Below are 57,671 nucleotides of genomic sequence, written 5' to 3'. Positions count from 1 at the left end.
GCGGGACTTTATGAACTTTCCGTAAATGGCAAGAAAATCGGCGATCACAGGCTGGATCCGATGTATACCCGATTTGATAAACGTACTCTATATGTGGTGGAAGACGTAACCCGGCAACTTCAGCAGGGAGACAATGTCCTCGCCGTGGTCTTGGGAAATGGCTGGTATAATCATCAGCCTCTGGCGGTATGGGATTTTGACAAAGCGCCCTGGCGTGACCGCCCGACATTTTGTTTGGATCTGCGCATTGTCTATCAGGATGGCAGTGAGGAAACAGTAAGCTCGGATCAAAGCTGGAAAACCGCTGCAGGACCTATCCGCTACAACAATATCTATACGGGCGAACATTATGATGCCCGTCTGGAGATGCCGGGATGGGATATGCCGACCTTTGACGATAAACATTGGCATACTGTTCAGTATCGGAACCCGCCTTCCACAAACATTGTCTCACAACAGACGGTTCCCATACGCCTGGTTAGATCGTATGAACCGAAATCAATGAAAAAGATCAATGATAGTACCTATGTCTTTGATATGGGACAGAATATGGCTGGCCTGACAAAGATCAAGATGAAAGGGAAAGTCGGAACTGTGGTCAAGATCAAACACGGTGAACGATTGCATGCAAATGGACGCCTGGACCAGTCCAATATTGATGTTTATTATCGTGGGAATAAAGAACTGGAGCCCTTTCAAACGGATATTCTGACGCTGAGCGGTAAAAAAGAGGATGAATTTATGGCGAAATTTGGCTATAAAGGTTTCCGCTATGTCGAAGTGAGCAGCAGTGAACCGGTAGTGTTGGACAAGTCGGCCGTTACGGCTTATTTTATGCATAGCGATGTGCGTCCAATTGGCCAGTTGGAAACCTCATCCTCCTTAATAAACGGGTTATGGGAAGCAACCAATAATGCCTATTTATCCAATTTGATGGGGTATCCCACGGACTGTCCACAGCGGGAGAAAAATGGCTGGACCGGGGATGGTCACCTCGCTATTGAAACAGCTTATTATAATTTTGACGGCATCACAGTTTATGAGAAATGGATGGCCGATCATCGGGACGAGCAACAGGAAAACGGTGTGTTGCCGGATATCATTCCAACAGGCGGCTGGGGTTACGGTACGGCAAATGGCTTGGACTGGACAAGTACCATTGCTATTATTCCATGGCAGACCTATCTGTTTTACGGTGATGCAAGCCTATTAGCGGAATGTTATGACAATATCAAACGTTATGTGGATTACGTGGACGGAATCAGTCCCACTGGACTGACCACCTTCGGTCGGGGGGATTGGGTACCGGTCAAATCGCAGTCTAATCTTGAACTTACCTCATCGGTGTACTTTTACGTCGATGCAACGATATTGGCTTCCGCGGCAAAGATGTTTGGAAAAACAGCTGACCAGCAGAAATATGAACGATTAAGTCAGAAGATTAAAGATGCCATCAATGCTAAATTTTTGGATACTGCAAAGGGGATTTACAGTACGGGAACACAGACCGAGCTAAGTGTACCTTTATATTGGGGCGTTGTACCAGAAGCGATGAAAGCCAAAGTCGCTTCCAATCTAAATAGCAAGGTAGAGGAGACCAATTTTCATCTGGATGTCGGTGTCTTGGGGGCAAAAGCACTCCTGAATGCATTGAAGGATAATGGCTATGAAGAAACGGCCTATAAAGTTGCTGTACAGGATACCTATCCTTCCTGGGGATGGTGGATTGTCAATGGGGCGACTACTTTGCTCGAGAACTGGGATCTGAACGCCACGCGGGATATCTCTGATAATCACATGATGTTTGGTGAAATCGGAGGCTGGTTTTTCAAATCCATCGGCGGCATTCTGCCAGACCCAACACAGGCTGGTTTTAAACATGTGCTATTAAAACCCATTTTCCCGAAGGAACTCAAGGAGTCTTCGATTTCTTATCAGTCTCCGTATGGTAATATCGTATCTAGTTGGAAAGTAAAGGGAAACAAAGTTGAATATACTGTGGAGATACCGGCAAATGCCACGGCAACGTTTTATCCACCTGAGAATATCCGCAATAGCAAGCCAGTCCAATTGGAAGCAGGGAAATATCAAATGGATCTGGAATTGAAATAATTGGTCTGGATCCGCTTTCAGTTTGCCTATTGGCAGATATAATAGGCACTTGATACAAAGAAAGGGGGAGAGCTCAGGGAAATAAGATATATAAATTTACGATTGTGCTTAGGGGAATGGTTAATAAACGCCGAGTTTTAACCAACGCTCTTTGGCAGGATCAGCTTGACTGTCCTTATTGAGATACAGTGTAACTAAAGCACCTATTCCAAAAATAATAGCATTATATTCGCAATAAACAGATACATGGTCAACCTCTTTTTTGTTGTTGGATAAAGAATATGCTCTTCAAATTGAATCGCAGCTTTGGTGGGGTAATCACTAGAATTAATTCCTCCAGATAAGCCAGACAACTCACGATTAACATTAGGTGAAAATAGATTGCATGAAATCCTAGTACGAAGTAGCTAAAGATAAATATGCCCTGTAGGTAGCCAGTTATTTTATAAGACCATAAATGAAAGCTGGGGAACCGTTGTTATCATTCCCATGAAAGCCATCAGGTATGTCCCTATGTCCGCGACCGAATCCAGCTTAGCTCCAAATTCTGTCTGAAGTTTAAATAGTCTGGCGATTAATTTTTTCAAAACGAGGGCTGGCAATATACACTATAAACAAGAAAAGCCCATCGACTGATGAGCTTTCTTGTACCTAGGGCGGGAATCGAACCCGCACTCCCTTAACGGGAACAGGATTTTAAGTCCTGCGTGTCTACCAGTTCCACCACCTAGGCAGGTGAGCGAAAAACGAGATTCGAACTCGCGACCCCAACCTTGGCAAGGTTGTGCTCTACCAACTGAGCTATTTTCGCATTGGAATTATTTTTCAAAGAAATCCAGAACATCGCGTTCTGCTTTTTTTGGTGGTGCCAGCTGGATTCGAACCAGCGACACAAGGATTTTCAGTCCTTTGCTCTACCAACTGAGCTATGGCACCTTTTCAATGGGAGACGTTTGCCTTATTGATGCTGCAAATATAGAGGGATTATTTGAAATACAAAAGGCAAAAGCGCTTTTTTTTGCGTTTAAACGCCAACCTGCTGATTCCTAAGTGGAAAAAATAAAGGGCTATTCGATCCGAATAGCCCTCCAATATTGTCTAGGTGGATCTTATTAAGATAATTTACCTACTTCTAATACTAGATCAACGATTTTGTTTGAATAACCCCACTCGTTGTCATACCAAGATACGACTTTAACGAAGTTATCATTCAAAGAAATACCAGCTTTAGCATCGAAGATTGAAGTACGTGCATCTCCCAAGAAGTCTGTTGAAACAACTTCATCCTCTGTGTAACCCAAGATACCTTTTAAGTCACCTTCAGAAGCTTCTTTCATAGCAGTTTTGATCTCTTCGTAAGAAGCACCTTTGTTTAAACGTACTGTTAAGTCAACAACTGAAACGTCAGCAGTAGGAACACGTAGTGACATACCTGTCAATTTACCTTTCAATTCAGGAAGAACTAGACCTACAGCCTTAGCAGCACCTGTAGAAGAAGGGATAATGTTTTGGTAAGCACCACGTCCACCTCTCCAGTCTTTCACAGAAGGACCATCTACAGTTTTTTGAGTAGCTGTCACAGCATGTACAGTAGTCATCAAACCTTCAACGATACCGAATTTGTCATTCAATACCTTAGCGATAGGCGCTAAACAGTTTGTTGTACAAGATGCATTCGAAACGATATGTTGATCAGCTTTTAACTCTTTGTGGTTTACACCCATCACGAAAGTAGGGGTGTCATCTTTTGCCGGAGCTGACATCACAACTTTTTTCGCACCTGCATCAATGTGTTTTTGAGCCAGTTCTTGTGTCAAGAAGAAACCTGTAGATTCGATGATTACTTCAGCGCCTACTTCATTCCATTTCAAGGTTGCCGGATCTTTTTCAGCAGTTACACGGATTGTTTTGCCATTCACGACCAAGTTACCGTCTTTCACCTCTACAGTACCGTCAAATTTACCGTGAGTTGAATCGTATTTCAACATATAAGCCATGTAATCCGGCTCAACTAAGTCATTGATACCAACAATTTCAATTTCTGGACGATTGATAGCAGCTCTGAACGCTAAACGACCAATACGGCCAAATCCGTTAATTCCAATTTTCATATTCTTAATTTTTATTGATATAATATTTAATTAAATTATGTATCGGCTCCTTGACCACGGTGCCAATACTGATATTAAATTCATCTGTCGCTACCTCCCGGAGGATGTTTTCATAATTGAATGCCACCGAACCGGTAAAATTCACATCACTATCTGGATACTCCTTCATTAATGGTTTAATATACGTTTTAATGAAAATACGTAATCCATTTTTGATCAGTTGATTGATAAAGAGGTGCTCCTTGTTTTCAAGTACAAAATCTGTAAATGAATTCAAAAAGTTAGTAGGTTGCGGTGCAATATACACCTTCTCCAAAATGCTTTTCTTATCCAGGGTAAACTCTTTCTCCAATTTTTCTTTCAGATCGAGCGGAAGGGTGTCTGTCATATAGTGCTTCAGCAACTGCTGGCTATTCCAGTTCGTCGCCCCTTCATCCGCGAGAATATAGCCCAAGCCATAGTTGTTTTCTATGATTTTCTTTCCAGTATAATAAGCCGCATTCGATCCACTTCCAATGATGCCCACAATACCTTTTTCATCCCCGAAGGTTGAAATTGCCGAAGCTATGACATCATGATCTACCTTGACCCTGGCGTTGACAAAGAAGCGTTCGAAAACATTTTTGATCTTATCTTTGCGTTCTTTGGAGGAAGAACCGGCACCAAAAAAATAAATACGCTTAATTTTTTCAGCGTTATTGATCAAATTGGTGTTTCTATTTAAATGCTGTAGTATGGACCGTTCATCCTGAAGATAAGGGTTGATACCATTCATGCGGAATCCGGTGGTTATCCGGCCTTTGTCGGCCAACCGCCAGTCTGAGAATCGAGATCCACTGTATACTACTGCTATCATAGTCTGCTTTACTTTATATTATAAAATCTCAGCCATTTCCAATAGATCGGGGCTAAGTTTAATTTCCTTATTGCTGATAGCTTCTTCAATCGGTGTAGTCTTGATTTCATTACCGCGGAGCCCCACGGTGATGCGCGTATTGCCTGCTAAAATTTCATTCACGGCTGCAAACCCCAATCGACTGGCTAATACGCGGTCAAAACTCGTTGGAGATCCACCACGTTGCAAATGCCCTAATATACTAACTTTCGTGTCGTAATGATCAAATTTTTCCTTTACTTTTTTTGCGACATAGTACGCACCACCATTTTGGTCACCTTCGGCCACAATAACAATGGATGAGGATTTCTTTTTAATCGCTCCATCTTCCAGGTGACGGATCAAGTCATCAATAGCCGTCTCTTTCTCTGGAAGTAAGATGGCTTCTGCACCACCGGCAATTCCAGCGTTTAATGCGATACATCCCGAGTCTCTGCCCATGACCTCAACAAAGAAAAGGCGCTCATGGGAAGCAGCCGTATCTCTGATTTTGTCGATGGCCTCAATAACGGTGTTATTAGCTGTATCATAACCAATGGTATAGTCAGATCCGTAAAGGTCGTTGTCAATTGTTCCGGGAATACCTACAATCGGAATCTCAAATTCTTTGGAGAAGAAATTCGCACCAGTAAAAGTTCCGTCACCACCGATCACTACCAAAGCATCAATTTCTGCTGCCTTCAAATTATCGTATGCGATTTTTCGTCCTTCCGTTGTTTTAAACTCAAGACAACGCGCTGTTTTTAATATCGTACCACCGCGCTGTATGATGTTACTCACCGAGCGGGTATCCATTTCTTTAAAATTTCCGTCAATTAGGCCTTGATAACCCTGATAAATTCCGGTTACCTGAAGGCCCTTGTGTAGCGCTGTACGGACGACAGCACGAATGCAGGCATTCATGCCGGGTGCGTCACCGCCAGATGTTAATACGCCTATTTTTTTAATTTCTTTTATCACACTCTATATTTTAGGTTTTACGAATATAAGATTTTTATAGTGTATATTCTACACTTTGAATAAATTTTTCATTATTTTTTTGCGCATCACGTTTAGGAAGCGTATAATTGTTACAGATAACCCGATGATTAGTAGCCGATAAATTTAGCTCAGTATATTGCACATAAATAAATTTAGAAGTTTTGTATAGTAATTTTACCGTAGACTGTGTCATATTAGGCTTTCATGAAGGAGAATTAAAAGTTCTTTTGGCTGAAAGAAATGAATATCCTTTTAAGGATTGGTGGGCATTGCCAGGCTTTTTTGTGGATAATGACGAAGAGATGGAAGATGCCGTAAAAAGAATTTTGTATGAAAATACAGGTTTGAAGGATGTATTTATGGATCAGTTACATTCTTTTGCGGGCCTCAAACGGCACCCAAAGGGACGTATTCTGACTGTAGCTTACTATGCCCTTGTCCAACTTGATAATACAAAATTAAAAACAAAGCCTGTTACAAATTATATGAAACAGGCAAAATGGTTTCCAGTGAGAAATGTTCCTGAACTGGCATTTGACCATAAACAGATTTTGGACCTATGTCTGGAAAGATTGCAGCGTCGTCTGGCCTATAAACCCATCGCTTTTGAATTATTACCTGAAAAATTCACCCTCACCCAGTTGCAATTGGTGTATGAGGGAATATTAAATAAAACATTGGATAAACGCAATTTTAGAAAGAAAATGCAGAATTACGGCTTTCTAAAGGAGTTGGATGAAGTCCAAACTGGAGTTGCTTACCGGGCAGCAAGGCTGTATAAACTGGACAAAAGAAAATTCCTCAAACATTTTCAGAATACTGTAGCGTTTTAATCAAATCTGAGTTATTAAGGGAAAGGCAAACTTCTAAAGTTTGCCTTTTTTGTTGTCAACTAAATATCAAATTATTATCGATTTCAAAATATATTTTGTACGAAATGTTACTTTTTATATTTTTGAACAATTTCTGATAAAAGTCAGAAAGTAGAAAGGAGTTTTTTGAAGAATGGAAGATAGAAAAGACCAGATCATTGATGCTGCCATAAGACGCTTTATGCACTATGGATTTAGTAAGACAACAATGAATGAAATTGCAGAGGATATAAAAATCACCAAGGCGAATTTATATTATTATTACTCGGAGAAGAATGCGCTTATACGCGACGTCATTATACGTTTGACCGATGAGTACCGGGAGGAGGAGGAGGAGTTGGTTGCCATACATAAAGGCACAACCTACGAGCTGATTATGAAGATCCTGGAGTTAAGGGATGCTTTTGTGCGCAAGTATTATATGTTGCACATGAACGAAAACCTGGAGTGGATAAAAGGGCTTTCGATGCAGGATTTCTTTCAGTGTCTCCACAACCGGGATGTTAAGGCGCTCTATGAAATATTTAGGGTCGGTGCAGAGAAGGGTGAACTCAACGAAGAGCATTTGTATGAAACAGCGGAAATCTATGTGGAACTGATGAAGAGTTTATCCTTGATGTGCAATATTTCCGATATCATTTCCGGGATACCAAATCAGGATCGTTTTGATGAAGTCTTACAGAAACAAAAATTGGCTACGAAGCTGTTTTTTAATGGTATAAATAAAAAGTAGATATAAAATTAGGACAAATAAATTAGGAATGAAAACAATCAGAATACTAGCCAGCCTTTTATTAGGTACGATGGTTTTCCAAAGTCATGCACAGCAGCAATTAAGCCTAAGTGATGCGATCAAATTTGCTTTGCAGAACAAAAAGGAAGCTAAAAAAGCTAAATTGGATCTTGAAAATGCCCAATACCAAATCGATGAAGTCAGAGGTAGTGCATTGCCCCAAATTACGGCGAGCGGATCCCTAAAATATAATGTTTTGATTCCAGAAATGGTATTGGAAGCAGGTGGGCAGACGCAAACAATCAAGATGGGCCAACCTTGGAATTCCACAGCGATGGTTTCGCTCAATCAACAGTTATTTAACCAATCGATATTTACAGGGTTAAAGGCCGCAAAGACGACGAAAGAATTTTATCAAATAAATGCCCAGCTGACAGATGAGCAGGTAATTGAGAAAGTAGCAAACGCTTACTACGAAATTTATCAGGAGCACCTGAAATTGCAGACCATTGAGAATAATTTGCAGAGTACAACAAAAACTAAGAATGTAACGGAAGGAATGGTCAATGCCGGGTTGGCAAAGCGAATTGATTTGGATCGTCTGGTTGTCAATGTAAATAACCTGGAAGCCCAACGGCAACAGTCCTTGAATTCAGTTCAGATTAAAGAGAATGCCCTGAAGTTTGCAATAGGTAAGCCAATTGAAGAGGATATTGAGTTGTCGAAAGAAACATTTGAGCTCAATCCGGCCCTTACGGCTGAAAATGCTAATGTTGAAAATCGCACCGAGGTACAATTGGCTAAAAAGCAAATTGAATTGTATCAACTCAATAAAAAATCCAAAGTCGCAGATCTTTATCCGAAGTTATCTTTGGGAGGAGATTTCGGTTTTAATGGTTTTGGTAAAGGTTTTCCGATCGGTAGCAGTTTCAATTGGCCTAAAACTTCGAGCATTGGTTTAAACCTTTCTGTTCCAATTTTTACAGGGGGGACTACTAAAGCAAAAATCAACCAGGCTGATATCCAGATTAGACAGGCTGAGGTGGATCTGGAGGACACTAAGCTCGGTCTGAATTTGGCAAAAGAGAATGCCCGTTCGCAGGTTAAGATCAGTTTATTGAATATTGATAACAACCGTCGCAACGTGGTACTTGCCAAGGATGTATTGAGTGATACGCAAAATAATTTTAATAATGGTCTTGCGACATTGACGGAGTTATTGGATGCAGAGAAGGCCTTAGCAGATGCTGAAAACAATTTAAATACCAGCTTATTGAATTATAAGGTTGCCGAAGTACAGATTATAAAGGCAAATGGTGAACTAAAATCATTAATTAAAGAATAATTGACTACAACTATATGAAACGCGGAATTATTACCTTATTGATTATTGCTGCCGGGTTGGCAGGTATATTTTTTGTCCTGAACAAAAATAAAAAGAAAAATGAAGCCGAAACAGCAGAAGTTGCCAAAACAAATGCGGCTATCGCGGTCCGTATTGATACAGCCAAAGTAAGCTCGATGGACTTACGTTACACCGCTAACGGGACGTTTGAACCTAAGCAGGAAGTGACTGTCGGAGCAGAAACTGCAGGACGTGTTGTCCGTGTATTGGTGGATGAGGGAGCACATGTGAGTGTTGGTCAGACATTGGCAATTATAGAAGGTGACAAACTAAATGTAAATGTCGCAAATGCACAGGCATCTTATGATAATGCATTAGCGGATATGAAACGTCATGAAAATGCTTTTTCAACAGGTGGTGTCACGCAACAAAAAGTAGATGAAGTAAGATTGAAATTGGAAAGTGCCAAAAACAGCTTACGTTCAGCTAAATTAAACGCAGGAGATGTAACCATCAAAACCTCGGTAGCGGGAATTGTCAATGCACGTAAAATTGAACCTGGTGCTTATGTAAGTCCTGGAACTCCCGCTTTTGATATCGTGAATGTGGGTACACTAAAATTACGTGTCAATGTGGATGAGAAAAATGTGGCGACCTTAAAAATCGGTCAATCTGTGGATGTATCGGCAAGTGTTTATGCTGATCAAAGATTCACGGGTAAAGTGACGTTTATCGCGCCTAAATCAGACGGAAGCTTAAATTTCCCGGTAGAAATTGAAGTCAATAACTCATCTAATCAATTGCGTGCCGGTATGTACGGTACGGCGATGTTTGGCGAGGGTGCTGCAAACAATACGTTGATCGTGCCTCGTAATGCATTCGTCGGTAGTGTGAGCGACAATAAAATATTCGTTCTCAAAAATGGTAAAGCAATCGAAACCAATGTGAAATCCGGAAGAAATTTTGGCGATTACATTGAAATCTTGGGTGGCCTACAAAATGGTGATCAAGTGATTGTTTCGGGTCAAATCAATTTGTTTGATCAGAGCCCTGTTGAAATTATTAAATAATGTTTACTGAAAACCAGTAGCAAATGAAGTTGTGGTTTCATTACCATTAAAAACAAATAATTCTAATGAAAATTACCGAAATATCGATAAAACGTCCCAGTATAATTATCGTATTATTTATAATACTGACATTAGGCGGGCTGTTTTCCTATACTCAGTTGGGGTACGAGTTAGTCCCTAAATTTGAGATCAACGTGATCACGGTGCAGACTGTCTATCCGGGGGCATCACCTTCCGAAGTGGAAAGTTCGGTCACCAAAAAAATTGAGGATGCTATTTCCTCCCTGGAGAGTATCAAGAAAGTTGAATCGACCTCCCTGGAAGGGGTATCCATTGTGATGATTACCCTAAATAACGGGGCCGATGTCAACTTCCTGCTGACCGATGCACAACGGAAGATCAATGCCGTTGTCAACGATCTGCCGGGTGATGTAAAAACACCGTCCTTATCCAAATTCTCATTGGATGATGTTGCGATTATGAGTTTGGCCGTTACATCTAATCTATCCGAAAAAGAATTGTATGACCTCTTGGACAACAAGATTCAGCCGGTTTTTGCGCGGATCAATGGAGTGGCTAAAGTGGATATGATTGGGGGGGAAGAACGTGAGATTCAAATTTCTGTAGATCCGAAGAAAATCGAAGGTTATGGTTTGACAATCGCGCAGGTTCAACAAACCGTAGCAGCTTCAAATCTCGACTTTCCTACAGGTAACGTAAGTACCCGCGATAACAGAACAACGATCCGTCTGGCGGGTAAAGTGACCTCGATCGAGGAATTGCGTAATCTTCCGATTACGACGCCAACAGGTGCACAGATTTATTTACGTGACATCGCCGATGTACAGGATGGTATCAAAGAAATTGAGAAAGTGGCCCGTCTGGATCGCCAGAACACCATCTTATTGCAGGTCTTTAAGCAGTCAGATGCAAACGCGGTGGCCGTATCAGAAGGGGTCAAAAAGACAATAGAGCAAGTAGAGAAAGATTATGCAAGCAACAAAATCAAGATTCTTGTTGCAAATGACTCGTCTGACTTTACATTGAATGCTGCAAATAACGTTATCCATGACTTGATGATTGCGATTGCGCTGGTAGGTTTCATTATGTTGTTCTTCTTGCAAAGTTTGCGTAATGCCGCGATTACCATGGTTGCTATTCCATTGTCTTTGATCGCTACATTTATTGGCTTGTTGCTTATGGGATACACACTTAACCTGATGTCTTTATTGGGACTATCACTTGTTGTGGGTATTCTGGTGGATGATGCGATCGTTGTTATCGAGAATATTCACCGCCACATGGAGATGGGTAAAAATAAAGTGCGGGCGGCATTTGACGGGGCGTCTGAGATCGGGTTTACCGTAACAGCGATTACCTTAGTTATCGTGGTGGTGTTCTTGCCAATTGCGATGTCAACCGGTCTGGTGGCAAATATTCTGGCACAATTCTGTGTGACTGTCATTATCTCCACCTTGTTGTCGTTATTGGTGTCATTTACTGTTGTCCCATGGTTATATTCCCGTTTCGGAAAACTGGAGCACTTGAGTAAAACTTCATTCTTTGGACGTATCATCCACGGGTTTGAAAGTGGTCTGACAGCATTTACACATTGGGTATCTGGACTGTTGGTCTGGGCATTAAAAAGCCGTATGAATAAACTGGCAACGCTCGGACTCGCGGTAGGCCTGTTGATTGCTTCATTTATGCTTGTGGTCAAAGGTTATATCGGTTCAGATTTCTTTCCTGGGATAGACCGGAAGGAATTTTTCATCCAATTGGAATTGGACAAAGATGCTTCTTTGGAGAAAACCAATTTACTGACGCAAAAAGCTGAAGCTTATATCAAATCTAAACCAGATGTGAAAGAAATCATTACCACGGTAGGTCAATCTTCGGATGGTATGGCTTCGACAACAGGATCGCGCTACAAGTCTGAAATCCATGTTATTCTGGACAAGGAGAATTTTGAAGGAAACTCTCAGGTATACTCTGCAACTTTAAAACGTGAATTGGAGAATAAGCTGATCGGGGCCAAAATTAAAACGGTGAATGTTGGTATTATGGGGGCGGAACAAGCTCCATTGAAATTGACTATCATCGGTGCTTCGGTCGAAGATGCGCAGCAATTCGCAGAGAAAGCCGCAGATCAATTGCGTAAAATCCCGGGAGCTGCAGGTGTGAAGCTTACTTCCGAAGCTGGTAACCCAGAGATTAATGTTAAGATTGACCGCGATAAGATGACGTCTTTAGGACTTAATGTATCTACGGTAGGTATGATGATGCAGACTGCATTTTCCGGAAATACAGACAATAAATATAGAGCGGGCGACAATGAGTATGATATCAATATCCGGTATACAGAAAGTGGCCGGGCAAGTATAGATAACGTGCGTGACCTGAAATTTATCAATAGCAAAGGAGCATCGATTTCATTGGATCAATTCGCAACGGTATCTTATGGTTCAGGACCTACCTTATTGGAGCGCCGTGATAAATCGCCGGCGGTATCAATCCAAGGGCAGGCGATCGGTAGACCAATGGGTACAGTGGCCCAGGAATGGCAGGCACAATTTGAAAAGCTTCCACGTAAACCGGGTATCGTATTTATCTGGGGCGGTAACATGGAAAACCAATCGGAAGGTTTTGGTACATTAGGAATTGCTTTATTGGCATCAATTATCTTGGTATACCTGGTAATGGTGGCTCTTTATGATAGCTTTATTACACCTTTTGTGGTATTGTTCTCCATTCCGTTGTCTTTTATCGGTGCTTTGTTATTCTTGGCCTTAGGTAATCAGACCTTGAACATCTTTACCATTTTGGGTATCATTATGTTGATCGGATTGGTGGCCAAGAATGCGATCATGCTCGTCGATTTTGCCAATCACCGGAAAGAAGCTGGTGATAATACCCACGATGCGCTGGTCGCAGCGAATCATGCCCGTCTCCGTCCAATTTTGATGACGACAATTGCGATGGTATTCGGTATGATTCCAATTGCTATCGCTACAGGTGATGGTGCGGATATGAACAGAGGTTTGGCTATTGTCATCATCGGTGGTCTATTATCTTCTTTGTTCTTGACCTTGGTTGTCGTTCCCGTCGTGTATTCGATCTTTGACCGATTTGGGAAAAAGAAAAAGACTGATTATGAGGCGCTCATGGTAGAAGATTACGATCATGTTGATGTCGCAGAACATTAAGCATATATCAATTTTACAAAAAAAAGGAGGCTAAGTCATTGGCCTCCTTTTTTTTGTATTAATTTTAGGTTAATCAATCGATTGCGTAAATATTTTTTATTACATTGCGACCGCATTAACAAAATATATATACTTAAAATTGAGACAAGCATGTGTGGAATTGTAGGATACACAGGTTACCGTCAGGCGTATGGTATCGTCATTGACGGATTGAAAAAATTAGAATACCGTGGTTATGACAGTGCAGGAGTTGCACTGCACAAAGGTGAACATGTTGATGTTTACAAAAAGACTGGAAAGGTCGTGAATTTGGAAGAATTCGTTTACGGTCAGGATCTTCAGTCAACAACAGGAATAGGGCATACACGATGGGCTACCCATGGTGAACCTTCTGACCGGAATGCCCATCCGCATTACTCAAACAGTGGGCGCATCGCAATGATTCATAATGGTATCATTGAAAACTATGCCTCCCTAAAATCAGAATTAGTTAATAAAGGTTATCATTTCAAAAGTGATACGGATACAGAAGTACTCGTTAATTTTATTGAGGAAATCCAATTACAGAATGAGTGCTCCTTGGAAGAAGCAATTCGTATTGCTTTAAAGAGAGTCGTCGGCGCTTATGTGATTCTTGTCTTAGAAGCTGGTCATCCAGATCGGATTATTGCGGCCAGAAAGGGAAGCCCTCTGGTTATCGGAATAGGCAAAAACGAACACTTTCTAGGTTCAGACGCTTCGCCTATGCTAGCGTATACCAAAGAGGTCGTTTATATCAATGACTATGAACTGGCGATTATTACGCCTGAAGAGCTGATTCTAAAGAATTTGGGGAATGAACGTATCACCCCGTATATTCAAAAGCTGGATCTGGAGTTGTCGGCTATTGAAAAAGGTGGCTACGATCATTTTATGCTCAAGGAAATCTTTGAACAGCCGGATACCATCTACGACTCGATGCGCGGTCGTCTTGATCTGCAGGCGAAACAAATTATTCTTAGCGGAATCGAAAAGTATGCAAATGAGATCAGCAACACTAATCGGATTGTGATTGTGGCTTGTGGTACGAGCTGGCATGCTGGATTAATTGCGGAGTATGTCATCGAAGAATTATGCCGCATCAATGTTGAAGTGGAATATGCCTCTGAATTCCGCTACCGTAATCCAGTAATCCATCCTGGAGATGTTATTTTAGCCATTTCACAAAGTGGCGAGACTGCGGATACCTTGGTAGCCTTGGAGAATGCAAAAAAACAGGGTGCTATTATTCTGGGCGTAGTGAATGTGGTCGGCTCGTCCATTGCACGTCTTTCAGACGCAGGCGCTTATACCCATGCGGGGCCTGAAATCGGTGTGGCAAGTACAAAAGCATTTACGGCGCAGCTGACTGTCTTAAACCTGATTGCCCTAAAAATTGCGGCATTAAAAGGAACGATTTCCGATGAACGCTTTCTGAAACTGTCGGAAGAATTACACGACGTTCCTGAAAAAGTGCAATGGATCTTGGATACACAGATCGAAAAGATTCAACAAATAGCAAAAAAATATAAAGACGCCAGGGATTTCTTGTTTCTTGGCAGAGGGTATAATTTTCCAGTTGCCTTGGAGGGTGCGCTAAAGCTAAAAGAGATCTCTTATATTCATGCCGAAGGTTATCCGGCAGCGGAGATGAAACATGGCCCTATTGCTTTGGTAGATGAGAATTTGCCTGTTGTTTTCGTCGCAACGAAAGATGCTTACCACGAAAAAATTGTTTCCAATATCCAGGAGATAAAGGCTAGAAAAGGGAAGATTATTTCCGTAGTTACCAGAGGTGACGCCGTTTCCGAAAATCTGTCGGATGACTTTATGGAAATCCCAGAGGCAGATGAGGTTATTGCTCCTTTGATCTCTGTTGTTCCCTTGCAGTTATTGTCTTATTATATTGGTGTTGAGTTAGGCTTAGATGTGGACAAACCTCGTAATCTCGCCAAATCTGTCACAGTAGAATAGGGGGCGTATGAGTGTATTAAAGAAAAGACCTTTGGAGCGTTTGGGATATGATTTTATCCCGAATGAATTTCTCCAGGAAGGACAGGATGAGTATACCCTGCGTTTTCAGCAGAATCCACGCAATGATTACCGTGATCTCACAGCAATTGAGGTTCAGGAGCTTATCGCTAATGGCAATTGGTCCAGCGACTGGTCCAAAGTGAAGGTGTCAGCAATCTTTGATCCCAAGCAGGTTCAGGGCTGCAAATTCTACGGTTTGGTGCGTATCGGAAATCTAAGTCCTAGTTACCTCGAATATCGAAACCTGCAGCTTCCCATCGGTTTATATCATTCGACGATTATCAGTTCGGATTTTGGCGATGATGTAGCTGTACATCATATAGGCTATTTATCCTATTTTATTGTGGGTAATGAAGTGTTGTTGAGTCAGATCAAGGAGATGGAGACGGGTAGTACAGCTAAATTCGGAAATGGAATTCTGCGGGATGGTGAAGAATCCGGTAAACGTATCCAATTGGAGCTTTGCAATGAAAATGGAGCACGCTCCGTGTATCCTTTTGACGGCATGCAAGCCGCCGATGTTTACCTGTGGACACGAAATCGCCATGATCGTATGCTACAGCATCGTTTTGAAGAGCTGACAGACCAAAAATTTGGTACACAGCGCGGTTATTATAGCCAGATAGGGGATCGTTGTGTCATTAAAAATACGTTCACAATCAAAAATGTGAAGATTGGTACCGATGCATATATCAAAGGAGTGAACAAGCTGAAAAATGTGACCGTCAATTCTTCCCAGGAATCCTATACGCAAATTGGTGAGGGCTGTGAGCTGGTCAATGGTATCATTGGATACGGTTGCCGTATATTCTATGGGGTCAAAGCTGTACGTTTTATTTTGGCCTCTTACTCGCAACTGAAATATGGTGCACGGTTGATCAATTCTTATCTCGGCGATAATTCGACTATATCCTGTTGTGAAGTACTTAATTCCCTGATTTTCCCAGCGCATGAGCAACATCACAATAATTCTTTCCTGTGCGCGGCATTGGTGATGGGACAAAGCAATATGGCTGCTGGGGCGACTGTGGGTTCAAACCACAATTCCAGGGCTGCAGATGGTGAGATTATCGCCGGCCGCGGCTTTTGGCCGGGATTATGTGTAAGTCTTAAACATAACTCTAGATTTGCCTCTTATTGCCTGATTGTCAAGGGGGACTTCCTGCATGAGCTGGACATACAACTTCCATTCACACTGGTGAGCAATGATGTGCAACATGATCGGCTTGTGCTTATTCCAGGATATTGGTTTATGTATAATATGTATGCCCTGGTCCGCAATGCGAATAAGTATGAAGCTCGGGACAATAGGCATTTCAAAAATCAATATTTTGAGTACGATATGTTGGCGCCTGATACGGTAAATGAAATGTTTGCCGGAATGGATACATTGGCCCTTGCGGTGGCGGAAAGCCTTCAGCAGGAGGAGAATAACACAAGGGAGGGGCGCATCGTGGCTGGACGTGCCTTACTTGCCAACAATATTGATCTAAAGAATAAGACCATTGTTTTATCCGGAGCAGAAAATTCGCGCAGACCCACAGTGATTCAAAAAGTGGGCGAAGCTTATCATCTTTATCGTTCATTTATCAAATATTATGGTGTACTGCACCTAATGGATGCGTTGGAGGAAGGTCGATCGCTCGATGATATCATTGCGAGCCTTGCTGGAGAACAACGGACAAATTGGGAAAATATCGGCGGACAGCTTATCGAAAGTACCGCATTGCAGGTTTTTTTCGATGATATCAAGTCCAAAAAGATAAATTCCTGGGATGATATTCATGAGTTTTATCATGAGTGTAGCAAGAACTATCCATTGGATAAGCGAAAGCATGCCCTATTATCCCTGATTGAAATTCTGACGCTGGAAGGTATGGAAATATCCAGCGATAAAATTGTATCTTTGTTGGATCAGGCTTTGGGACACCGAATCTGGATAGGAGAGCAGATCTACAAATCCCGCGCTAAAGATTACAAAAATCCGTTCAAGAATATGGTATATGCCAATGATGATGAGCGTGATATAGTTGTTGGGAAGTTGACAGAAAACTCCTTTATCAATCAACAGCAAAAAGAGTTAGAGATATTTAAAATAAGGGTTGCTAATTTGAAAGGGCAATTTTAAAAGAAAGGCTTCCGCTCGGAAGCCTTTTCTGTTATCGTTGATATCTGTTTTTATCCGGGTGTCAAATGATGAACTGGCCTATCAAAAACAGTTGGAGCTGAATAATTTATCCTGCATTGTGTATTTTATCCAATGGTTTTCGTTTATTCTCTTTGATATGCTTAAAATGACTAGGGGTCAGTCCGGTAACCTTTTTGAATTGATTGCTTAAATAAGCAACGCTGGAATAATTCAGCTGATAAGCGATTTCGCTTAGTGTCAATTCATCATAGACCAATAGCTCTTTAACATATTCAATCTTTTGGCTAATGAAATATTTTTCGATGGTCATGCCTTCCACATCCGAAAATAAATTCGAAATATAGTTGTAATCATGGTAGATCTGATTGCTTATTATTTCCGATAAATTGAGATTGGTATTGTTATGTTGGTTGCGGATTAAGTCCAGGACCAAATGCTTGACCTGTTCAATCAATACTGTTCTTTTGTCATCGATGAGCTCAAAGCCAAGCGCGGAGAAGCTTTCGGCCAGCTGAGCCGATTGTTCCCGATTCAATGTCTCTTCAATTTCGACCTGTCCTAAAGAAATATGTTTAATGTGAAGATTAAGCTTGGTCAATTCATTTTCGACGACCATGATGCATCTATTGCATACCATATTCTTTATTGCGAGTTTCATTCGATTTTTTTTAATACAAGTTACAAATCTAAACCCAAAAGTCGCAAATTAATCGGACATTCTGTTGTAAGATTTAGGCGATATGTTGTATCTTTTTGGTGCCTTCTACTGGAGCCAGCCGCATACAAGCTGTCCAGCCGATGGAATAGCAGCGGTGATCATGCTAGGGATTAATTGTAATAGGGGTACCGATGGGAACGGCCTGATAAAGTTCATCAATTTCTGTATTGGTTAAGGCCATGCAGCCGAATGTCCAGTCTGTCCAACGTTGTAATTTTCCGATAAAGCCCATTCCATTTCTTAACCCATGGATTTTGATATCACCACCCGCTGTTTTGCCCAAAGATCTGGCATAAGCGATATCCTGATCATTCGGATATGATACGCCTAGGTTCTTGTGGTATTCACTGTACTGATTCTTATCGTTGATATAATATAATCCTTCTGGTGTCTTTAAGTCGCCTTCAATTTTTTTAGCTCCTACTGGCGCTCCGCCAAGCGATATTCGGTAGGATTTGAGTAATTTACCTTCTGCATAAGCTAATAGGGCTCGTTTGGATTTATAGACCACAAGTTTGTCGACCATCGCATTTTTTGGTAAGCGGGGTTCGGGATAAAGATTATAGACGAAAATCCCCAAAATCAATAGGAGGAATACTGTAGCAATGATTTTTAGCCAGTTGTGGCGGTTTTTATTTCGTATCATAAGAATCACTATTATCTAGAATAGAACAGTTATTATACATGGAAAACCCGGATTCATATCAATAGCCATAGCGAGTTGCCCATGAGCAATCCGCTATAGCTATTTAAAATCAGTGACGTATTAAAATTCACGGTCGACATCCTTGTCTCCACGGCCAGATAGATTGACAATAGCAAGTTTGTTTTTATCTTTCAATAGTCTGACCGCCAGGGCAACAGCATGTGAAGACTCGATTGCCGGGATGATTCCTTCTAATTTGGAAAGCAATTTATAGGCGGCGATTGCTTCGTCATCCGTAACCGGATAATAGTTGGCCCGATTGCTATCCTTTAGAGCGGCATGCTGTGGCGAGATACCCGGGTAATCCAGTCCTGCAGATACGGATGTGGATGGGATCGGATTGCCTGAATCGTCAACAAGGCAGTAGGAATAGGTACCTTGAAATACGGTCGGTTTACCAAAAGATAAGGTAGCGGCTGTTTTAGGGTAAGTACCGGAGCCACCGCCTTCACCGCCATTGATTTCGACTTCTTGATCATCCAGAAAACCTGAGAACAACCCTATGGCATTTGATCCACCGCCTACACAAGCAAAGATACTATCTGGAAGACGTCCTTCCTGTTCAAGTATTTGTTGTCGGGCTTCTTTGCCGATCACACTTTGAAAATAGCCTACCATTTTAGGATAGGGGTGCGGTCCGACATGCGAACCGAGGAGATAATAAGATGTTGGGTTTTCGACATAGTACATCAGCGCAGCGTCAACAGCATCTTTGAGTGTTCGGCTTCCTAGGTTTGTTGTGACAACCTGAGCGCCCAATAGTTCCATCCGTTTTACATTCAGCGCCTGACGGGCAGCATCGATCTCTCCCATAAATACCTTGCAGGGAATATTTAATAAAGCAGCTGCTGTGGCTGTTGCAACACCATGTTGTCCCGCACCGGTTTCAGCAATGATCTCGGTAGCACCCATTTGTTTGGCCAATAAAATCTGACCGATGCAATTGTTTATTTTATGTGAACCCGTATGGTTTAGATCCTCCCGCTTTAAATAGATTCTGGAACCAACATAATCACTTAGGTTTTTTGCAAAGTACAAAGGTGATGGACGTCCAACATAGTGTTTTAGGATGGAAATAAATTCTTTTTGGAATTCTTCTTTCTGTACATGGCTATCGAAAAAATCGGCTAACTTGTTTAACTGACTTTCCAAAACGGGGGGAATAAAAGACCCACCATACTCACCATATTTACCATTGTATTGAAGCATGTTTTCGTTTGCTTCGACAGATGCACACTTTTCTAGACTCATTTTAGGCTTAAGTTTTCTTGTTGTAAAAATGTTTGATAATAAAAGAAGCCTAAATATAGTAATCTTTGTAGTTTTTGGATAAAAAACAACGAAATATTGTTTACGAATTGGATATAGATCGTTGGGTCAAGTTGTTCAAAAGAATTTTATTCGTATATAAATTTTTGTTTATTGTTTTCTATTTATACAGTTTGTGTATATAGTCCGTGTTCCAAGCGTTATTTGACAATTGTTTACATCTTATTTGAGACTGATTCGGGCCTGATTCGCCCCTAGAAGCAGGTCTGAGCATAGTGCGAACAATATCAGTGCACATTGAGTCCGTGTTTAACACGGACTCACTATGGACTCATGTCGGATTCATCAGGGATTCATGTCGAGCAAGATGCGATCATCTGTAGGAGCAGATAGCTAACGCGGTCGAACAGAAGCCGAAGCATTGACGGAGCATTCATAACCTTGAATATGATTATAAAAAAAGGCATCTTTATCAGAAAAAGATGCCTTTTTTTATATATGTCTTACGAACAATAATAGATCGCAGTCTGTTTTACGCTTTTGGTTTGCGGAAGATAAAATAGAGACCAACTAAAATAAAAGGTATACTCAAGAGTTGTCCCATATTGAGTAACATGCTTTGTTCAAAGGCTTCTTGATCAATTTTAAAATGCTCCAGTACCATTCGTGCACCAAATAATAGAACCATAAAAATACCGAACAATTTTCCTTTTTGACGATTCGGGTTCGATTTGAATAAGGAGCCAATAATAATAAAGATGATAATATAGGCGATGGCTTCATAGAGCTGGCCCGGATGGCGGGGGATGTTATCATGGCGTTCAAAAATTATTGCCCAGGGCAAATCCGTAGGCGTACCCACCATTTCCGAATTGAAAAAATTGCCAATACGGATCAACGCGCCGGCGATAGGCACAACCACAACTAGTCTGTCCGCTAACCATAAAAAGTCAGTTTTTGTCTTACGGCAGAAGAGGTAAAGTGCGACAAGGATACCAATGGCCCCTCCATGGGAGGCCAATCCGGCAAATCCTGTCACCTGGAATCCGTTTTTATCCCATTTAAAAGGAAGGAAAATTTCCAGAATGTGGTCTTTATAATAGTCGAAATCGTAGAACAAGCAATGACCAAGTCGTGCGCCGATCAGTGTGCCTAGGAAGATATAGATGGAGAGTTGATCCAGTTGCTCTTGCGTCCGGCCTTCTTTTTTGAAAATGCGCAACATAATAACATAGGACACAAAGAAAGCGAGGAGCCAACATAAGGCGTAATAGCGTAGGGCAAATGCGCCAAAGTTGAACATTTCGGGATCTACGTTCCAATGTATTGCACTTAGTATTGAATTCATATTTTTTATGTCTGTTTAAATTACCAAGGTAAAGATAAGGTTTAATCTTATTTTTCAATAAAATCAAAGTGAAATGTAAAAGGAATATTCCAAAAAACATTTTTACTTTTGCATTTCATTGAAATTTTCATATTTTGACGAAAGTAAATAGAAAAGGAAAAGATGGCTGAAAAGAATAAGAAAAAAGAACCGAAAACGACAGCAGTCGTAACAAAAGATTCGCTTTCATTTTTTGAAAAATATATAAACAATGCTTCACCCACAGGTTTTGAATGGGAAGGTCAACGTTTATGGCTGGACTATCTGAAGCCTTATGTGGACGAAACTTTTGTTGATAATTATGGTACGGCGGTTGGTGTAATCAATCCAAAGGCTGCCTATAAAGTGGTGATCGAGGCGCATGCCGATGAAATCTCCTGGTTTGTCAATTACATTACAAAGGATGGATTGATCTACGTGGTACGCAATGGTGGTTCAGATCATCAGATTGCGCCTTCCAAACGGGTGAACATCCATACGGAAAAAGGCATTGTGAAGGCGGTATTTGGCTGGCCTGCCATCCATACACGTTCGGGCGAGAAAGAAGAAAATCCTTCCCTAAAAAATATCTTTTTGGATTGTGGATGCAGTTCCAAAGAGGAAGTTGAAGCATTAGGAGTGCACGTAGGCTGTGTGATTACCTACGAAGATACCTTTTCGATACTGAACGATCGTTATTATATCGGACGTGCACTGGACAACCGGGCCGGCGGATTTATGATTGCTGAGGTTGCGCGCCTGCTGAAAGAGCATAAAAAGAAATTGCCGTTTGGATTATATATCGTAAATTCGGTGCAGGAAGAGATTGGTTTGCGCGGTGCCGAAATGATTGCAGATCGCATTAAACCGAATGTTGCCATTGTGACTGATGTGACGCATGATACCCAGACACCAATGATCAATAAGATCACTCAGGGAGATTTATTCTCCGGAAAAGGTCCAGTACTATCTTATGCTCCAGCGGTTCAGGTCAATTTGAATAAACTGTTGGTTAAAGTTGCAGAGGAAAATAATATCCCATTTCAACGTCAGGCATGTTCGCGTTATACAGGAACAGATACTGACGCTTTTGCCTACAGCAATGGCGGTGTGCCTTCCGCTCTGATTTCCCTGCCGCTACGTTATATGCATACGACGGTTGAAATGGTGCATAAAGAGGATGTCGACAACGTGATCCGTTTGATCTATCAGACGTTGTTGAATATCGAGGATGGACAGGACTTTAGAACATTTACAAAATAGAATTTAGGATTATATTAACTTATCATTTAGAATTATTATGGAAAATAACCAAAATCAAAACGAATTGAGCATCGAGTTGACAGAAGAAGTAGCAGAAGGAATCTACTCAAATCTTGCGATTATCACTCACTCTAATACAGAATTTGTGGTTGACTTTATCCGTGTGATGCCAGGAGTGCCAAAAGCAAAAGTGAAATCAAGAATCGTTTTGACTCCAGAGCACGCAAAACGCTTGTTAGGTGCATTGGTTGATAACGTGAATCGTTTCGAAGCTTTGAACGGTCCGATCAAAATGGATGTGGGTGTTGCTGAACAACCTCAACAAGGTGGTGACCCAACTGTAGCATTTCCTTTCGGAACTCCTCAAGGTCAAGCATAGTCAATAACATAATCTATCGATAATTAAGGCGCCAATAAAACAATTGGCGCCTTTTTTTGTCTCCATTTGTGGTTACTGGGCTACCCCAGTATTTGGGCTTGGGCCCGACTTTTGCTATTTTTAGAAAAACTTATTTCAAAAGGAGATTTATATGGATATTCAAGTGCGCAACTTGACAAAGAAAGATTATGTTGATTTGAAAAAATCAATGGAACAAGCTTATGATGGTGTTGGAGATACCTGGTCGAAGGAAAATATTCTGGATCTGATCGAGATATTTCCCGAAGGGCAATTGTGTGTGGAGATCGATGGGCATGTGGTTGCCTGTGCGCTGTCCATTATCCTCAATTCTAAAAAGAATAACATCTACGATAGTTATTATGATATTATTGATGACGGTAAATTCAGTAAACATAGCAACGACGGAGATACGTTGTATGGTATTGAGGTATTTGTCCACCCGGAACATCGCGCATTGAGACTGGGGCGGCGCCTATATGATGCACGTAAGGAACTGTGCGAGCAGATGAACTTAAAATGTATCGTTGCCGGTGGTCGGATTCCAAACTACCATAATTACGCGGACAAGATGAGTCCGAGAGTCTATATTGAGAAGGTCAAACGCAAAGAGATTTATGATCCGACATTGACGTTTCAGCTTTCCAATGATTTTCATGTCAAAAAGATCCTGAAACATTATCTGCCTGAGGATGCTGAATCGATGGAATTTGCCACCTTGCTGGAATGGAATAATATTTATTACGAATCGGAAACCCGGTCGATCTCAACGACCAAGCAGACGATTCGTCTGGGATTGGTGCAGTGGCAGATGCGCTTATTCGACAATATCGAAGCGTTCTATGACCAGATTGAATTCTTTGTGGATACTGTGAGCGACTACGGAACGGATTTTATTATGTTTCCGGAGTTTTTTAACACACCATTAATGAGTCCATATAACGACCTCCCTGAACGATTGGCAATGGAAAGACTGGCGCAGCATACTTCCGAGATTATTGATCGTATCCAGCAATTTGCGGTTTCCTATAACGTGAATATTATAGCAGGCTCTATGCCGCTGATGGAAAATAAGAAACTCTATAATGTTTCTTACCTATGTCATCGAAATGGTAAGCTGGATGAATTCAAGAAAATTCATATTACGCCAAATGAATTTAAGTATTATGGTATGGTCGGTGGAAGTGAGGTAAAAATATTCGATACGGACTGTGGTAAAGTCGGTTTGCTGATTTGCTATGATGTGGAATTTCCGGAATTGAGTCGTATTTTGGCCGATCAGGGCATGCAAATCCTCTTTGTGCCTTTTATGACGGATACGCAGAATGGCTACATCCGTGTCCGGACTTGTGCACAGGCCCGTGCCATCGAAAACGAATGTTATGTGGCCATAGCAGGTTCTGTTGGTAACTTGCCGCGTGTCAACAACATGGATATCCAATATTCGCAGTCTGCAGTCTTTACGCCATCGGATTTTGCCTTTCCAAATAATGCCATCAAGGCCGAAGCGACACCCAATGCTGAGATGGTACTGATTGCCGATGTTGATCTTTATGCTTTGCGTGATTTGCATGAATACGGTACGGTAAAAATCAAAAAAGATCGACGCAAAGACTTGTATGAAGTAAAACTTTTGAAATAATCGGCTTGTATTTTTGAGAGGCTTCAAAATATGCTTAGCTTTAATGATATTCTTTAATCTAATAAAGTATGATACAAAAAGTCAAATGGGGGACGCTCTCTATCGTCTTAATGATGCTGTCATGTCAGTCAAATAAGAGCAAGGAAAGTGCACAAGAAATCAGAACCAATTTTTTTGATGTTTCTGGCATGGATACAACGGTCAATCCGGGTGATAACTTCTTCCAATATGCGAATGGCGCATGGATGAAAAATACGCAGATACCTGCTTCCGAAACAGGTTGGGGTTCATTCTATATTCTGGCGGACGAAAATTTGCAGAAATTGAAAACAGTATTGGAAAATGCTGCCCAGTCTAACAGTAAGAAGGGATCGGATCAACAGAAAGCCGGTGATTTTTATGCGAGTGGTATGGATACCGTAACAATCGATAAACTTGGCGCCAAACCAATAGAAGGAACAATTCAGAAAATCAATGCATTGAAAACTATCGATGAGCTGATCGCCTATGCAGCAGACGGATTTAAAGATGGTGATGGAGACCTTTTCAGTTTTTATGTGGCTGCCGATGATCGAATCAGCACTAAAAATGCACTCCAGTTTTTTCAGGGCGGCCTGAACCTGCCCGAGGCTAGCTATTACCTAGATCAGGATGACAAAGCCAAAAAAATCAGGGCAGCCTATGTAGCCTATCTGGTTAAACTATTTGGGCTGATCGGTGAGGGGGCAAATGCCCAAAAATCGGCTGAAGAAGTTCTTAAACTGGAAACGGAAATTGCAAAATCCCATCTGACACCTGTTGAATTGCGGGATCCGATTAAAAACTATAATAAGTTCGCCGTTCAGGATTTCCAGAAACAGACACCCAATTTGAATTGGAAAGATATCCTCGGCCGTTTGGAGGTGAAGACCGATACGATTTTGGTGCAGCAACCTAAGTTCTATTTAGCATTAAACAATCTGTTAAAATCACAGCCTGTAGAGATTTGGAAAACAAAGCTAAAAGCGGATTTGGCAAATGCTTCTGCGACCGCGCTGAGTAAGGAATTTCGCGATGCAAAATTCGAACTATTCGGCAAGACACTCAATGGTCAAAAGCAACAAAAAGAACGCTGGAAGCTGATGGTCAGTTCCGCTGACGAAAACCTGGGTGAGATTGTTGGCAAGCTCTATGTGGATGACTATTTTAAGCCTGAAGCAAAGCAGCGCATGATGGAATTGGTCGATAATTTGCAAAAGGTCTACAAAACCAGAATTGAAAAATTAGACTGGATGACCCCGGAAACCAAGAAAAAAGCAATCGAAAAATTGGAAGCTTTTGTCAAAAAGATCGGTTATCCTGAAAAATGGAAAGATTACAGTGATGTGGAAGTGGCGAAAGATACCTATTATGCGAATCTGCAATCTTCTGCAAAGCACGCTTATAAGGAGATGGTCGGTAAAATAGGTAAGCCTGTCGACAAAAAAGAGTGGCTGATGACCACGCCGACGGTCAATGCGTACTATAATCCACCATACAACGAGATTGTATTCCCTGCCGGAATTCTACAATTTCCATTCTTTGATGCCAATGCGGATGATGCGATCAACTATGGTGCTATTGGTGCTGTCATAGGTCATGAGATGACTCATGGTTTTGATGATCAAGGGCGGCAGTATGATAAGGCTGGTAACTTAAACGACTGGTGGACACCTGTGGATGCCAAACAGTTTACTGAACGCGCAAATCAGGTTGCGAAATTATACGGAAGTTTCACCTTATTGGATAATCAACATGTCAATGGAGAATTGACTTTAGGGGAGAATCTGGCCGATATCGGTGGTTTGAACATTGCTTATGATGCGTTTAAACTGACCAAACAAGGGCAGGGGAATGAGAAGATTGATGGTTTTACAGGTGATCAGCGTTTCTTTTTAAGTTTTGCACAAGTATGGCGGGTAAAAAGCAGCGACGAGCGCATGCGTTTACGTTTGAAGGTTGACCCACATAGTCCGGAGCAATTCCGTGTGAATGGCCCTGTCTATAATATGGAAGCATTTTATAAAGCGTTTGATGTACAGCCAACAGCTAAAATGTACGTTGCCCCAGAAAAAAGAATTTTAGTTTGGTAAGCCCTTATTACCTGCTATTCTGTTATTTCCCTATAGTAGTAGCAGATCAGCTGGAAAGAAATGAATGGAAAAAGATAGATTTATCTTTGAATTGTGGTAAAAACTAATTACTTTTGCCCTTCATTTAATAACACATTTAATTAATTAACAATGTACGCAATAGTAAATATAGCAGGACAGCAATTTAAGGTTGCAAAAGACCAGTTCCTTTTTGTACACCGTTTACAAGGAGATGAAGGCGCTAGTATTGAATTTGACAATGTATTGTTAGCAGAAGACGGTGGTAAATTTACCATTGGTACACCTAGCGTTGCTGGTGCAAAAGTTTCGGCTAAAATTTTGTCTCATTTAAAAGGCGATAAAGTTATCGTTTTCAAGAAAAAACGTCGTAAAGGCTACAAAAAGAAAAACGGTCACCGTCAACAATTTTCTAAAATCCAGATTACTGGTATTACGTTATAATTGAATTTTTAATCAGACATCAGTCTTAAATTAAGATAAAGAAATGGCACACAAAAAAGGTGCGGGTAGTTCTAAGAACGGCCGTGAGTCACATAGCAAGCGTTTAGGTATCAAAATCTTCGGTGGTCAACAAGCAATCGCAGGTAACATCATCGTACGCCAACGCGGTACACAACACAATCCTGACACGAATGTTGGTATTGGTAAAGACCACACATTGTTCGCTTTAGTAGACGGTAAAGTAGTTTTCCGTAAAAAAGCTAACAATAAATCTTATGTATCTGTAGTTCCTACAGAACAAGCATAAGGTTTGCAACAATATTTGAAGAAGGCATCAAGCAATTGATGCCTTTTTTTATGCACATCATTAAAGTTGTTTAAATTTTTATTAAACAGCTTTAATGACTTTGTTAAAAATCTGCAGTGTTCATCTGTCTGGATACGAGCTGCTTGCTGAGCTATGCAAACTGTAATTATTGTGTCTGCTCATCAATTATCTGCTAAATCGTGCGATGAATTGTTATTTTCTGTTAAATGTAACTGCTTTGGTACAATTTTTATAAGGGATATGTGTTTTTAAGCATATACTGCGTCTGGGGGTAAACACTGGTACATATATAGTATGGATATTCAATATGGCCATTAAAATACAAAATGCGAAGTATTCATGAATACCATTGTATGCGAACACAAATGAATAATTACTTATATATGAAATACAACAAGTTTGGATATGGTCTGTGTGTTGGGTTATTTGCCTGTTCATTCTATTCCTGTAGTTCGATCTATATGCCCAATGTGCCTTCGGCACCTATGTTTACGGAAGCTGGAGAGGTGTATGTTTCCGGAAATATAAACACAAAGGCAAACGTATCTGCAAACCTGGGGGTAGCAGTGACCGATCATGTCGCTGTCATTGCCAATGGATCTTATGTGGATAATAGATCCAATACGAAAGACTATGCACAGAAAATGGGGGAAGCGGGGATCGGATACTATACCCGTTTTGGACGAAAAAATAATCGTGTATTTGAAGTGTATGGCGGATATGGACTGGGGACCACGAGTGTAATTGATAAAAGATCTTCAACCATGGGGCAAGCAATCGTCGAGACAAAGTATATGGATTTTGACAAAGTGTTTGTGCAGGTGAATTTTTCTTCGGAAAAGAAAGACGCCCTGAAATTGTTCGGTAATAGACATGATATTGACTATGGAACGATTATCAGACTGAGCAATATGCGTATGAAGAACTTCGCTATTGATGGGCTTCCCGTAGAGAAAGAAGATAACATGCTGATTGAGCCCGTATTTTATACACGGATGGGGCTCGGGAAAGGATGGAAATTGCAGTATACGAATGGAATGGTTTTCGGTTTTAAAAGCAATACGTATTTAAAAGCGGGTTACCCATTGTTTACACTGGGAGTTTTGTATAAATTTGGAGGAAAATAGCGGCTATGAGCAAGAAAATTTTATTTGGATGTTTGGTCTTTTTGGGTTTATTTATTTCCGGATGCGGTGTGAATAGACAAAAGGCACAGATCGAGAACTTGGCAAAATGTAAGTTTGATGTAGAGTCTGTAGACAGTATTCGATTGGCAGGAACATCATTGCAGCGTCTGATCAAAAATAATCAGATTGATCTAGGGGCGGCACCCAGTTTGGCTTTGGCCTATTTACGAAAAGATATTCCATTGGATGCGGTTATTCGCCTTAAGATTGATAACCCCACCTTAAAGAAGGCATCAATCAATAAGTTTCAGTATATTATCCTGTATGGCGGTCAACAGCTTGTTGAAGGAATTGTTAATCAATCCTTACAAATTGAACCCGGAGGGTCAACGATGGCCAATGTGCGTATTGCGACCAATATTTATGATCTTTTGGTAAATTCTGATCTGCAAAATTTTTTAATGTCCAGTGACGAGAATAAAAAGGGAATATTTACGTTAAAAATTAAACCTTCAATCAACATTGCTGGTCAGTCTGTATTTTATCCAGGATACATTACCATAGATAAAGCGGTAAGTCGAAAGATTCTGCTCTAAAAAGGTTATAGACCCAGCAAGAAGATGAAAAGGTTTTCCATGAGAATGGAAAACCTTTTTTATTGACAGCGTTATTTTTTATATACAGTGCTTGTCTTAATACGCGACAAGTCAATTTGCTAAACCGTTATTATAAATAGAATTTGCTGGTAAGAATTAAACTGTAATAAAAAAGTTATAGTGTCAAAGTGTAAAGTATACACCTTATTTTATATTTTAGTCTTTAAATAGAAACCTAAATATGTTAAAAAGATTCTTAATTCCTGTTTTACTGTTTACTGGCGTATATGCCATTGCTCAAAACAAGTTAGATCCTTATGAGCAGACCATTGCGGGGACCAATCTTTCGTTTAAAATGGTGGCTATCCCAGGCGGAAGCTTTAAAATGGGATCTGTATCTGGCGGGAAGGAAGATGAAAAGCCAGCGCACGAGGTTAAGCTCGACCCTTTTTGGATGGGACAGTATGAAGTAACCTGGGACTTGTTCGAACCCTTTTTGTACAAGGATTATGAAATTGCGAAAAGTAAGGACGGTAAGGTTGCTCCAGAAATAGATGCCGTAACCCGGCCTACGAAGCCTTATCTTGATATGACATTTGGTTTTGGGAAAGAGGGGCATCCGGCACTTGCGATGACCCACTATAATGCGATTCAATTCTGTAAGTGGTTATATGTTCGTACCGGTGTGTTCTATCGTCTTCCTACCGAAGCAGAGTGGGAATATGCAGCACGTGCTGGTGCCAAGACAGCCTATTTTTTCGGCGATAACGATATGCCATTAGGAGAATATGCCTGGTTTAAGGATAATGCTGAGCAAAAGACACATGCCGTAGGGGAGAAAAAGCCAAATCCCTGGGGTCTTTATGATATTTATGGGAATGTGAGTGAATGGACTTACGACCAATATAAGGCTGATAGCTACACGGAAGGTAAGGATAAGGTGTTGACTAATCCAGTTGTTGTTCCAACGACTTTATATCCTAATGTTGTTCGCGGTGGGGCATTTGACAGTGCTGCTGCTGATCTGCGTTCGGCCGCTCGTGGCGCTTCGGATCCAATATGGAAACAATTGGACCCGCAGGTTCCAAAAAGTAATTGGTGGTTTCCTGAGGCACCATTCGTTGGTATGCGTTTAGTTAGGCCGGTCAATCCTCCTAGCCATGAGGAAATTATGGCTTATTATGATAAAAAACCAATTAAAGATTTTTAAAAAAATAAAATAATCAATTTAAAACTATTATGGAAAATCTAGAAAGAAGAGATTTTATTAAAACTTCTGCCATGGTTGCAGGCGGCGCCATGTTAAGTTCGCTGCCTTTATCTGGAGCCTATGCCGCTGGTTCCGACGTGATCAAAGTAGCTTTAGTCGGTTGTGGAGGTAGGGGTACAGGGGCTACATTTGATGCGCTAAGTTCGGGAGCGAACATCAAAGTTGTTGCTTTGGCTGATGCATTTAAAGATAATTTAGATAGTACATATAATACCCTTAAGGAAAAATGGCAAGATAAAATTGATGTCAGCGACAATCATAAATTTGTTGGTTTTGACGCCTATAAAGAGGCAATAAAATTGGCAGATGTGGTTATTTTGGCTACGCCTCCAGGGTTTAGACCAACACATTTTGAAGAAGCGATCCGTCAGGGAAAACATGTTTTCATGGAAAAACCTGTTGCTGTGGATATTCCGGGCGTACAACAAGTTATTCGTGCGGCTGCTGAAGCTAAACGCAAAAAATTAAATGTTGTCGTAGGGTTGCAACGCCGTTATCAAACGAATTACCGTGAGGCAATCAAGCGTATTCACGATGGTGCAATCGGTGATGTAACTTCAGGACAGGTTTATTGGAATTCGGGCGGCGTATGGGTACGCCCACGTAAGCCTGAGCAAACGGAAATGGAGTATCAAATGCGTAATTGGTACTACTTCAACTGGTTATGTGGTGATCATATTGTTGAACAGCACGTCCACAATATTGATATTGCCAACTGGGTGAAAGGTTCTTATCCGGTATCTATCCAGGGTACTGGAAGCAGGGCGCACCGTACAGGCAAAGAATACGGCGAGATCTACGATAATTTTGCGTTGGAATTAACTTATTCCGACAACAGTGTGGTATATAGCCAATGTCGACATTTTGAAGGAATACAAAATCGTGTTGATGAGCAGTTTCAGGCCACAAAAGGTCGTGTATACCTTTCAGCTGGTGGCCAAGCCGTATTGTACGATTGGAAGGGTAAAGAAATCTATCGTCATGATGCGAAAGGTAATCCTAACCCTTACCAACAGGAACATAAAGAACTTTTCGCGGCGATTGCCAAAGGGGAGTATAAGTTTGACAATGCAGAGTACGGTGCCTACAGTACTTTAACTGGTATCATTGGCCGTATCGCCTGTTATACAGGTAAGGTCATCAAATGGGATGAGGCATTGAAATCAACGATCAAATTGGGCCCAGATGTACTGGCTTGGGACGCTAAACCGAAGTTATTGCCTGATACCGAAGGCTTTTATGCTGTAGCTAATCCGGGTCAAAATACAAACCTTTATATTTAATAGCTGTGCGGTGATGGGGCTAAACGGGAAAATTTGCCATATATTCTTTTTTATGATGTGGTCGCTTGGTTTACAGGCACAAACGGGTTTAAAAGAATTAAGCAAGATTCGACTGGAAGGCCCTGCACAAGGCACACAGTTTCACCTTACTTATTTTGCTACGGATAGCGTTGTCAAGCGGTCGGAAATAGACAGTATCTTAAAAGTTATTGATCTATCCATGTCGGTCTATCGCAAGGATTCCAAGATATCGTTGTTCAACCGGGATACGGTGACGCATATCGAAATGGATCAACATATGGCGCATGTCATTGCAGCTTCATTTTGGTACAACAAGCTATCCAAAGGCCAATTCGATATTACCATTGCCCCACTGGTCAACCTTTGGGGCTTTGGTGCGAGAAAAAGCGACGTAGTACCAGATTCGGCCACGGTCTACCAGGCAAAGCAATTTGTCGGTATGCACTACCTCAAAGTCAATCACAATCGGCTGGTAAAGAAAAAATCGGGTGTTAAGATTGATGTGAATGGTATCGCACAGGGCTATACGGTGGATGTGCTGGCAGATTACCTAAAACAGAAAGGACTGTCGGATTATATGGTAGAAGTAGGGGGCGAAATCCGGGTTTCGGGAACACCTCCCGGACAACAGGGCTTTTCAATCGGTATTATACAGCCCGATGAAGGTAGACAGGAAGAGACAATGACGGCGGTTGTGCAGCTCCGGTCCGGGGCTTTAACTACGGCTGGTAGTTTTGAGAAGTTTATTAAATATAAGGATAAAAAACTGGGACACCATATAGATCCCATTTCAGGTTTTCCCTATACAACCAGCATCTTAAGTGTTACGGTGTATGCCGGAACGGCCATGGATGCCGATGCCCTGGACAATTACTTTATGAGCATGGAGCCTGCCGAAATTATTGCTACGGCCAAGAAGCTTAAAGACGTGGAGGTTTTTGTCATTTATAAAAATAAAAACCAAGCCATTCAGACGGTTTATTCGGATGGATTTGGTAAATTATTTAAAAATTAATCAACTATAAACAAAAATGAAAAGATCTGATTTTATTAAAAGTGGCCTTTTGGCTGCTGGAGCCGGATTATCTGGGCATACATTTGCCTCAACAAATCAAAATGCAACCAATATGATGGATAAAGGAAAGACATTCAATCTAAATTATGCACCCCATCAAGGGATGTTCAAGAATCATGCAGGGGATAATTTTCTTGACGAAATTCGTTACATGCATGATTTGGGATTTCGTGGAATTGAAGATAATGGCTATCTCGGCCGTACATTAGATGAGCAAAAGAAAATAGGGGAACTATTGGCCAAATTGGGGATGACCATGGGCGTATTTGTGGTTGATGGTGGCCAAAATTGGATGCCTTCCTTAGCGACAGGCAAACAGGAGTTTTTGGATAAATTTGTCGAAACTTGTCATAAGTCTGTTGAAGCGGCCAAACGCTGTAATGCAAAATGGCTTACGGTAGTTCCCGGATTCTATGAGCGAAGACTTCCTTGGGGAAATCAATTCAGCAATATTCTTACAGCAATGCGTAAAGGAGCAGAGATCTTCGAGCCCCACGGTTTGGTAATGGTGCTTGAAACGCTGAGCGATACCCCGGAATTATTTTTACAGCAAACGCATGAAACCTATGCCTTATGTAAGGCTGTCAATAGCCCATCCTGTAAGATTTTGTACGATATCTATCATATGCAACGAACAGAGGGAGATTTGATCGCTAATATGAATCGTTGCTGGGATGAAATTGCCTATATCCAAATTGGCGATAATCCGGGAAGGAAAGAACCCACTACGGGCGAAATCAATTATAAAAACGTATTCAAACATATTCATAGTAAGGGATATAAAGGTATTATGGGGATGGAACATGGTAATTCGAAGCCGGGCAAGGAAGGTGAAGATCGGTTGGTCACTGCCTACCGTGAGGTAGATAGCTTTTTGTAATATTTTAATAGTGTACTATTGACAATTAGATTTAATTTCTTAAATTGAGCAGGTAAAACCAATTAGTAGTATTGTAAAACACCATTTATTTATGATTTCATCAACAATAAAATTTAAACTATCCTTCATGATGTTCCTTGAATTTTTTATTTGGGGGGGATGGTTTGTCACATTAGGTACTTTTTTGAGCAAGAATCTGCATGCAACGGATTTCGAAATGGCCAATGTATTTTCGACACAGTCATTGGGCGCGATCATTGCTCCCTTTATTGTCGGAATGATTGCCGATCGTTATTTTAATGCTGAGCGTATTTTAGGTGTTTTGCATTTGGTGGGTGCCGTATTAATGTATCAGATGTACGGAGCCGCCGATATGTCTACTTTTTATCCGTATGTATTGGCCTATATGATTCTTTATATGCCAACATTGGCTTTGGCGAGCTCGGTTTCATTTCGTCAATTAACAAACCCAGAAAAACAGTTCTCGGCTATACGTATCTGGGGAACAATTGGTTGGATTGTGGCGGGGTTAGCAATTAGCTATATCTTCAAATGGGACGCAGCGGCATCTGATGGTGCATTGAAAAATACATTTTTGATGTCGGGTGTGGCTTCTTTGGTATTGGGAGTATTTTCCTTTGCCTTGCCAAAAACACCACCAGTTAAGCTGGATGAAGGTGAAAAACCATCATTTGCATCAATTATTGGTCTGGATGCTATTAAATTGTTGAAAGACAAGAACTTTTTGATCTTTTTTGTATCCTCAGTGTTAATCTGTATCCCATTGGCATTCTATTATTCAAATGCGAACCTATTCCTTACGGAAATCGGTTTGGAAAATCCAACAGGTAAGATGACTATCGGACAAGCTTCTGAGGTCTTGTTCTTATTGGCCCTTCCGATTTTCTTTACAAAGTTCGGATTCAAGAAGACGATCTTGGTAGGGATGTTGGCATGGGTGATCCGTTACCTGCTGTTCGCTTATGGCAATGCTGGTGAACTTTCATTTATGTTGCTTATTGGTATCGCTTTACACGGTATCTGCTATGACTTTTTCTTTGTTTCGGGACAGATTTATACAGATAGCAAAGCTGGTATTAAATACAAATCTGCCGCACAGGGCTTAATTACATTGGCGACATATGGTATTGGTCAGTTGATCGGCTTTTGGGTAGCAAGTTACGTAGGCGACAAATACAAAGATTTAAAGGCAACTGATTTAGCAGGCTTTTGGAACCATACCTGGGTCGTTCCTGCAATTATTGCCGCGGTGGTATTTTTTATCTTCTTAGCTCTTTTTAAAGATGAGAAAGTCGATAGTGCGAACGCTGCACACTAAACAGAAAAAATAACTATTTAAAAACAAATAATTAGAAGAGAGATGGCAACAAATACTTATGACGCGATTGTAATCGGTTCTGGGATAAGTGGTGGATGGGCTGCGAAAGAATTGACAGAGAAAGGGCTGAAAACAATTATGCTAGAGCGTGGTCGTAACATCGAACACATCAAAGATTATACTGCGCCAAATAAAAATCCATGGGAATGGCCTCACGCTGGTGGTCGTACACAACAGATGATCGAAGATTATCCGGTTTTGCGTAGAGATTATCCCTTGAATGAAAAGAACCTGGATTTTTGGGTAAACGAAAAAGAGAGTCCTTATACAGAAGTAAAACGCTTTGACTGGTACCGTGGGTATCACGTCGGTGGTCGTTCTTTAATGTGGGGAAGACAATCTTATCGTTTGGGCGATTTGGATTTCGAGGCAAATTTAAAAGATGGTCATGGTGTAGATTGGCCGATCCGTTATAAAGATATTGCTCCTTGGTATAGTTATGCTGAAAAATTTGCCGGTATCTCGGGAAATAGGGATGGCGTGCCATCTTTGCCAGATGGTGATTATATGCCAGCAATGGCGATGAACATTGTTGAAAAGGACCTGGCTGAGCGATTGAAAAAACAATATGGCGGCCAACGTCATTTCATCATGGGACGTACGGCGAATATAACAGTTCCGCATGAGGGCCGTGTCAACTGTCAATATCAAAACCAATGTTGGTTGGGTTGTAACTTCGGTGCTTATTTCAGTACGCAATCGGCAACTTTACCAGCCGCCAAAAAAACGAATAACTTAACCTTACGTCCGTTTTCTATCGTAACAAAGATTATCTACGATAAAAATACCAAAAAGGCAAAAGGTGTTGAAATTGTTGATGCTGAAACGAATCAGACTTATGAATTTTTTGCGAAAGTAATTTTTGTTTGTGCGTCGGCATTGAACTCGACTTGGGTGTTGATGAATTCAGCAACCGATGTTTGGGAAGGTGGTCTTGGAAGCAGCAGCGGTGAGCTTGGACACAATTTGATGGATCACCATTTCCGTTGTGGTGCCGGTGGTAATGTGGAAGGATATTTGGATAGCTATGTTTTTGGTCGTCGTCCGACAGGTCTTTATGTGCCGCGTTTTGTAAACGTTGAAGGCGATACGAAAAAACGTGACTATGTTCGCGGATTTGGTTATCAGGGGGCCGCAGGCCGCGGCCGTTGGTCCGGTGCTGTTGCCGAGATGGAAGTTGGTGGCGCATGGAAAGATGCGATCTGTGAACCTGGTACCTGGAATGTAGGTTTCACGGCTTTTGGAGAGACTTTACCGTACCATGAAAATAAAATTACTTTGGATAAGAGCAAAAAAGATAAATGGGGGTTACCTGTATTATCGTTCGATGCTGAAATCAAAGATAATGAATTGAAGATGCGTGGTGACATGCAAAACGAAATGAAGGAAATGCTGGAAAGCATTGGCGTAAAAGATACGTATACCTATGATAATGTATATGGACTTGGCCAAGGTATCCACGAGATGGGAACAGCTCGTATGGGCCGCGATCCTAAAACATCGGTATTGAACGGGAATAACCAAGTGTGGGATGCGTTGAATGTATTTGTTACGGACGGTGCGTGTATGACCTCAGCTGGCTGTGTCAACCCATCGCTTACATATATGGCACTTACTGCACGTGCGGTCGATTTTGCGGTTAGTGAATTGAAAAAAGGTAATATCTAATAGCTAAAGATTGATAACAAATGGAAAATAACTCAAATAACTCGAGTAGAAGAGATTTTTTAAAGACTGCGGCAACCGCTGCGGCAGCTTTCATGATCGTTCCTCGTCATGTATTAGGAGGAAATGGTTTCATCGCTCCTAGTGATAAGTTACAAGTGGCTGGTATTGGTGTAGGTGGTAAGGGGTTCAGCGATATTAATGCATTTCATGATTCAGGCAAAGCAGATTTAGCGTTCTTATGTGATGTGGATGATCGTCGTGCTGCAGGTGCGTTGAAACGCTACCCAAAAGCAAAATATTATAAAGATTATCGTGAGATGTTGGACAAAGAACACAAACGCATTGAAGCCGTTTCTGTTTCGACTCCAGATCATCAGCACGCAATCCAGGCATTGGCGGCAATGCAATTGGGCAAGCACGTGTATGTTCAGAAACCTTTGACTCATGATGTCTGGGAAGCAAGAGCATTGACGCATGCGGCGAAGAAATACAAAGTGGTTACCCAAATGGGAAATCAGGGCGCATCCAACGATGGTCCCCGTTTTGTACGTGAATGGTATGAAGCTGGCTTAATCGGTGATGTACATACGGTATACTGTTGGACTGACCGTCCGGTATGGCCGTCCGGTATTGCATGGCCAACAGGTAAAGCGGAGATTCCGAAAGAATTGGATTGGGATCTTTGGTTGGGAACTGCCCCTCAGAAAGATTATGTCGATAAATTGGTACCATTCAACTGGCGCGGCTGGTGGGATTATGGTACAGGTGCTTTGGGTGATATGGGCTGCCACTTATTGGAAGTTCCTTTCAGTACATTGGGATTGACTTATGTACAGGATGTGCAGGCGACTGTAGGTTCTGTTTATGTGGATGAGTTCAAACGTGGATATTTTCCTGAAAGTTGTCCTCCATCAAGTCACGCAACATTGACCTTCCCTAAAACACCACGTACAAATGGACCCGTAACATTACACTGGATGGATGGCGGTATTCAACCTGCACGTCCGGATGAGCTGGAGCCAAATGAAATCTTTGGTGACGGTGGTAACGGTATCTTGTTGGTCGGTACAAAAGGTAAAATCTTGGCCGATACTTACGGTCAGAATGCACGTTTGTTGCCAACATCAAGAAAAGATCAGGTTGCACAGAAATATGCTCGTGTACCGGGACAAGAAGCTGGTCACTACGCACAATGGGTAGAAGCTTGTCAGGCAGGTTACGGTAAAAAAGAGGTAAGTTCACCTTTCGAAATCGCTGGTCCTTTGACTGAGGCTCTTTTAATGGCAAATTTAGCAATCAGAGGTGCTGATTTACGTATTGATGGAAAATATCCGGGACGCAACTTGAAATTGTTATGGGATAACAACAATATGCGTGTGACCAATTTTGATCACGTGAATCAATTTGTCAAACGTAATTACAGACAAGGTTGGGAAATGAAATATAATTTCTAAAATTAAGATATTTAGTAGTATGAATAGAAGAGAAGCATTACAACGAGTTGCCTTGATTTTAGGAGGTACCGTTATCGGCGCCAATTTATTTTTGGAAGGATGTACGCGTTCGGCCACAAAGGATGTGCAGGCTTTATTTGATGCAAAAACAACAGACCTGTTGGGTGATTTAGCGGAAGCTATCCTGCCAGCAACTGCAACACCCGGTGCAAAGGAAGCTGGCGTGGGAAGTTTTATTCCTGTAATGGTCCGTGACTGTTACACCGAAAAACAGCAAAAAGCATTTTTAACTGGTTTTGCAAGTCTGGATGACAAAGCGAAAGAAGTAAAAGGAAAACCTTTCCTTGAACTTTCAGCTGAAGATCGGACAGCGGTAGCCGCTGCTTTGGACAAAGAAGCAAATGAGTTCAATAAGAAGCAAGCTGAAGATCAAAAGGACATCCTTGAGAAAAACAAAGAAAAACAAAATCAATTGTATAATTACGTAGAAAATGATCCACCACACTGGTTCACAATGTTTAAACAATTGACATTGACGGGTTTCTTTAATTCGGAATTAGGTTGTACAAAAGCATTGCGTTTTGTTAAAATCCCCGGAAAATATGACGGAAACTTTCCGTACAAAAAAGGAGACAAGGCATTTGCATAGTACATATGCTTTGCGCAAAATAAAAAAGGAGGCCCAAGCCTCCTTTTTTATTTTATTGTTATTTAGTTTCTACTTCCAGTGCAAAATGAATACGTTGTTGTTTTGTGACAGTCATGAAATAGCCCTTATCGGTCGAATCCCCATTTATGTCAACAGTGTCATTGTAACGGAGTTCTCTGAGATAGTTCATCTCCAACGATTTGATCTGATTGGTCAGAACCAGTTCGATTGGGAGCCTATCCATACACCAATCTAGGTATTTGACATTATTGGCATGATTGACAATATCAAGGTCGGATAGCTTGACGCTATATTGATCAATATTTTTGACAAGCTGAGAAATATCCAGTTTTGAGAATGGGCGTTGTGTCGCAGGGCGATCTGGATAAGTTGTAAAATCATCTGTCGAAATGGCCAGACTCTCCGAACTTCTTTTAACGGTATTGATCACCGCCCAATAGCTTGTGGCCGTGACATAGACCTGTCCATTTACTCGAATTTCAAAATTACGTGTAGAGCGCGCACCTTCCAGTTCCTGTATCCATGTTCTTACCTGAACAATGTCCATCCATTTGGGCAGTCTGTTGATTTCAATACGTATTCGGCTGAGCACCCAGGTTTGATTGTGTTTGGCCATTTCCTTAAAGCCAAAACCGACATTGGTCGCATGTTCGCCAGCAGTAAGCTGAAGAATATTTGATAAGTCGGAGAAACGGATACGACCATTGGAGTAACATTGTGTGAAATAAATTTCCCAGTTTTTCTCAAAGACTGATTTTTCCATCTGCTGTTTAGTTTTTTGTAAAATTAGGCAATATGACTGATTTAGGGCCTAAAATCAAAATGAAATGACATAATTTTAAGATATTCAGATAGTATGAACTGTGGGACAGTTTTTAGGCATAAATGAAAGAAAAAAGTAGGAGGGCGCCAATCGTTTTTTTATTGTAAAATAAATGATAGTTTTCAATTATTTAATTGATTATTATCATCAGATTAGGTAGATTTAAATAAGCCAATGGCATAAAATAATAAAATAAGATTGGTTTTATCACGTTATATCTAGTATAGCGCGAAACATTAAATTTACACATTAAATGCTAATATTATGGTTGGAGAACTAATAGCTAAAGAGGAAATTCCTCAATTTAAATTTATCCCTGCGAGCGAAGATAAGTCAGCGACGTTTATGGATAAATTGAAAGGGGCCCTTCGGTTGGGAAATGAATTTAAGTCCAAAACTGAAATAGCCTTTCAAACAGATTCCGGACCAAAGCGTATCGAAACCACAGTGTGGTCATTAACCGATAGATATATCCAGATTAAAAGTGGGGTATTAATCCCGCTTCGGTCGATTATTGCAATTGACTATTAATAAGAAAGGCTCCTGAATTTATTCAGGAGCCTTTCTCTTGGCAATTAAGCCTAATGGATTGGTCCGCCCTAGTTAATAGGTTTCCCCGGTGAGCTCCTTCAGGCGTATTTCTGAAACTTTCGCATCATATTGTGCCGTATAGCTCCGGGTCATTGCATTGATGTAATTTAACTGTGCCGTCCTTACTTCCAGGGTCGTAATCGTTCCGATACGAAACTTATCCATGGTAATATTTAGATTTTCTTTGGCCAGCTCTTCATTCTTTTTCTCTACGTTCGCCAATTCGATATTGGTAATATAGGTTTGAAAGAGTGTCCGGACTTGTGCCTGTATGCTTTGCTTTTGCTGTTGTATCTGTATTTCTGTGCTCTGCATCTGAAATTTAGCGATTCGTTCATTTCTGTTTTGAATAAAGCCGTTGAAAATATTCAGTGAGGCCGTTACACCGTAGTTGAGTCCTTTATTTTTGTTTTCCGTCGAGAAGCCTAATGAAGAATGGGATTCATTCCAGTTATACCCTGTGTTCAGCCCGATTTTGGGATAACGCTCCGCTTTGACGGATTTTAGGTTCAGTTCAGCAACTCTTTTGTTGATGAGTGCCAATTGGATTTGTGGATTCTGCTGATCCGCTATTTGGATCAGATCTCCCAATTTGAGATCCGTATCCAATTTCATCTCATCTTCGACCTGAAAATCTATGCCCAGGTCGCGGGTCATTAGCTGATTTAAGTACGTCTTGGTATTTTGGAAGCTCTCGCGTTGCCGCAGTAAATTGGTCTGATCTGTATTCAGGTCGACTTTGGCATTCAACAGATCCAATTTGGATCCCTTTCCTATTTCCAGACGGTTTTCGGCCAGGGTGACACGATATTGAGATAGCGTAATGGTCGTATCTAAGGCATTCAATAAACGTTTTTGCTGTACAAGGTTATAGTAAGTGGCAATGACCTCGCTTAATTGACTGATCACTTCAAACTTGATTTCGGCTTCACCTTGGCGCTGTATTTCTTTGAATCTATCGCGACGGGCAAACATACCGAATCCGTCAAATACTGTCCAGTTGAGATTGACCCCATAGGACATGTTGTCGTTCTTAGCGTTGGAGATCTGCTGCACTTGTCCGTCATTTCTCACCTGACGGGAATTTTGAATAGAATTGCTCCGGCTAAAGCTTCCAGTGACTGCAGGAAGCATCCCGGCACTACCGAGACTGGTATTTTCGATATCTATTTTGTTGTCATTTTTTGCCAACATGAGATTGAAGTTGTTACTCAGGGTGGTTGTCAAAGCCTCCTCCAGTGTTAATATTTGTTGTGCACGGGCTTGAAATAGGATGAAGCTAAGCAACAGTGCGATGATTATATTTCTTTTCATGTCTGATCTATTCGTAGCTTTTAATGTTATCAAATTCAGGTCTGTGTTTCTTTGGTCTTGACCACATGTAATAGATTGCGGGGATAATGAACAAGGTCAGTATCAGCGAAAATATGGTACCGCCGACAATAACAACCCCCATACCAATACGACTTGTCGAAGCAGCTCCCAGGGACATGGCAATTGGCAGGGCGCCTAGCGCAATAGCCAGACTGGTCATTAAAATAGGCCGTAGACGAGACTCGGCCGAGTGCATGATGGCCTCAAATTTTTCCATACCCTCTTCCCGCATCTGGTTGGCAAATTCAACAATTAAAATACCGTTTTTCGTCACCAAACCAATTAACATAATGGTTCCGATCTGGCTGAATATATTCCAGGTCTGATCAAATAGCCATAAACTGATCAGTGCACCGGCTACTGCCATCGGCACGGTAAGGATGATGATAAACGGATCCAGGAAGCTCTCAAATTGAGCAGCCAATATCAAATAGATCAGCAATAGGGCTAACCCAAAAGCAAATAGCGTATTGGAGCTACTCTCCACAAAATCGCGGGATTCGCCACTGAGGTCGGTTGTAAAACTCTGATCCAGTACTTTCTCCTTGATACGGTCCATCGCAGCGATGCCATCGCTCATACTCATACCAGGGGCAAGTCCGGCTGAAACGGTAGCTGCCATGTAACGGTTATTGTGGTAAAGTTGTGGCGGACTGCTTTCTTCTTTGACATTGACGACGTTATCTAATTGTATGAGCTGTCCGATATTGTTGCGGACATAAATTGAGGTTAGATCTGTTGGCGTGGCCCGTCTATCGTTTTCTACCTGTCCGATTACTTGGTATTGCTTTCCATCACGCATAAAATAAGCGAAACGCTGACCGCTTAACAACAGCTGGAGTGACTGAGAGACATCAAGCACGGATACACCCATACTCAAGGCTTTTAAACGATCAATTTCGACATGAAGTTCGGGTTTGTTAAACTTCAGGTTGATATCTGTTGTTGAAAATGTAGGATCATTGTTCACTTCATTCATAAACTCTGGAATCTTCTCTTGGAGCTTTTCAAAATTTTGTGCCTGAATAATGTACTGCACCGGTAAACCGCCTCTACGGTTCATGGAAATGGTTGGTGTCTGCGAAACATTGACACGTACGCCATCGTATTTTTTTGTCCATTTGGTCAGCTCTTTTGCAACATCATCCTGAGACCTTGTACGTTCTTCCGGATCGACTAGGGTCATCCGAATCCTTCCGGAGTTGACAGAACTGGCACCGAAACCTGGAGAAGTGATATTTAAACTAATCTTATTCTCGGGAATCGAATCGTAAACCAATTTATCCAGCTCCTGCATATAGCGGTCCATGTATTCATAGGTGGCACCCTCTGGGCCTGTGACATTGACCATAATGCTACTCCGGTCGTCATAAGGAGCGGTTTCTTTTTTGATGGAGGAGAAGATTACTCCTATAATGGCAAAACAAATCAATAAGATCGGAAAACTGATCCATTTGAACTTCATGAATTTATCGAGCGCATTGGCATAGCCCTTATTCATTTTCACGAACATGGGTTCGGTCCATTCATAAAAGCGGGTCTTTTTATGTCCTCCACCTTTGATCAGGTAAGCATTGAGCATGGGGGTCAAGGTCAGGGAGACAAAAGCCGATACCAGGACGGCGGAAGCGATAACCACTCCGAATTCACGAAACAGGCGACCGACGAAGCCTTCCAGAAATATCACCGGTAAGAAAACAGAAGCAAGTGTGATGGAAATGGAAATGACCGCAAAGAAAATCTCTTTTGAACCCTTTAACGCAGCTTCAATAGGAGACATGCCTTCCTCAACTTTCTTAAAAATATTCTCTGTAACGACAATTCCATCGTCCACGACGAGTCCCGTTGCCAAAACAATCGCCAATAGGGTAAGTACATTGATCGAAAAACCAAAAATGTACATGATGAAAAAAGTTGCGATCAATGATACGGGGATATCCAATAAGGGACGTAGGGCTATTCCCCAGTCACGGAAGAAAAAATAGATGATCAGCGTAACCAAAATAATCGAGATCAGTAAGGTCTCTGCTACTTCCACAACCGATTTTTTGATGAATTTGGTGTTGTCGGAAGCGATATTGATCGTGATATCCTGTGGGATATCCTCTTTCATCTGATCGAGCATCTTGTAAAAATTATCAGCGATATCCAGGTAATTTGTTCCCGGTTGGGGAATAATGGCCACACCGACCAGCTGTTTACCGTTGCTGACCATTTTTGTCTCTAAATTTTCAGCGTCAATTTCAGCACGCCCGATGTCAATAAATTTGACAAGTCGTGTGCTATCTGCTTTTAGGACAATATTGTTAAACTGCTCAGGTGTGGAAAGGTTGCCGACTGTTTTTACGGTTAATTCAGTCGTATTACCAACAATTTTACCGGAGGGGAGTTCAACGTTTTGGTTGTTCAATGCGGTCCGTATATCGGAAGCGGTGATGCCGTAGGCAGCCATTCGGTCGGGGTTGAGCCAGAGGCGCATGGCATAACGCTTTTGACCATAAATTTGTGTGCTACTGACCCCTGGAATGGTCTGTAGCCTTTCGGAAATAACATTTTCAGCGTAATCACTCAATGAAAGCTTATCTCTAGTTTCACTCTGTAGGGTAAGCGTAATGATTGGATCGGAGTCTGCATCCGCTTTTGATACAACCGGAGGAGCGTCTATATCTTGAGGCAGGCTTCTGACAGCCTGCGATACTTTGTCACGCACATCATTGGCAGCTTCTTCCAGATTTTTCTTTAAGTCAAATTCGATCGTGATATTACTGGATCCTTGATTACTCGAGGAAGATATGTTGCGGATACCATCAATGGAGTTGATCGCTTTCTCCAAAGGTTCAGTGATCTGGGACTCAATAATATCGGGATTGGCCCCAGCGTAGTTGGTACGGACCGATACGATGGCCGGATCAATGGAAGGGTATTCACGAACGCCCAGAAAACTAAAACCAATGTAGCCAAATAGAATAATTGTAATATTGACAACAATAGTTAAAACGGGGCGCTTTATAAAAACGGCAGATAAATTCATGTACAGTTAGTTAGCTAGTGAAACTTTAACCTTCACTCCATCTTTTAATGCGAGAACACCAGTTGTCAGCACCGTGTCTCCGGCACTTATTCCAGATAAGATAACAATCTCCTTATCCGTGCGGGAACCGGTTTCAACTTTGGTTTCTTTTGCTAGTCCATTTTGTAGGATAAAGACTTTTTTTCCATCCTGGACCGGAACGATAGCTTCGGTCGGAATAGCGATTGCATCATTTTCTACTTCAATCGGCAGGATAACATTGACGAAAGAACCTACCCGAAGCCGACCCTGCTCGTTCGACGTCCGTGCCCGGACAGTCAATGTGCGGGTGTCAAGGGATACTTCAGGTTCGATCGCATAAATATTTGCTTTGATGACTGTTGGGTCGTTGGCAACACTAAATTCAATGGGCGCATTTAACTTGACCACATTACTGTATTTTTCAGGAATGGCAAATGTAATCTTGACCGAATTATCTTTGACCAAATTTGCGATCAGCGTATTGGATGAGACGATCGCACCAACTGAAATGTTTCGCAAGCCGATCATACCGCTGAATGGTGCGCGGACGGTTGTCTTGGAAATCTGCGCCTGAATTAACTGGATCTGCGCCTGCGCAGTTTTTAATGCTGCACTGGCAATATCAAATTCTTCCTGACTGATCGCGCCTTTCTGAAGTAACAGTTTTGCCCTACGCTCATTTTCTGCATTAAGCTGATTTGTTGTTTGCGCCTGCTTTAGTTGCGCTTGAAGTTCAATATCATCAATCTTGATCAACGGCTGTCCCTGTTGGATACGTTGCCCCTCGGAAAAGTAAATTTTTGTAATACGACCACTGACCTCGCTTCTGATCTCAACCTTTTCTTCGGCATCGAGGCTTCCAGACAAATTGATCGATCGATCTGCTGCAGACGACTTTGCGATAATCGCCTGCGCGGCGACAGGAGCGTCTTTTTTGATGGCAGATTGGCCACTTTCTCTTTTGTCTTTTTTTGAATTTATGAGGAAATATCCACCTCCAATAACAGCACAGGCTAAAAGGATGTAGATGGTCGTTTTTTTATTCATTGTGGTATAGTCCTTATGTGGTTTTTTGATTTGACGGATAAAGATAGGTTTATTCTAATGATGAAACCGGTTGTCAAAAGGATTTTACAATACAGACCGGAAGAGGAGAAACGATAAATATACCCACATACCCCTTATCGTGACTATACAGGCTATAAAAAAAGCTAGAAACAGGTTTCTAGCTTTTTGCATACTATTTTTTAGCTTTAGCTGCTTTCTTTTCGACTTCCTTTGGAGCTGCTTCATCTACTTTTGGTTTGATGGATGCTTTCGATAAATGCGGTCTTCTTTTTCCAAAAGAACCATTTGATATTTTTCCTCTTCTGGTTTTGATATCACCTTTTCCCATAGTATAAAATATTTTGGTTTTAACAATATATTGTTGATAAACCTAAATATACCATTTTCCTTTTGGATGTGCAATTTACTAAGTGTTAAATGATTGGAAAAATTCTTTTCTGTATGTCTATTTTAAAGTTTTGGCTGATGGTATCAAAGAACAGGTTATTGGCCGGTTTATTTTCAGCCAGCAGATACGGGATCTCCAGGATGTGATTTTTTAGTTTGATCCGATAGTAACCATAGAGCAGACCTCTGGTGGTCTGAATGGACTCAACCTGTTGTACGCCCTGTATATCCCGGAAAATATTGAACGAATAATTGTCTGCGCTAAGCTGTTCCACAAAAACCTCATTTGTTTTGACGTTAAACCATATCTGTTGGCTCTTGATCTTGCGGAAGTGATTGTTGAAAAGAAAAAGGTAGCCAATTAAAAAGAAGGCGATCGGAAGCAAGAACAATACAATTTTGATTTTTACAAAGAGTAATATCGTAATGAGAATAAGCACCACACCCATAATGACGTTAGAGATTGTTTTCTTAAGGGTAGATTGAATGAGTGCAGCGGGTGCTTCAATCAATTGGAAACCCGATTTTAAATTTTTGGAATTTATCTCTGCTGATCCGGAAAAATTAAACTTTTTCCGGATCAGCAAGTAAGCGACTAGGAGAACTAGTCCAATGATCAACAATCTCATGATGCTTTGTTAATATTGTTCTTCTGCATTTGGATATTGGACCGCTTTCACTTCTGCAACGTAATTGCTTACCGCTGTGGTGATCTGCTCATGTAAATTGGCAAAATGACGCATAAATTTGGGTTTAAAATCCGCGTTCATACCCAACATGTCGTTAATGACTAATACCTGGCCATCGCAATCGGCACCGGCGCCAATTCCAATTGTTGGAATGACTAATTTTTCGGTTACCGTTTTGGCTAAAGCTGCTGGAATTTTCTCCAATACTATGGCAAAACAGCCCGCTTCTTGTAAGGCTAGTGCATCTTCAATAAGTTTCGTTGCTTCTTGTTCTTCTTTGGCACGGACACCGAAATTTCCGAATTTGTTAATGGACTGTGGCGTTAACCCCAAATGCCCACAAACCGGGATTCCGCCAGAAATAATCTTTTTGATATTTTCAATAATTTCCAGGCCACCTTCTAATTTCAAGGCATGGGCACCGGATTCTTTCATCATGCGTACAGCAGCATTGTAAGCTTCGTTTGCAGACCCCTGGTAGCTGCCAAAAGGTAAATCTGCTAAGACCATGGCCCGTTCAGTGCCTCGTGCAACAGCTGCTGCATGGTAGATCATATTGTCGAGCGTGATGGGCAGGGTAGTTTCATATCCTGCAAATACATTGGCTGCAGAATCTCCGATCAGAATGACATCCACACCGGCACTGTCTACCATTTTGGCCATGGAGTAATCATAACTGGTCAGCATCGAAATCTTCTCCTGACGTTCTTTCATTGCTTGCAGCATTGCTGTGCTCACGCGTTTTATTTCTTTGTTTACAGACATCTTAACTTATATTGTAAGCTCAAAAGTAAGGTTTTTATCATACATTGGCCAATATTCTGCCTTGTGTTTTGTATTTTTGTAAAATGATACAGAATGAAACCCGTCTATTTAAATTTCCCAAATTTTCAGAATTAATAATCCATGAGGATGAAAATTTGATTGTTATAAATAAACCGCCTTTTGTGGCTTCTTTGGATGAAAGAGAGGGGGGGGAGATTAATATTCTCCGTTTGGCAAAGAAATATCATGCTGACGCTCAAGTCTGCCACCGTTTGGATAAGGAGACTTCAGGTATTTTGTTGATAGCTAAAAATCCGGATACCTACCGCTCGATTTCCATTGCATTTGAAAAGCGCAGAGTCAATAAGATCTACCATGCCATTATCGGTGGTACGCATACTTTTAACGATCTTGTCGTGGACTTGCCTATTTTAAACCTAGGTAATAAAAATGTATCTATTGACCGCGCAAATGGCAAGCCTGCGGAAACCATCTTTAATTCCCTTAAATATTATAAGAATTATACTTTAGTGGAGTGTAAGCCAATTACTGGACGTATGCACCAAATTCGTATTCACTTGGCTACACAGCATGCCGCAATTGTGGGGGATAGCATGTACCGTGGAAAACCCGTTTATCTGTCACAAATCAAGAAAAGAGGCTATACTTTATCGAAGGATGAAGAAGAACAACCCATCATGAAACGTTTTGCCTTACATGCCAAGCACGTTGAATTTGAATTGAATGGTGAACAAATGGTGTTTGAGGCGCCTTATCCGAAAGATTTTGCGACTTTACTGAAGCTATTGGATAAATTTGATTCTTAACCTGCCGTAAATCTTATTTATGAATCCAAAAACAAAAAAGATAATTGGCAATGTGGTGTTTGTACTGCTCATTGGTTTATTGATATGGCCGACAAGCAGAAGTTATTTTCAACAGTTGCTCATGAAGATCGGTTTATTTAAACCGAAATTGGAGGCGCCACAGCAGGTTGCAGAGCAGCCCCATGCAGGAGTAAAGAATGTCGGTGCAGCCGTGTCTTTTGTGAATCATTTGGGTGAGACAGTAACTGTAGCCGATTTAAAGGGCAAAGTGGTATTTATCAACTTTTGGGCCACCTGGTGTGGGCCATGCCGCGCGGAGATGCCTTCCATCAATGTGCTTTATAATAAATTCAAAGACAACCCCAATGTAGTGTTCCTACTTGTGGAGATAGAAGGCGATAAGGAAAAGGCTGCTGCTTTTGTCAAAAATGAAAAGCTAACTTTACCCATCAGCTATCCTAATAGCGATATTCCAAAAGAATGGCTTTCGGAGTCTATTCCAAGTACAGTCATTTTGGATAAGCAGGGCAACTTAGCGACACGGCATGAGGGTATGGCTGATTATTCTACACCCGATGTGGCAAACTTTATTCAAGATTTAATCAATAAATAATTACGATCTATACATTAGCATGACCAGAGCAGAACTTATTCATCAAATCAAAGAGAAACGTTCGTTTTTATGTGTCGGATTGGACACAGACCTTACCAAGATTCCTGAGCACCTGTTGGATGATGAGGATCCGATCTACAGTTTCAATAAAGCAATTATTGATGCTACAGCTGATTTATGTGTCGCTTATAAACCAAATATTGCCTTCTATGAATGTTACGGACTAAAAGGATGGCAGTCGCTTCAAAAAACTTGGGCGGCATTGCCGAAAGATTGTTTTAGTATCGCTGATGCCAAACGTGGCGACATCGGAAATACCTCAGGCCGTTACGCAATGGCATTTTTTGATGAGTCAAATTCAGGGTTAGGATTCGACAGCATTACCATTGCTCCGTATATGGGGAAAGATTCGGTGACACCGTTTTTGGACTTCAAAGATAAGTGGGCTATTGTACTGGCATTAACATCCAATGAAGGCAGCCTGGACTTTCAGAATTTTGAGAATAAGGAAGGGCTTCAGTTATTTGAGCAGGTCATTGACAAAGTAAATACTTGGGGCACTATAGACAATTTAATGTATGTCGTCGGTGCGACGAGAGGAGAGGGTTTTATTAAGATCCGTCAACATGCACCAGAACATTTCCTATTGGTGCCGGGGGTAGGTGCACAGGGTGGCTCATTGGAAGATGTTTGTAAATATGGGATGAATAAAGACTGTGGGCTCCTGGTGAATAGTACCAGAGGAATTATATATGCTTCAAAAGGACGTGATTTTGCGGAACGTGCGCGTGAGGAAGCTTTGAAATTACAAAAAGAAATGGAAATAGAACTGCTAAAAGCAGGTATTATTTCCTGATTTGACATTTAATAATTCATTCGTAATACTTACCTTTGCAGCATGCCAGAAAAAATTATCATTCTAGACTTCGGGTCTCAATACACGCAATTAATTGCAAGACGTGTCAGAGAACTAAATGTGTATTGTGAGATACACCCGTTTAATAAATTGCCAGATTTTGACGAATCTGTGAAAGGTGTTATATTCTCCGGAAGCCCCTTTTCGGTTCGACAAGAGGATGCACCTCAAATTGATTTTGTCGCTATTCAGGAGCGCTTTCCACTTTTAGGAGTGTGTTATGGTGCACAGTACATTGCTCAAAAATCGGGTGGAGATGTATTGCCATCTGAAATTCGTGAATATGGTCGTGCAAATCTGCAATTTGTCAATAGTGAAAATGAATTGTTGGCAGGCGTACCTGTACAATCTCAAGTATGGATGTCGCATGGAGATACCATTAAAGAGGTGCCCGCAAACTTTGATATCATTGCCAGTACAGATAAAGTACGCGTAGCAGCTTATCAGGTAAAAGGTACACGTACTTATGGTATACAGTTTCACCCAGAAGTAACACATAGCACGGATGGCGCTATTTTATTGAAAAATTTTGTTGTTGGTATCTGTGGTTGTGCGCAAGACTGGACTCCAGATGCATTTGTAGAGACAACCGTAGCCTCATTGAAAGAACAGCTGGGTGAAGACCATGTGATCATGGCTTTATCTGGAGGGGTAGATTCTACTGTTGCTGCAGTTTTATTACACCATGCAATCGGACAGAAATTACACTGTATTTTCGTGGATCATGGCTTGCTGCGTAAAGATGAATACGAGCAAGTATTGGATTCTTACAAAAATATGGGTTTAAATATTAAAGGAATTAATGCAAAAGACTTATTCTATGGTCGTTTGGCAGGAGTTTCTGAACCTGAGGAGAAGCGTAAGATTATCGGTAATTCCTTTATTGATGTGTTTGACGAAGCAGCGAAGGAAATTCAAAAAGAATTACCGGCAGGAATCGAAGCCAAATGGTTGGGACAGGGGACAATTTATCCTGATATTATAGAATCAGTTTCGGTTAAAGGACCTTCAGCAACCATAAAATCGCATCATAATGTCGGCGGTTTGCCTGATTTTATGAAATTGAAAGTTGTTGAACCATTGAAGACTTTATTCAAAGATGAGGTCAGAAGAGTGGGTAAGGCATTAGAGGTAGATCAGGCGATTTTGGGTAGACATCCATTTCCGGGTCCAGGTTTGGCTATTCGTATTTTAGGTGATATTACTGCTGAAAGAGTGAGAATTGTTCAGGAAGCAGATGCAATCTTTATCAATAACCTAAAGGAATCTGGTTGGTATGATAAAGTATGGCAAGCTGGTACGATCTTTTTACCTGTACGTTCAGTTGGTGTAATGGGTGACGAACGTACTTACGAGCATGTTGTGAGCTTAAGAGCTGTAGGATCGCTTGATGGAATGACTGCAGATTGGATACATCTACCTTACGACCTGTTGGCAAAAATTTCAAATGAAATTATCAACCATGTGAAAGGAATAAACAGAGTTGTATATGATATCAGTTCAAAACCACCCGCTACGATTGAGTGGGAATAAAATATGGGTTGCAGCACTCGTGGCATTATGTCTGGCGAGCTGTACAACCAAAAAAAGCACGGTATTGCGTTCGCCCTCTTCTAGTCGGGGCGAACAGCAAACTGCTGTCACTAAACCAAGCAGTGAGAAAGATAAGCCTACCATAAAGGTAGGTGATGTGCAAACTGTAAATGGCCATTCGGTTAAGAACAATAAAATTGCACTGCTTTTGCCGTTTGAATTAAATAGCATCGCTAAAACGGTGACTACAGAAGATGTCGAGCGCTCTGCTCTGGCACTGGATTTTTACCAAGGTTTTCAATTAGGTCTCGATAAGATTGCTAAAGACGGAATGCTGTTTGATTTACAGGTTATCGATTCACGCGATGATGTCACCTATAATGCGTCCTTGGGAACTGCTGCGGCAGTAAAAGATGCGGCGCTTGTTGTCGGACCTGTGTACCCTCGGGAAATTAGAAGTTTTGCGCAGACTTTTGCCAACAAAAATGTTCTTCAGGTTTCCCCATTGGCTGCAACGATGGCTTCTGAATTTAGCGTACCCAACCTTGTTTCCATGACACCGTCGATACGGACCCATGCTGAAACAATGGCGAAATACGTTGCCGATCAGTATTATAATGGCGATCAAATTTTGATCTATGATGCTGGCGATGATGAGAGCAAACAGTTTTTGGTCAATTTTTCCAAAGAAGTGACAAAGGCGAATGCGCAGGCAAAGATTAAAACAGTGATGAGCATCAATGAGCTCAATAATAGCCTTGTACTTGCAGGAACGAATCATGTTGTGTCCGGAACAGCTAATAAGAATCTCGTCAAAGGATTGTTGGATGCTATGGATGAGCGTTTCTTGAATCCGGGTAATCAATTCAAGTTGTATGGACATCCGAACTTTTCAAAACTTTCTTTTGAAAATTTTGAAAATATGGACTTTTATGGCTTAACGATTACTTCTTCGAGTCTGGCCGATGAATCAGATGGTGATACGAGAAAGTTTATAGCAAATTATAAATCGCTGTATAAAGTCGATCCTTCGGAGTTTTCCTATAAGGGCTACGATGCGGCTGTTTATTTTGGCCGTTTGCTCCATAAATATGGTGTTGACTATGTAAGCCATATCACCCAGGAAAAATTCTCGGGGCTCAATAGTGATTATAAGTTTGAGTTTTATCCAAAATGGGGCTATGCCAATAGAGCTTTAGGGATAATGGTCTATCACAATAAGAAATTTGAAAGAAAATAATCTTTGAATGGCTGAATTCAGTGAAAAACGTGTTTACCAACAAATACGTAATTTTGAGCGTGCAATGGATGGTTTTGAGGGAGATCAGCCATTCTCACGATATTTGACGTCTTTTTTTAAGGAAAATAAACAGATGGGTTCTTCGGATCGGAAGTCTACTTCCCGTTTGTGCTATAATTATTTTCGTTTGGGGGCGGCGGCCTCAGGGTTGTCGCAGCAGCGACGACTGGTGCTTGCTGAGTTTTTATGTGAAAAAGACAGCCCATTGGTCAACATACTTGAACCTGCATATCGTGAAAAGCTGGGTTTACCTGTAGACGAAAAGATCGCTTTTCTAGTATCTGAAGGACTGATAAAAAGTGAGGATCTATTTCCATTTACGGCATATTTTTCGCCCCAGATTGATACCAAACTTTTTTTGGAGAGCCAACTGGTACAACCACATTTGTATATTCGAGTAAAAAGGGGTAAAAATAAAATCGTACGTGCGATTTTAGATGAAAATCAGATTCCCTATCATGAATTGGACGATCAAACTATCGCTTTAGTGAATGGTACCTCATTGCAGCGATTTTCAACATTAGAAGGACTTGTTGAAGTACAGGATCTATCTTCGCAGCGTACACTTGCATTTATGAAGCCTGAGGAAAGGGAATCCTGGTGGGATGCTTGCGCAGCATCTGGAGGTAAGTCTCTTTTGCTAATGGATGCCTGTCCCTCGATAAATCTATTGGTATCTGACCTTCGTATGAGTATTCTTCGAAATCTGGACGAGCGATTTGACCTTGCTGGAATTAAGCATTATCGAAAGAAGATACTAGACCTAACAAAAGATCCATACCCCATATTGGGGAATGAAAAATTTGACGGCGTGTTGTTGGATGCACCTTGTACAGGCTCCGGAACTTGGGGTCGCACACCAGAGATGATCCGGCAGTTTAAAACTGATAAGATCGCTGAATTTAGTACATTGCAAAAGACAATTGCAAGTCATGTCGCCGGTTATGTGAAAGTGGGTAAAGCACTGATCTATATTACCTGCTCGATATTTAAGGCTGAAAATGAAGAAGTGGTGGATTACATTTTAAATAATTTGGGTTTTGAACTGGAGAGCATGCGTTGTCTGGATGGTTATACGGAAAGAGCGGATACTATGTTTGTCGCCCGGTTGATCAAAAAATAAGCGGGTTGGTTTAAAAATATAAAAGAGCCTATTCTTTTCCTAAGAATAGGCTCTTTATTTTATCTCCGACCATTTGCAATCCGGACGGATCCGTTAGTCGCATTTACTTGGAATGACAAGCACCGGGCAGGTAGCTTTGCGAATAACGGATTCAGATACAGAACCTGAAATAAAATGGTCGAATCCAGTTCGTCCATTAGATCCCATTATAATCAGATCTGCTGACCATTCATGCGAAGCGGCAAGAATCTCTTCTTTGATGGAGCCAATTCGGTTGAAAAGATATACTTCTCCTGAGTCCGTAAATTCGCGGCTTAATTTTTCAAGATACTTTTGCGCATTTTCCTGTTCCATTTCGGATACTTCCGGCACAATGATTGGTTGTTGGCCCAATAGGGGATCAGCTCCAAAATTAGTCGGTGAGGTGGGTGGAATAACCGTGACGAGCGCAACTGAGGCGTTAAATACCTGAGCCATTTCCTTCGCGTAGAGAATGGCTTTCTCTGAACATGGAGCATCATCGACTGCAACGAGTATTCTTTTGAATTTTAAATTTGTATTCTCCATATCTACTATAATTAATTTATCTTCGTTTTATAATATATAATCACATATTTGACAATTTTGTTTTGTTTGGCCAATGAAATATGGTATTTGTACGTTAGCTCTTGTTCCCTTGCGTGCGGAACAGGCACATCGGAGTGAAATGGTTTCCCAAGTGCTATTTGCAGAATTATTTGAAATTCTGGAAATACAGGCAGACTGGACAGCGATAAGGCTATTAGAAACAGGTTACCTGGGTTGGATTCAGAACGGCCAGTTTAGGGAGCTTGATCCTGTGGAGATGGAAGAATATCTCGACGCAGATCTAAGCCAGGTTGGCAGGGAAGGCGGCTTGCTTCTGAATGGTACAGAGCAGTTACACCTCTGTCATGGTACAAAGCTATATTTAGGTGAAGCAGATCGGTTTCGGGTAGCGCAGCTGGATATGACTTACCGGGGCAGTGTCAACTCCTTTTCTAAGGCCGATTTTGAAACTAAAGTTGCGGAACTGGCTATGAGCTATAAGGATACACCTTATTTATGGGGTGGACGTTCACAATGGGGAATAGACTGTTCTGGTTTTTCCCAGTTGATCTATAGCTGTTTTGGCATATCTTTGCCGAGAGATGCGTATCAGCAAGCGGAAATCGGGACGACAGTGGATTTTATTTCGGAAATTAAGGTCGGCGATTTAGCTTATTTTGACAACGCGGACGGGCGGATTACCCATGTGGGCATTATGTTGGATCGGGATACCATTATCCACGCCTCAGCGAAGGTGCGTATTGACCGGATGGACAACGAAGGGATTTTCAATCAGGAACTGAATCGGTATTCCCATAAATTGCGGATTATTAAACGCTATATGTAGTCAAGATTTGAACAAAAGAAAAGGCGATAAGATTATCTTATCGCCTTTTCTTTTCTGTTCAACCGCCGACTAGAAGTGGAACTGTACACCTAAAGTTGGTGCCAAAGAATTCGCATCTAGACCAAATGTATTTGTTGATCTATCAGCTGTTTTGTTGTTATTATGGTTGTAGTATAAACCTCTAACTTTTAATTCGATACCGATTTTGCTAGTTGGGAAATACGCCATACCTGGAGCTAACTCAACACCGTAATTTTCGAATTTTGATTCTGATTTTACACTAGCCACTTCAGTTGTAGTTTTTCCCCATGACATTGGTACAGATAACTGAGCAAAGAATCTTAATGGACCATTAGCAGAATATTTTCTGACGAATGGAGAAACTTGGAAAGCATCTCTTTTTGTACTGTTTTCTTTGTTCGTTTCATTTTTACTCCAATCGTAACCTACACCAGTACCTACTGCCCAGTTGTCACTTACGAAGTAACCAACAGTTGGGTTGATGGAGAATGAATTATCTTTTAAGTCAGTATCTTTAACTTTAGAAGTTTGGAAGCCGACCTGACCACCAACCATGATTTTACCTTTTTCAGTTTGTGCGTTTGCTGCGATTGTTAAACCTGCAATGGCAGCTAATGTAAGTAAAGCTTTTTTCATGTCTTTTTATTTTAATAGTTTGTTCTGTGTGTCAGTTAATTACTTTCTGACTTTTTTAATTTGTTAGTCAAATATCGCAAAGTTATTTTATTTTATTGTCACTAGATTGTCTAGATGTTTTGTCTAAATCGTAAATTATAGTGGTTCAATCAATTAAAATTTACTATATTTTTATTTTTAGCGATTCTAATTAGCGATAATGATATTAAGTTGACTTTTTGTAATTTATTGTCAGTTTCAGGTAAGAATAACAAAAAAAGCCATTTGTCACAAAAAGACAAATGGCTTTTTTTGTTATTTATTAAATTCGATTTCTACTCGAAATATTCTTTTATGCGTTCAAAGAATGATTTTTCGCTTTTACCGGGTTGTGGTTTAAAGTTTGGCGATTCTTTCAATTTATTCAGTAATTCTTTTTCTTCGTTGGATACAGCTTTTGGTGTCCAGATATTGACATAAACGAGTTGGTCTCCTTTATGGTAGGAGTTGACTTCGGGAATACCTTTTCCTTTTAGACGTAGTATTTTACCTCCCTGTGTTCCGGGTTCAATTTTTATTTTGGCTTTTCCGTCAATTGTAGGCACCTCTACACTGGTACCTAATGTCGCATCCACGAAATTAATGTACAGATCATAAATAACATTTAGGCCATCACGTTTTAAGCTTTCGTGAGGTACTTCTTCGATTAAGATGATTAGGTCTCCAGGAATACCGCCGCGTGGAGCTGCATTACCCTTGCCGCTCATCGAGAGCTGCATCCCTTCGCTAACACCTGCAGGGATATTGATAGCGATTGTTTCTTCACCGCGCTCTAATCCTTCACCTCGGCAAGTTGTACATTTTGCGGTAATTTCAACACCTTCACCATTACAGGTAGGACAGGTACTAGTTGTTTGCATTTGTCCCAAGATCGTATTGGTCACCCTTCGTACTGATCCTGAGCCGCCACAGGTTTTACAGGTATGGAAAGAAGATTTATCTTTCGCTCCTGTGCCATCACAACTATGACAGGAAACTTGTTTGTTTACTTTAACTTTTTTCTCAACACCTTTAGCGATCTCTTCAAGAGTCAATTTAACTTTAATACGTAAATTGCTTCCACGCGCTACGCGACGTCCTCCACGTTGACCTCCGCCACCACCTCCAAAGAAGCTTTCAAACGGATGCCCACCACCAAAAATATCACCGAACTGACTGAATATATCATCCATATTCATGCCGCCGCCGCCACCGTAACCACCGCTTGCTGAATTGCCGGCGTGGCCAAATTGGTCGTAACGTTGACGCTTTTGTGGATTGCTCAAGATA

At 41.2% G+C, this 57,671-nt stretch carries 50 protein-coding genes and 3 tRNA genes (1 of these 53 only partly in view); 32 read left to right on the top strand and 21 right to left on the bottom strand.

What is annotated here, in order from left to right; genetic code table 11:
* Window positions 1–2,112 carry the 3' portion of an alpha-L-rhamnosidase gene (locus HMAT_RS08710; protein ID WP_104382340.1) on the top strand. Its footprint begins 528 nt before the window's first position, so only the last 2,112 of its 2,640 coding nucleotides appear in the window; its start codon lies off the left edge, out of view; its stop codon occupies window positions 2,110–2,112.
* A 443-nt stretch (window positions 2,113–2,555) separates the two neighbouring features.
* Here the strand turns inward: HMAT_RS08710 and HMAT_RS27740 are convergent, their stop codons facing one another.
* The 7 genes from HMAT_RS27740 to pfkA all read right to left on the bottom strand — a co-directional run bounded on the left by HMAT_RS27740 (window position 2,556) and on the right by pfkA (window position 6,075).
* Complete coding sequence (locus HMAT_RS27740) at window positions 2,556–2,699, bottom strand: CDP-alcohol phosphatidyltransferase family protein (protein WP_371412031.1); 144 nt, start codon at window positions 2,697–2,699, stop codon at window positions 2,556–2,558.
* 61 nt (window positions 2,700–2,760) lie between these two features.
* A tRNA-Leu gene (locus HMAT_RS08705) sits at window positions 2,761–2,845 on the bottom strand.
* A 5-nt stretch (window positions 2,846–2,850) separates the two neighbouring features.
* Window positions 2,851–2,923: transfer RNA gene (locus tag HMAT_RS08700), tRNA-Gly, on the bottom strand.
* A gap of 49 nt (window positions 2,924–2,972) precedes the next feature.
* Window positions 2,973–3,048, bottom strand: a tRNA-Phe gene (locus tag HMAT_RS08695).
* 176 nt (window positions 3,049–3,224) lie between these two features.
* Window positions 3,225–4,223 (bottom strand): type I glyceraldehyde-3-phosphate dehydrogenase, encoded by a 999-nt coding sequence (gene gap / locus HMAT_RS08690; protein ID WP_104382339.1) that lies wholly within the window; start codon window positions 4,221–4,223, stop codon window positions 3,225–3,227.
* Window positions 4,224–4,227: 4 nt separating this feature from the next.
* Window positions 4,228–5,079, bottom strand: a complete 852-nt coding sequence (locus HMAT_RS08685; RefSeq protein WP_104382338.1) for a hypothetical protein — start codon at window positions 5,077–5,079, stop codon at window positions 4,228–4,230.
* Window positions 5,080–5,097: 18 nt separating this feature from the next.
* On the bottom strand, window positions 5,098–6,075 hold the full coding sequence (gene pfkA, locus HMAT_RS08680) for a 6-phosphofructokinase (protein WP_371412046.1): 978 nt from the start codon (window positions 6,073–6,075) through the stop codon (window positions 5,098–5,100).
* A 185-nt stretch (window positions 6,076–6,260) separates the two neighbouring features.
* On the opposite strand from pfkA, the gene HMAT_RS08675 reads away from it, so the two are divergent.
* The 7 genes from HMAT_RS08675 to HMAT_RS08645 all read left to right on the top strand — a co-directional run bounded on the left by HMAT_RS08675 (window position 6,261) and on the right by HMAT_RS08645 (window position 17,505).
* Window positions 6,261–6,932, top strand: coding sequence for an NUDIX domain-containing protein (locus HMAT_RS08675; RefSeq protein ID WP_077434873.1), 672 nt, complete (start codon window positions 6,261–6,263; stop codon window positions 6,930–6,932).
* Window positions 6,933–7,104: 172 nt separating this feature from the next.
* A complete protein-coding gene (locus HMAT_RS08670; RefSeq protein ID WP_104382336.1) occupies window positions 7,105–7,704 on the top strand; it encodes a TetR/AcrR family transcriptional regulator in 600 nt (199 codons plus the stop codon).
* Between the two features lie 28 nt (window positions 7,705–7,732).
* Window positions 7,733–9,049 (top strand): TolC family protein, encoded by a 1,317-nt coding sequence (locus HMAT_RS08665; protein WP_104382335.1) that lies wholly within the window; start codon window positions 7,733–7,735, stop codon window positions 9,047–9,049.
* 14 nt (window positions 9,050–9,063) lie between these two features.
* Window positions 9,064–10,119, top strand: coding sequence for an efflux RND transporter periplasmic adaptor subunit (locus HMAT_RS08660; RefSeq protein WP_104382334.1), 1,056 nt, complete (start codon window positions 9,064–9,066; stop codon window positions 10,117–10,119).
* A 65-nt stretch (window positions 10,120–10,184) separates the two neighbouring features.
* On the top strand, window positions 10,185–13,325 hold the full coding sequence (locus tag HMAT_RS08655) for an efflux RND transporter permease subunit (protein ID WP_104382333.1): 3,141 nt from the start codon (window positions 10,185–10,187) through the stop codon (window positions 13,323–13,325).
* Window positions 13,326–13,475: 150 nt separating this feature from the next.
* The gene (gene glmS / locus HMAT_RS08650; RefSeq protein ID WP_104382332.1) at window positions 13,476–15,317 is read left to right on the top strand and encodes a glutamine--fructose-6-phosphate transaminase (isomerizing); all 1,842 of its coding nucleotides are present in this window, start codon (window positions 13,476–13,478) and stop codon (window positions 15,315–15,317) included.
* A 7-nt stretch (window positions 15,318–15,324) separates the two neighbouring features.
* Window positions 15,325–17,505 (top strand): DUF4954 family protein, encoded by a 2,181-nt coding sequence (locus HMAT_RS08645; protein WP_104382331.1) that lies wholly within the window; start codon window positions 15,325–15,327, stop codon window positions 17,503–17,505.
* A gap of 106 nt (window positions 17,506–17,611) precedes the next feature.
* Here the strand turns inward: HMAT_RS08645 and HMAT_RS08640 are convergent, their stop codons facing one another.
* The 4 genes from HMAT_RS08640 to lgt form a co-directional block, all read right to left on the bottom strand.
* Complete coding sequence (locus HMAT_RS08640; RefSeq protein ID WP_104382330.1) at window positions 17,612–18,184, bottom strand: AraC family transcriptional regulator; 573 nt, start codon at window positions 18,182–18,184, stop codon at window positions 17,612–17,614.
* Between the two features lie 163 nt (window positions 18,185–18,347).
* Window positions 18,348–18,890 (bottom strand): murein L,D-transpeptidase family protein, encoded by a 543-nt coding sequence (locus HMAT_RS08635; protein WP_104382329.1) that lies wholly within the window; start codon window positions 18,888–18,890, stop codon window positions 18,348–18,350.
* A gap of 120 nt (window positions 18,891–19,010) precedes the next feature.
* Complete coding sequence (gene trpB, locus HMAT_RS08630) at window positions 19,011–20,201, bottom strand: tryptophan synthase subunit beta (RefSeq protein ID WP_233789154.1); 1,191 nt, start codon at window positions 20,199–20,201, stop codon at window positions 19,011–19,013.
* 550 nt (window positions 20,202–20,751) lie between these two features.
* The gene (lgt, locus tag HMAT_RS08625) at window positions 20,752–21,567 is read right to left on the bottom strand and encodes a prolipoprotein diacylglyceryl transferase (protein ID WP_104382328.1); all 816 of its coding nucleotides are present in this window, start codon (window positions 21,565–21,567) and stop codon (window positions 20,752–20,754) included.
* A 162-nt stretch (window positions 21,568–21,729) separates the two neighbouring features.
* Between lgt and HMAT_RS08620 the strand changes: the two genes are divergently transcribed.
* The 16 genes from HMAT_RS08620 (at window position 21,730) to HMAT_RS08545 (ending at window position 39,210) form a co-directional block, all read left to right on the top strand.
* Window positions 21,730–22,848, top strand: a complete 1,119-nt coding sequence (locus tag HMAT_RS08620) for a M42 family metallopeptidase (protein ID WP_104382327.1) — start codon at window positions 21,730–21,732, stop codon at window positions 22,846–22,848.
* A 37-nt stretch (window positions 22,849–22,885) separates the two neighbouring features.
* Window positions 22,886–23,227: a DUF3467 domain-containing protein gene (locus tag HMAT_RS08615; RefSeq protein WP_104382326.1), complete on the top strand. Its 342-nt coding sequence runs from the start codon at window positions 22,886–22,888 to the stop codon at window positions 23,225–23,227.
* 151 nt (window positions 23,228–23,378) lie between these two features.
* Window positions 23,379–24,887 (top strand): carbon-nitrogen hydrolase family protein, encoded by a 1,509-nt coding sequence (locus tag HMAT_RS08610; RefSeq protein ID WP_104382325.1) that lies wholly within the window; start codon window positions 23,379–23,381, stop codon window positions 24,885–24,887.
* 68 nt (window positions 24,888–24,955) lie between these two features.
* A complete protein-coding gene (locus HMAT_RS08605; protein ID WP_104382324.1) occupies window positions 24,956–26,998 on the top strand; it encodes a M13 family metallopeptidase in 2,043 nt (680 codons plus the stop codon).
* Window positions 26,999–27,148: 150 nt separating this feature from the next.
* Complete coding sequence (gene rplU, locus HMAT_RS08600) at window positions 27,149–27,460, top strand: 50S ribosomal protein L21 (RefSeq protein WP_028068281.1); 312 nt, start codon at window positions 27,149–27,151, stop codon at window positions 27,458–27,460.
* Window positions 27,461–27,503: 43 nt separating this feature from the next.
* Window positions 27,504–27,767 carry a 50S ribosomal protein L27 gene (gene rpmA, locus HMAT_RS08595; RefSeq protein ID WP_046672918.1) on the top strand — a complete coding sequence of 88 codons (264 nt, stop codon included), beginning with the start codon at window positions 27,504–27,506 and terminating at the stop codon, window positions 27,765–27,767.
* 404 nt (window positions 27,768–28,171) lie between these two features.
* Window positions 28,172–28,915 (top strand): hypothetical protein, encoded by a 744-nt coding sequence (locus tag HMAT_RS08590; RefSeq protein WP_104382323.1) that lies wholly within the window; start codon window positions 28,172–28,174, stop codon window positions 28,913–28,915.
* A gap of 5 nt (window positions 28,916–28,920) precedes the next feature.
* Window positions 28,921–29,511 carry a hypothetical protein gene (locus HMAT_RS08585; protein ID WP_104382322.1) on the top strand — a complete coding sequence of 197 codons (591 nt, stop codon included), beginning with the start codon at window positions 28,921–28,923 and terminating at the stop codon, window positions 29,509–29,511.
* Between the two features lie 241 nt (window positions 29,512–29,752).
* Entirely contained in the window at window positions 29,753–30,721 is a 969-nt protein-coding gene (locus HMAT_RS08580; RefSeq protein ID WP_104382321.1) for an SUMF1/EgtB/PvdO family nonheme iron enzyme, read from the top strand.
* Window positions 30,722–30,750: 29 nt separating this feature from the next.
* A complete protein-coding gene (locus HMAT_RS08575) occupies window positions 30,751–32,064 on the top strand; it encodes a Gfo/Idh/MocA family oxidoreductase (RefSeq protein WP_104382320.1) in 1,314 nt (437 codons plus the stop codon).
* 52 nt (window positions 32,065–32,116) lie between these two features.
* Entirely contained in the window at window positions 32,117–33,100 is a 984-nt protein-coding gene (locus tag HMAT_RS08570; protein WP_158655678.1) for an FAD:protein FMN transferase, read from the top strand.
* 16 nt (window positions 33,101–33,116) lie between these two features.
* Window positions 33,117–34,040, top strand: coding sequence for a hydroxypyruvate isomerase family protein (locus HMAT_RS08565; RefSeq protein ID WP_104382318.1), 924 nt, complete (start codon window positions 33,117–33,119; stop codon window positions 34,038–34,040).
* Between the two features lie 94 nt (window positions 34,041–34,134).
* The gene (locus tag HMAT_RS08560) at window positions 34,135–35,379 is read left to right on the top strand and encodes an MFS transporter (RefSeq protein WP_104383352.1); all 1,245 of its coding nucleotides are present in this window, start codon (window positions 34,135–34,137) and stop codon (window positions 35,377–35,379) included.
* 42 nt (window positions 35,380–35,421) lie between these two features.
* Entirely contained in the window at window positions 35,422–37,107 is a 1,686-nt protein-coding gene (locus tag HMAT_RS08555) for a GMC oxidoreductase (RefSeq protein ID WP_104382317.1), read from the top strand.
* Between the two features lie 20 nt (window positions 37,108–37,127).
* Complete coding sequence (locus tag HMAT_RS08550; protein WP_104382316.1) at window positions 37,128–38,561, top strand: Gfo/Idh/MocA family protein; 1,434 nt, start codon at window positions 37,128–37,130, stop codon at window positions 38,559–38,561.
* 19 nt (window positions 38,562–38,580) lie between these two features.
* Window positions 38,581–39,210, top strand: coding sequence for a gluconate 2-dehydrogenase subunit 3 family protein (locus tag HMAT_RS08545; RefSeq protein WP_104382315.1), 630 nt, complete (start codon window positions 38,581–38,583; stop codon window positions 39,208–39,210).
* Window positions 39,211–39,268: 58 nt separating this feature from the next.
* Here the strand turns inward: HMAT_RS08545 and HMAT_RS08540 are convergent, their stop codons facing one another.
* Window positions 39,269–39,994 carry an acyl-[acyl-carrier-protein] thioesterase gene (locus HMAT_RS08540; protein WP_104382314.1) on the bottom strand — a complete coding sequence of 242 codons (726 nt, stop codon included), beginning with the start codon at window positions 39,992–39,994 and terminating at the stop codon, window positions 39,269–39,271.
* A 324-nt stretch (window positions 39,995–40,318) separates the two neighbouring features.
* Between HMAT_RS08540 and HMAT_RS08535 the strand changes: the two genes are divergently transcribed.
* Window positions 40,319–40,585, top strand: coding sequence for a hypothetical protein (locus HMAT_RS08535; protein WP_172394354.1), 267 nt, complete (start codon window positions 40,319–40,321; stop codon window positions 40,583–40,585).
* A 72-nt stretch (window positions 40,586–40,657) separates the two neighbouring features.
* Here the strand turns inward: HMAT_RS08535 and HMAT_RS08530 are convergent, their stop codons facing one another.
* From HMAT_RS08530 to panB, 6 genes are all read right to left on the bottom strand, one after another.
* The gene (locus tag HMAT_RS08530) at window positions 40,658–41,959 is read right to left on the bottom strand and encodes a TolC family protein (protein WP_104382312.1); all 1,302 of its coding nucleotides are present in this window, start codon (window positions 41,957–41,959) and stop codon (window positions 40,658–40,660) included.
* A gap of 7 nt (window positions 41,960–41,966) precedes the next feature.
* Window positions 41,967–45,050, bottom strand: coding sequence for an efflux RND transporter permease subunit (locus tag HMAT_RS08525; protein ID WP_104382311.1), 3,084 nt, complete (start codon window positions 45,048–45,050; stop codon window positions 41,967–41,969).
* Between the two features lie 6 nt (window positions 45,051–45,056).
* Window positions 45,057–46,118, bottom strand: coding sequence for an efflux RND transporter periplasmic adaptor subunit (locus tag HMAT_RS08520; protein WP_104382310.1), 1,062 nt, complete (start codon window positions 46,116–46,118; stop codon window positions 45,057–45,059).
* A gap of 193 nt (window positions 46,119–46,311) precedes the next feature.
* A complete protein-coding gene (locus HMAT_RS08515; protein WP_104382309.1) occupies window positions 46,312–46,467 on the bottom strand; it encodes a 30S ribosomal protein THX in 156 nt (51 codons plus the stop codon).
* A gap of 85 nt (window positions 46,468–46,552) precedes the next feature.
* A complete protein-coding gene (locus HMAT_RS08510) occupies window positions 46,553–47,155 on the bottom strand; it encodes a hypothetical protein (protein WP_104382308.1) in 603 nt (200 codons plus the stop codon).
* Between the two features lie 9 nt (window positions 47,156–47,164).
* Window positions 47,165–47,980: a 3-methyl-2-oxobutanoate hydroxymethyltransferase gene (gene panB, locus HMAT_RS08505; protein ID WP_104382307.1), complete on the bottom strand. Its 816-nt coding sequence runs from the start codon at window positions 47,978–47,980 to the stop codon at window positions 47,165–47,167.
* A gap of 83 nt (window positions 47,981–48,063) precedes the next feature.
* Between panB and HMAT_RS08500 the strand changes: the two genes are divergently transcribed.
* Genes HMAT_RS08500 through HMAT_RS08475 form a run of 6 tightly spaced genes read left to right on the top strand, consistent with a single transcriptional unit; the run spans window position 48,064 to window position 54,292 of the window.
* The gene (locus HMAT_RS08500; RefSeq protein WP_104382306.1) at window positions 48,064–48,807 is read left to right on the top strand and encodes an RluA family pseudouridine synthase; all 744 of its coding nucleotides are present in this window, start codon (window positions 48,064–48,066) and stop codon (window positions 48,805–48,807) included.
* 19 nt (window positions 48,808–48,826) lie between these two features.
* Window positions 48,827–49,420 carry a TlpA disulfide reductase family protein gene (locus HMAT_RS08495; protein ID WP_104382305.1) on the top strand — a complete coding sequence of 198 codons (594 nt, stop codon included), beginning with the start codon at window positions 48,827–48,829 and terminating at the stop codon, window positions 49,418–49,420.
* 19 nt (window positions 49,421–49,439) lie between these two features.
* Window positions 49,440–50,276, top strand: a complete 837-nt coding sequence (gene pyrF, locus HMAT_RS08490; RefSeq protein ID WP_104382304.1) for an orotidine-5'-phosphate decarboxylase — start codon at window positions 49,440–49,442, stop codon at window positions 50,274–50,276.
* 42 nt (window positions 50,277–50,318) lie between these two features.
* A complete protein-coding gene (gene guaA / locus HMAT_RS08485) occupies window positions 50,319–51,869 on the top strand; it encodes a glutamine-hydrolyzing GMP synthase (protein ID WP_104382303.1) in 1,551 nt (516 codons plus the stop codon).
* On the top strand, window positions 51,826–53,109 hold the full coding sequence (locus HMAT_RS08480) for an ABC transporter substrate-binding protein (RefSeq protein WP_104382302.1): 1,284 nt from the start codon (window positions 51,826–51,828) through the stop codon (window positions 53,107–53,109). The genes guaA and HMAT_RS08480 overlap by 44 nt, the downstream gene beginning before the upstream one ends.
* 7 nt (window positions 53,110–53,116) lie before the next feature.
* Window positions 53,117–54,292 carry an RsmB/NOP family class I SAM-dependent RNA methyltransferase gene (locus HMAT_RS08475; RefSeq protein ID WP_104382301.1) on the top strand — a complete coding sequence of 392 codons (1,176 nt, stop codon included), beginning with the start codon at window positions 53,117–53,119 and terminating at the stop codon, window positions 54,290–54,292.
* A gap of 93 nt (window positions 54,293–54,385) precedes the next feature.
* On the opposite strand, the gene HMAT_RS08470 is transcribed toward HMAT_RS08475, so the two are convergent.
* Window positions 54,386–54,859 carry a universal stress protein gene (locus tag HMAT_RS08470; RefSeq protein WP_104382300.1) on the bottom strand — a complete coding sequence of 158 codons (474 nt, stop codon included), beginning with the start codon at window positions 54,857–54,859 and terminating at the stop codon, window positions 54,386–54,388.
* Window positions 54,860–54,932: 73 nt separating this feature from the next.
* On the opposite strand from HMAT_RS08470, the gene HMAT_RS08465 reads away from it, so the two are divergent.
* Window positions 54,933–55,706 (top strand): C40 family peptidase, encoded by a 774-nt coding sequence (locus HMAT_RS08465; protein WP_104382299.1) that lies wholly within the window; start codon window positions 54,933–54,935, stop codon window positions 55,704–55,706.
* 69 nt (window positions 55,707–55,775) lie between these two features.
* Here HMAT_RS08465 and HMAT_RS08460 read toward each other — a convergent pair whose 3' ends face one another.
* Window positions 55,776–56,363 carry an outer membrane beta-barrel protein gene (locus HMAT_RS08460; protein ID WP_104382298.1) on the bottom strand — a complete coding sequence of 196 codons (588 nt, stop codon included), beginning with the start codon at window positions 56,361–56,363 and terminating at the stop codon, window positions 55,776–55,778.
* A 314-nt stretch (window positions 56,364–56,677) separates the two neighbouring features.
* The coding region (locus HMAT_RS08455; protein WP_233789153.1) for a DnaJ C-terminal domain-containing protein at window positions 56,678–57,671 on the bottom strand (994 nt) is incomplete at its 5' end.

Source organism: Sphingobacterium sp. HMA12 (genome assembly GCF_002933815.1).
GTDB lineage: Bacteria > Bacteroidota > Bacteroidia > Sphingobacteriales > Sphingobacteriaceae > Sphingobacterium.
This window is presented reverse-complemented; position numbering and strand designations above follow the sequence as displayed.

What these genes read in the sequence shown, in the direction of transcription:
- HMAT_RS08570 (WP_158655678.1), top strand. Translation starts at nt 32,117, where the DNA reads ATGATGTGGTCGCTTGGTTTACAGGCACAAACGGGTTTAAAAGAATTA.
- HMAT_RS08665 (WP_104382335.1), top strand. Translation starts at nt 7,733, where the DNA reads ATGAAAACAATCAGAATACTAGCCAGCCTTTTATTAGGTACGATGGTT.
- HMAT_RS08515 (WP_104382309.1), bottom strand. Translation starts at nt 46,467, where the DNA reads ATGGGAAAAGGTGATATCAAAACCAGAAGAGGAAAAATATCAAATGGT.
- HMAT_RS08615 (WP_104382326.1), top strand. Translation starts at nt 22,886, where the DNA reads ATGGAAAATAACCAAAATCAAAACGAATTGAGCATCGAGTTGACAGAA.
- HMAT_RS08480 (WP_104382302.1), top strand. Translation starts at nt 51,826, where the DNA reads ATGATATCAGTTCAAAACCACCCGCTACGATTGAGTGGGAATAAAATA.
- HMAT_RS08460 (WP_104382298.1), bottom strand. Translation starts at nt 56,363, where the DNA reads ATGAAAAAAGCTTTACTTACATTAGCTGCCATTGCAGGTTTAACAATC.
- HMAT_RS08540 (WP_104382314.1), bottom strand. Translation starts at nt 39,994, where the DNA reads ATGGAAAAATCAGTCTTTGAGAAAAACTGGGAAATTTATTTCACACAA.
- HMAT_RS08500 (WP_104382306.1), top strand. Translation starts at nt 48,064, where the DNA reads ATGATACAGAATGAAACCCGTCTATTTAAATTTCCCAAATTTTCAGAA.
- HMAT_RS08635 (WP_104382329.1), bottom strand. Translation starts at nt 18,890, where the DNA reads ATGATACGAAATAAAAACCGCCACAACTGGCTAAAAATCATTGCTACA.
- guaA (WP_104382303.1), top strand. Translation starts at nt 50,319, where the DNA reads ATGCCAGAAAAAATTATCATTCTAGACTTCGGGTCTCAATACACGCAA.
- HMAT_RS08510 (WP_104382308.1), bottom strand. Translation starts at nt 47,155, where the DNA reads ATGAGATTGTTGATCATTGGACTAGTTCTCCTAGTCGCTTACTTGCTG.
- glmS (WP_104382332.1), top strand. Translation starts at nt 13,476, where the DNA reads ATGTGTGGAATTGTAGGATACACAGGTTACCGTCAGGCGTATGGTATC.
- HMAT_RS08465 (WP_104382299.1), top strand. Translation starts at nt 54,933, where the DNA reads ATGAAATATGGTATTTGTACGTTAGCTCTTGTTCCCTTGCGTGCGGAA.
- HMAT_RS08575 (WP_104382320.1), top strand. Translation starts at nt 30,751, where the DNA reads ATGGAAAATCTAGAAAGAAGAGATTTTATTAAAACTTCTGCCATGGTT.
- lgt (WP_104382328.1), bottom strand. Translation starts at nt 21,567, where the DNA reads ATGAATTCAATACTAAGTGCAATACATTGGAACGTAGATCCCGAAATG.
- HMAT_RS08685 (WP_104382338.1), bottom strand. Translation starts at nt 5,079, where the DNA reads ATGATAGCAGTAGTATACAGTGGATCTCGATTCTCAGACTGGCGGTTG.
- HMAT_RS08470 (WP_104382300.1), bottom strand. Translation starts at nt 54,859, where the DNA reads ATGGAGAATACAAATTTAAAATTCAAAAGAATACTCGTTGCAGTCGAT.
- HMAT_RS08640 (WP_104382330.1), bottom strand. Translation starts at nt 18,184, where the DNA reads ATGAAACTCGCAATAAAGAATATGGTATGCAATAGATGCATCATGGTC.
- HMAT_RS08655 (WP_104382333.1), top strand. Translation starts at nt 10,185, where the DNA reads ATGAAAATTACCGAAATATCGATAAAACGTCCCAGTATAATTATCGTA.
- HMAT_RS08530 (WP_104382312.1), bottom strand. Translation starts at nt 41,959, where the DNA reads ATGAAAAGAAATATAATCATCGCACTGTTGCTTAGCTTCATCCTATTT.
- HMAT_RS08610 (WP_104382325.1), top strand. Translation starts at nt 23,379, where the DNA reads ATGGATATTCAAGTGCGCAACTTGACAAAGAAAGATTATGTTGATTTG.
- HMAT_RS08620 (WP_104382327.1), top strand. Translation starts at nt 21,730, where the DNA reads ATGGCTGAAAAGAATAAGAAAAAAGAACCGAAAACGACAGCAGTCGTA.
- HMAT_RS08550 (WP_104382316.1), top strand. Translation starts at nt 37,128, where the DNA reads ATGGAAAATAACTCAAATAACTCGAGTAGAAGAGATTTTTTAAAGACT.
- HMAT_RS08660 (WP_104382334.1), top strand. Translation starts at nt 9,064, where the DNA reads ATGAAACGCGGAATTATTACCTTATTGATTATTGCTGCCGGGTTGGCA.
- HMAT_RS08605 (WP_104382324.1), top strand. Translation starts at nt 24,956, where the DNA reads ATGATACAAAAAGTCAAATGGGGGACGCTCTCTATCGTCTTAATGATG.
- HMAT_RS08495 (WP_104382305.1), top strand. Translation starts at nt 48,827, where the DNA reads ATGAATCCAAAAACAAAAAAGATAATTGGCAATGTGGTGTTTGTACTG.
- panB (WP_104382307.1), bottom strand. Translation starts at nt 47,980, where the DNA reads ATGTCTGTAAACAAAGAAATAAAACGCGTGAGCACAGCAATGCTGCAA.
- HMAT_RS08535 (WP_172394354.1), top strand. Translation starts at nt 40,319, where the DNA reads ATGGTTGGAGAACTAATAGCTAAAGAGGAAATTCCTCAATTTAAATTT.
- HMAT_RS08670 (WP_104382336.1), top strand. Translation starts at nt 7,105, where the DNA reads ATGGAAGATAGAAAAGACCAGATCATTGATGCTGCCATAAGACGCTTT.
- trpB (WP_233789154.1), bottom strand. Translation starts at nt 20,201, where the DNA reads ATGAGTCTAGAAAAGTGTGCATCTGTCGAAGCAAACGAAAACATGCTT.
- HMAT_RS08520 (WP_104382310.1), bottom strand. Translation starts at nt 46,118, where the DNA reads ATGAATAAAAAAACGACCATCTACATCCTTTTAGCCTGTGCTGTTATT.
- HMAT_RS08565 (WP_104382318.1), top strand. Translation starts at nt 33,117, where the DNA reads ATGAAAAGATCTGATTTTATTAAAAGTGGCCTTTTGGCTGCTGGAGCC.
- HMAT_RS08525 (WP_104382311.1), bottom strand. Translation starts at nt 45,050, where the DNA reads ATGAATTTATCTGCCGTTTTTATAAAGCGCCCCGTTTTAACTATTGTT.
- pyrF (WP_104382304.1), top strand. Translation starts at nt 49,440, where the DNA reads ATGACCAGAGCAGAACTTATTCATCAAATCAAAGAGAAACGTTCGTTT.
- HMAT_RS08545 (WP_104382315.1), top strand. Translation starts at nt 38,581, where the DNA reads ATGAATAGAAGAGAAGCATTACAACGAGTTGCCTTGATTTTAGGAGGT.
- HMAT_RS08580 (WP_104382321.1), top strand. Translation starts at nt 29,753, where the DNA reads ATGTTAAAAAGATTCTTAATTCCTGTTTTACTGTTTACTGGCGTATAT.
- HMAT_RS08475 (WP_104382301.1), top strand. Translation starts at nt 53,117, where the DNA reads ATGGCTGAATTCAGTGAAAAACGTGTTTACCAACAAATACGTAATTTT.
- HMAT_RS08585 (WP_104382322.1), top strand. Translation starts at nt 28,921, where the DNA reads ATGAGCAAGAAAATTTTATTTGGATGTTTGGTCTTTTTGGGTTTATTT.
- HMAT_RS08555 (WP_104382317.1), top strand. Translation starts at nt 35,422, where the DNA reads ATGGCAACAAATACTTATGACGCGATTGTAATCGGTTCTGGGATAAGT.
- HMAT_RS08590 (WP_104382323.1), top strand. Translation starts at nt 28,172, where the DNA reads ATGAAATACAACAAGTTTGGATATGGTCTGTGTGTTGGGTTATTTGCC.
- gap (WP_104382339.1), bottom strand. Translation starts at nt 4,223, where the DNA reads ATGAAAATTGGAATTAACGGATTTGGCCGTATTGGTCGTTTAGCGTTC.
- HMAT_RS08645 (WP_104382331.1), top strand. Translation starts at nt 15,325, where the DNA reads ATGAGTGTATTAAAGAAAAGACCTTTGGAGCGTTTGGGATATGATTTT.
- rplU (WP_028068281.1), top strand. Translation starts at nt 27,149, where the DNA reads ATGTACGCAATAGTAAATATAGCAGGACAGCAATTTAAGGTTGCAAAA.
- rpmA (WP_046672918.1), top strand. Translation starts at nt 27,504, where the DNA reads ATGGCACACAAAAAAGGTGCGGGTAGTTCTAAGAACGGCCGTGAGTCA.